At 60.6% G+C, this 42,794-nt stretch carries 35 protein-coding genes and 1 tRNA gene; 14 read left to right on the top strand and 22 right to left on the bottom strand.

Annotated elements, in window-relative coordinates; genetic code table 11:
* Positions 1 to 155 precede the first annotated feature (155 nt).
* A complete protein-coding gene (gene sucB / locus AAF555_08410) occupies positions 156 to 1,547 on the bottom strand; it encodes a dihydrolipoyllysine-residue succinyltransferase (GenBank protein ID MEM6911594.1) in 1,392 nt (463 codons plus the stop codon).
* A gap of 82 nt (positions 1,548 to 1,629) precedes the next feature.
* Positions 1,630 to 4,449 carry a 2-oxoglutarate dehydrogenase E1 component gene (locus AAF555_08415; GenBank protein MEM6911595.1) on the bottom strand — a complete coding sequence of 940 codons (2,820 nt, stop codon included), beginning with the start codon at positions 4,447 to 4,449 and terminating at the stop codon, positions 1,630 to 1,632.
* 102 nt (positions 4,450 to 4,551) lie between these two features.
* On the opposite strand from AAF555_08415, the gene AAF555_08420 reads away from it, so the two are divergent.
* From AAF555_08420 to lpdA, 6 genes are all read left to right on the top strand, one after another.
* Positions 4,552 to 5,487, top strand: a complete 936-nt coding sequence (locus AAF555_08420; protein MEM6911596.1) for an ATP-binding cassette domain-containing protein — start codon at positions 4,552 to 4,554, stop codon at positions 5,485 to 5,487.
* 3 nt (positions 5,488 to 5,490) lie between these two features.
* On the top strand, positions 5,491 to 6,255 hold the full coding sequence (locus tag AAF555_08425; protein MEM6911597.1) for an ABC transporter permease: 765 nt from the start codon (positions 5,491 to 5,493) through the stop codon (positions 6,253 to 6,255).
* Positions 6,256 to 6,258: 3 nt separating this feature from the next.
* Entirely contained in the window at positions 6,259 to 7,734 is a 1,476-nt protein-coding gene (locus AAF555_08430) for a GldG family protein (protein MEM6911598.1), read from the top strand.
* A 2-nt stretch (positions 7,735 to 7,736) separates the two neighbouring features.
* Entirely contained in the window at positions 7,737 to 9,614 is a 1,878-nt protein-coding gene (locus tag AAF555_08435) for a DUF4340 domain-containing protein (protein MEM6911599.1), read from the top strand.
* Positions 9,615 to 9,666: 52 nt separating this feature from the next.
* The gene (locus AAF555_08440) at positions 9,667 to 10,218 is read left to right on the top strand and encodes a DUF1080 domain-containing protein (protein ID MEM6911600.1); all 552 of its coding nucleotides are present in this window, start codon (positions 9,667 to 9,669) and stop codon (positions 10,216 to 10,218) included.
* A 141-nt stretch (positions 10,219 to 10,359) separates the two neighbouring features.
* Positions 10,360 to 11,739 (top strand): dihydrolipoyl dehydrogenase, encoded by a 1,380-nt coding sequence (lpdA, locus tag AAF555_08445; protein MEM6911601.1) that lies wholly within the window; start codon positions 10,360 to 10,362, stop codon positions 11,737 to 11,739.
* A 20-nt stretch (positions 11,740 to 11,759) separates the two neighbouring features.
* On the opposite strand, the gene AAF555_08450 is transcribed toward lpdA, so the two are convergent.
* The 4 genes from AAF555_08450 to folP all read right to left on the bottom strand — a co-directional run bounded on the left by AAF555_08450 (position 11,760) and on the right by folP (position 15,307).
* A complete protein-coding gene (locus AAF555_08450) occupies positions 11,760 to 12,758 on the bottom strand; it encodes an SMP-30/gluconolactonase/LRE family protein (GenBank protein ID MEM6911602.1) in 999 nt (332 codons plus the stop codon).
* Positions 12,759 to 12,818: 60 nt separating this feature from the next.
* Positions 12,819 to 13,451, bottom strand: a complete 633-nt coding sequence (gene bioD, locus AAF555_08455) for a dethiobiotin synthase (protein ID MEM6911603.1) — start codon at positions 13,449 to 13,451, stop codon at positions 12,819 to 12,821.
* 87 nt (positions 13,452 to 13,538) lie between these two features.
* Positions 13,539 to 14,402, bottom strand: coding sequence for a diadenylate cyclase CdaA (cdaA, locus tag AAF555_08460; protein ID MEM6911604.1), 864 nt, complete (start codon positions 14,400 to 14,402; stop codon positions 13,539 to 13,541).
* A gap of 35 nt (positions 14,403 to 14,437) precedes the next feature.
* On the bottom strand, positions 14,438 to 15,307 hold the full coding sequence (gene folP, locus AAF555_08465) for a dihydropteroate synthase (protein ID MEM6911605.1): 870 nt from the start codon (positions 15,305 to 15,307) through the stop codon (positions 14,438 to 14,440).
* A 19-nt stretch (positions 15,308 to 15,326) separates the two neighbouring features.
* On the opposite strand from folP, the gene AAF555_08470 reads away from it, so the two are divergent.
* The 5 genes from AAF555_08470 to AAF555_08490 all read left to right on the top strand — a co-directional run bounded on the left by AAF555_08470 (position 15,327) and on the right by AAF555_08490 (position 20,802).
* Positions 15,327 to 15,974: a hypothetical protein gene (locus tag AAF555_08470; GenBank protein MEM6911606.1), complete on the top strand. Its 648-nt coding sequence runs from the start codon at positions 15,327 to 15,329 to the stop codon at positions 15,972 to 15,974.
* Between the two features lie 13 nt (positions 15,975 to 15,987).
* Entirely contained in the window at positions 15,988 to 17,337 is a 1,350-nt protein-coding gene (locus AAF555_08475) for a hypothetical protein (protein ID MEM6911607.1), read from the top strand.
* Positions 17,334 to 17,606 (top strand): acylphosphatase, encoded by a 273-nt coding sequence (locus AAF555_08480; GenBank protein MEM6911608.1) that lies wholly within the window; start codon positions 17,334 to 17,336, stop codon positions 17,604 to 17,606. The genes AAF555_08475 and AAF555_08480 overlap by 4 nt, the downstream gene beginning before the upstream one ends.
* Positions 17,607 to 18,142: 536 nt before the next feature.
* Entirely contained in the window at positions 18,143 to 19,582 is a 1,440-nt protein-coding gene (locus AAF555_08485) for a glycoside hydrolase family 75 protein (GenBank protein MEM6911609.1), read from the top strand.
* Positions 19,579 to 20,802 (top strand): MFS transporter, encoded by a 1,224-nt coding sequence (locus AAF555_08490; GenBank protein MEM6911610.1) that lies wholly within the window; start codon positions 19,579 to 19,581, stop codon positions 20,800 to 20,802. Before AAF555_08485 ends, AAF555_08490 begins: the two co-directional genes overlap by 4 nt.
* Here the strand turns inward: AAF555_08490 and AAF555_08495 are convergent.
* The 10 genes from AAF555_08495 to gnd all read right to left on the bottom strand — a co-directional run bounded on the left by AAF555_08495 (position 20,791) and on the right by gnd (position 32,697).
* The gene (locus tag AAF555_08495) at positions 20,791 to 22,227 is read right to left on the bottom strand and encodes a hypothetical protein (GenBank protein ID MEM6911611.1); all 1,437 of its coding nucleotides are present in this window, start codon (positions 22,225 to 22,227) and stop codon (positions 20,791 to 20,793) included. The genes AAF555_08490 and AAF555_08495 overlap by 12 nt on opposite strands.
* Complete coding sequence (locus tag AAF555_08500; protein MEM6911612.1) at positions 22,224 to 23,573, bottom strand: hypothetical protein; 1,350 nt, start codon at positions 23,571 to 23,573, stop codon at positions 22,224 to 22,226. The genes AAF555_08495 and AAF555_08500 overlap by 4 nt, the downstream gene beginning before the upstream one ends.
* Complete coding sequence (locus AAF555_08505) at positions 23,563 to 24,552, bottom strand: prenyltransferase/squalene oxidase repeat-containing protein (GenBank protein ID MEM6911613.1); 990 nt, start codon at positions 24,550 to 24,552, stop codon at positions 23,563 to 23,565. The genes AAF555_08500 and AAF555_08505 overlap by 11 nt, the downstream gene beginning before the upstream one ends.
* On the bottom strand, positions 24,552 to 25,211 hold the full coding sequence (locus AAF555_08510; protein ID MEM6911614.1) for a hypothetical protein: 660 nt from the start codon (positions 25,209 to 25,211) through the stop codon (positions 24,552 to 24,554). Before AAF555_08510 ends, AAF555_08505 begins: the two co-directional genes overlap by 1 nt.
* Positions 25,208 to 27,850: a hypothetical protein gene (locus AAF555_08515; GenBank protein MEM6911615.1), complete on the bottom strand. Its 2,643-nt coding sequence runs from the start codon at positions 27,848 to 27,850 to the stop codon at positions 25,208 to 25,210. Before AAF555_08515 ends, AAF555_08510 begins: the two co-directional genes overlap by 4 nt.
* Positions 27,851 to 28,009: 159 nt before the next feature.
* Entirely contained in the window at positions 28,010 to 28,696 is a 687-nt protein-coding gene (locus AAF555_08520; protein ID MEM6911616.1) for a hypothetical protein, read from the bottom strand.
* The gene (locus tag AAF555_08525; GenBank protein MEM6911617.1) at positions 28,693 to 29,541 is read right to left on the bottom strand and encodes a hypothetical protein; all 849 of its coding nucleotides are present in this window, start codon (positions 29,539 to 29,541) and stop codon (positions 28,693 to 28,695) included. Before AAF555_08525 ends, AAF555_08520 begins: the two co-directional genes overlap by 4 nt.
* 88 nt (positions 29,542 to 29,629) lie before the next feature.
* The gene (locus AAF555_08530) at positions 29,630 to 30,457 is read right to left on the bottom strand and encodes an SDR family NAD(P)-dependent oxidoreductase (protein ID MEM6911618.1); all 828 of its coding nucleotides are present in this window, start codon (positions 30,455 to 30,457) and stop codon (positions 29,630 to 29,632) included.
* Positions 30,458 to 30,527: 70 nt separating this feature from the next.
* Positions 30,528 to 31,145: a L,D-transpeptidase gene (locus AAF555_08535; protein MEM6911619.1), complete on the bottom strand. Its 618-nt coding sequence runs from the start codon at positions 31,143 to 31,145 to the stop codon at positions 30,528 to 30,530.
* 130 nt (positions 31,146 to 31,275) lie between these two features.
* Complete coding sequence (gnd, locus tag AAF555_08540) at positions 31,276 to 32,697, bottom strand: decarboxylating NADP(+)-dependent phosphogluconate dehydrogenase (protein MEM6911620.1); 1,422 nt, start codon at positions 32,695 to 32,697, stop codon at positions 31,276 to 31,278.
* Positions 32,698 to 32,773: 76 nt separating this feature from the next.
* Here gnd and pgsA point away from each other — a divergent pair, with 76 nt between their 5' ends.
* A complete protein-coding gene (gene pgsA / locus AAF555_08545; GenBank protein ID MEM6911621.1) occupies positions 32,774 to 33,373 on the top strand; it encodes a CDP-diacylglycerol--glycerol-3-phosphate 3-phosphatidyltransferase in 600 nt (199 codons plus the stop codon).
* Between the two features lie 222 nt (positions 33,374 to 33,595).
* Here the strand turns inward: pgsA and AAF555_08550 are convergent, their stop codons facing one another.
* The 6 genes from AAF555_08550 to AAF555_08575 form a co-directional block, all read right to left on the bottom strand.
* Positions 33,596 to 34,162, bottom strand: a complete 567-nt coding sequence (locus AAF555_08550) for a hypothetical protein (GenBank protein ID MEM6911622.1) — start codon at positions 34,160 to 34,162, stop codon at positions 33,596 to 33,598.
* Positions 34,163 to 34,200: 38 nt separating this feature from the next.
* Entirely contained in the window at positions 34,201 to 36,378 is a 2,178-nt protein-coding gene (locus AAF555_08555) for a polysaccharide biosynthesis tyrosine autokinase (GenBank protein MEM6911623.1), read from the bottom strand.
* Positions 36,379 to 36,488: 110 nt separating this feature from the next.
* Entirely contained in the window at positions 36,489 to 37,604 is a 1,116-nt protein-coding gene (locus AAF555_08560; GenBank protein MEM6911624.1) for a transporter, read from the bottom strand.
* 103 nt (positions 37,605 to 37,707) lie between these two features.
* A complete protein-coding gene (locus AAF555_08565; protein MEM6911625.1) occupies positions 37,708 to 38,208 on the bottom strand; it encodes a hypothetical protein in 501 nt (166 codons plus the stop codon).
* Between the two features lie 23 nt (positions 38,209 to 38,231).
* Positions 38,232 to 38,302: transfer RNA gene (locus AAF555_08570), tRNA-Gly, on the bottom strand.
* Positions 38,303 to 38,416: 114 nt separating this feature from the next.
* The gene (locus AAF555_08575; protein ID MEM6911626.1) at positions 38,417 to 39,571 is read right to left on the bottom strand and encodes a hypothetical protein; all 1,155 of its coding nucleotides are present in this window, start codon (positions 39,569 to 39,571) and stop codon (positions 38,417 to 38,419) included.
* Between the two features lie 71 nt (positions 39,572 to 39,642).
* Between AAF555_08575 and AAF555_08580 the strand changes: the two genes are divergently transcribed.
* The gene (locus AAF555_08580; protein MEM6911627.1) at positions 39,643 to 40,323 is read left to right on the top strand and encodes a tetratricopeptide repeat protein; all 681 of its coding nucleotides are present in this window, start codon (positions 39,643 to 39,645) and stop codon (positions 40,321 to 40,323) included.
* A gap of 50 nt (positions 40,324 to 40,373) precedes the next feature.
* Positions 40,374 to 42,623: a ComEC/Rec2 family competence protein gene (locus tag AAF555_08585; protein MEM6911628.1), complete on the top strand. Its 2,250-nt coding sequence runs from the start codon at positions 40,374 to 40,376 to the stop codon at positions 42,621 to 42,623.
* Positions 42,624 to 42,794 lie beyond the last annotated feature (171 nt).

Below are 42,794 nucleotides of genomic sequence, written 5' to 3' on the forward strand. Positions count from 1 at the left end.
CTTGACTTCCCAAGGCTCCTCCAATCCCAATAGCTGGCCGTAGTGTTCATTCAGGGTGTTGCTCCAGTTCATGCCCCCACTCTGGGAACCCTTTTCCCTTGCTCAAGCTCACTTCTCTCCCATTATTTTCCGCGAAGAGCCGAACTTTGTAACGCTCAAGCCCCCACCAACAGCCGTGCAGGGTTCTCGATGCAGTCTTTCACGCGGATGAGGAAGGTGACGGCTTCTTTGCCGTCGACGATGCGGTGGTCGTAGCTGAGGGCGAGGTTCATCATGGGCTTGATGACGACTTGGCCGTTTTGCGCGATGGGGCGTTGTTGGATGCTGTGCATGCCCAAGATACCGCTCTGCGGTGGGCTGAGGATGGGGGTGCTCAGGAGCGATCCGTAGATGCCGCCGTTGGTGATGCTGAAGGTGGCTCCTTGGAGGTCTTCGAAGGCGAGTTTGCCTTGGCGGGCTTTGGTGGCGAGGTCGATGATGTTTTGCTCAATTTCAGCGAAGCTTTTTTGATCGCAATCCCGCAGAACGGGGACGACGAGTCCTTTGGGAGTGCCGACGGCGATCCCGATGTCATAGTAGTGGTAGTTCACGATTTCTTTGCCATCGAGGCTGGCATTGATATTGGCCTCCGCTTTGAGGCCCTCCACGACGGCTTTTACGAAGAAGGACATGAAGCCGAGTTTGATGCCATGGCGTTCCACGAAGTCTTCTTGAAGCACTTTGCGCAAGCCCATGACGGCACTCATGTCGCATTCGTTGAAGGTGGTGAGGATGGCAGCGGTTTGCTGGGCGTTGACGAGGTGGCTGGCGATTTTCTGGCGCAGCTGGCTCATCTTGGTGCGCGTGACGCGCTCCTCACTTTTGACCAAGAGGGGAGCGGGCGGGCGGGGCGGCTTGGCAGCCGGGGCGGGGCTTTCTTTCTTGGGCTCAGCCACTGGGGGGGTGGGGGGCGGAGTCTGCGGGGCGGGAGTGGGGTCGGGCTTCGGGGAGGCTTTGGCGGCCCCGACTTGAATTTTGCCGACCACGGAGCCGATTTCGACCTCCTCCCCAGCTTCGACCGCAATCCGGAGAACCCCGTCGGCTTCCGCTTCGAGTTCTTGGGAGATTTTGTCCGTTTCCAGGGTGAGGAGATTGTCGCCCACGGCCACGTTTTCTCCGTCTTGCTTGTGCCAAGCGGCGATGGTGCCGGAGGAGATGGATTCGCCGACGGCGGGGATTTTTACGTCAATGGTTTCCCCGCTGCGACTGGCTGCGGGGGACTCGGGAGCGGCGGCTTCTTCCGAGATGGCGGCGGGGGGAGCGGTGGTGGTGGTCCCTTCTTCAATGGTGGCGACGACCGCTCCAATCTCGACTTCTTCGCCTTCGGCGATTCCGATCCGGAGGATTCCTTCGGCTTCGGCTTCGAGCTCTTGGGAAATTTTGTCGGTTTCAAGGGTGAGGAGGATGTCACCGACGGCGACGTTTTCTCCGTCTTGCTTGTGCCAGGTGGCGATGGTGCCCGAGGAAACAGATTCGCCGACGGCGGGGATGGTGACTGCGGTGGCCATGGAGGAGGTTTGCTTTCCCGGTGCCTAGGACAGAAGCTGCCGCCACGCAAGAGGGGTTGCGAGGTGGGGGCAATTTTCAGGCTCAGACGTGGAAGGCTTGCTCGACGAGTTTCCTCTGCTCGGCCTCATGGAGGGCCTTCGAGCCAACGGCCGGGCTGGCGGCGCGGTCCCGGCCGGCGAAGCGGATTCGGTGGCGAGTGAGCTTTTGGAGTCGATGGCTGATGTAGAACCAAGCCCCTTGGTTGAGCGGTTCTTCCTGGCACCAGACCCATTTGGACGCCTGCGCGTAGGGCGAGATGATTTCCTTGATGAGCTCCCAGTGGAAGGGGTAGAGTTGTTCCACACGGATGAGGGCGACGTCGTTGAGCTCCTGTTCTTCACGATACTTCACGAGGTCGAAGTAGACTTTCCCCGAGCAGAAGATGAGGCGGCTGACGCGCTCGGGGTGCTCGAAGAATCGCTCGTCACGGAGGATTTCCTGGAAGCGGCTTTCCCCGGCAAAATCTTCGGTGCGCGAGGTGCACCCCGGGTGACTGAGCAAGCTCTTGGGCGACATGACGATGAGCGGCTTGCGGAAGTTTTCCCGTTTCATCTGGCGCCGCAAGAGGTGAAAGTATTGCGCGGGCTTGGTGAGATTGCAGACTTGCATATTGCCCTCGGCGCAGAGCTGGAGGAAGCGCTCGAGGCGGGCGCTGGAGTGCTCCGGGCCCATGCCTTCATAGCCGTGCGGCAGGAGCATGACGATGCCACTGGGCTGTTGCCACTTCGATTCGGAGGAGGCGATGAATTGGTCGATGATGACTTGAGCCCCATTCGCGAAGTCCCCAAACTGGGCTTCCCAAAGGATGAGGACCTGGGGCACCATGAGGGAGTAGCCGTAGTCGAAGCCGAGGACGGCGTTCTCCGAGAGGAGGCTATTGTAGACGCAAAATTTCGCTTGGTCCTCCGAGAGAGTAAGAAGGGGGATGTGGCGTTCCCGGGTTTCGGTGTCGTAGAAGACGGAGTGGCGTTGGCTGAAGGTGCCGCGGCGGCTGTCCTGGCCCGAGAGGCGCACGCCGATGCCTTCCACCAAGAGGGAGGCGAAGGCCAGGGCTTCCGCGAAGGCCCAGTCATAGGGTCCGCCTTGTTCGAGGGCTTCGCGGCGTCGGGGAAGGAAGCGCTTTTCGAGAGTGGGGTTGATGCGGAAGCCCTCGGGCACGCTCACCAGCCGGTGGCCGAGTTCGAGGAGCTTCTCGGTCTCGATCCCGGTGGGGCAGGGCTGGTAATTGTATTGGTTTTGGAGAATGGCGACCTTGGTGGGGTCGGCCGGGGGCTCGCCCCGTTCCAGGAGCGCCTTAACCTCGGTCAAGCCCTTCTCCAAGCGGTTGGCATTGGCATCGATGATTTCCTGCACCTCTGGCTCGGTGACCTCGGGGTCTTCTTCCAGGAGGTGTTTCTTGTATTTCTGGGTGACGGAGAGCTGCTCGGCGATGGTGCGTGCTTGCTGCGGTTGGGTGAAGGCCGCTTGGTCGGCTTCGTTGTGGCCTTGGCGTCGATAGCAGAGGAGGTCGATGACGATGTCGCGGCCGAAGTCCTGCCGGTAGCGAAGCGCGAGCTTGAAGGCCCAGTAGATTTCTTCCGGTTCATCGCCATTCACGTGGAGGATGGGGGCGTCGATCATTTTGGCCACGTCCGTGCAGTAGGCGGAGGAGCGAGCGTCCTCTGGCATGGTGGTGAAGCCGATTTGGTTGTTCACCACGAGGTGGATGGTGCCGCCGGTGCGGTAGCCGGTTAGTTGCGAGAGATTGAGGACTTCCGCTACCGGGCCCTGGCCAGCGAAGGCGGCATCGCCATGGACGAGGATGGGCAGCACGCGCTTGCGTTCCACGCTGTCGCCAATGATTCGCTGGCGGGCGCGGGCCTTGCCTTGAACCACGGGATTGACCGCTTCGAGGTGGCTGGGATTGGCGGCCAAGAAGACTTTCACCTCTTGGCCATCCCAATTTTGGCGAGTCACTTCGTAGCCGAGGTGGTATTTCACATCGCCATCGCCCGTCAGGAGATCCGGAACATAGCTGGAGTGAAACTCGTGGAAGAGCAGCGGAAGGGGCTTGCGGAGAAAATTCGCCAGCACATTGACCCGGCCCCGGTGGGCCATGCCCATGACGATTTCTTCCACGCCGAGCTCGGGGCCGTGATTGAGCACGGTGTTCAGTCCCACCATCATGCCCTCGCTCCCCTCCAAGGAAAAACGTTTCACGCCGACGAATTTCTTCCCGAGGAAGTGCTCGAGCGCTTCGGCCTCTTCCAGCCACTTGAAGAGCTTCTTGCGAATGAAGGCCTTGGGGCGGCGATCTTCATTAAAACGACGTTCGATCCGCTCCCGCAGCCAATTCCGGATCTCCTGGTTGTGGATATGGAGGAATTCGAAACCGATTTTTCCGCAATAGATTTTCCTCAGCTCCCCGATCATGATGCGGAGAGTCATTTTGCGATTGCCTTGGAAAAACGAGGTGGCGAACTCGCGGTCGAGGTCGGCTTCTTTGAAACCCAATGCAGCCAACTCCAGGGCTTCATTCCGCCGCTCCTGCTTGCCGAGCGGGTCGATGTCCGCGACGGTGTGACCGAGCGAGCGGTAGCTGTAAACGAGGCTGACGATCTTGGCGCGGAGAGCGATCTGTTCTTCGCTCAGTTGGGTCACCCCATCGAGGGATTCCCCGTCCTCTGAACTGGACTGGTCCACCCCGAGCTCGAAGCCTTCGAAGAAGGCCGACCAGGTGGGCTCCATGTTCTGCGGATCGATCCGCCACTCCTCGTATTTGGCGTCGAGGAGCGCGGCGTTGGCACGGGGAGAAATGCTGGCCTTCATGGCGGGGAGCGAAAAGTAGGTGCGGAGGAAAAGGGTTTGGGGGAAGCGACACAAAACTTGCCCCTTCGAACCGCGTTTCTCCACCGTTTTCTTTGGAAATTCTAAGGGAAACTTGTCATTTCAGCCCGCCCCGCCTTAGTTGCGCGCCCCGCCTTCATGATTCGCGTCCAACAGCTCACCAAAAAATACTATGGGAAGACCGTGGTGCGGGAGGTGTCTTTTGAGGTAGGCCGGGGAGAAATCGTGGGCTTTCTCGGTCCTAATGGCGCCGGCAAGACGACGACGCTTCGCATGATCACTGGCTACCTCTCGCCCACCCAGGGCCGGGTGGAGGTGGACGGGATCGATGTGGTGGCCCATTCGCTCGAAGCCCGACGGCGCATTGGCTACATGCCGGAAAATGTCCCTCTCTATCCCGAGATGCGCGTGAAGGAATACCTCCGCTTCCGGGCCGAACTCAAGGGCGTGCCCCGAAAAGAGTGTCGCGAGCGGACGGAGGTCGTCATGAAGCAATGCGGTCTGGAAGAGGTGCGGCGCAAAATCATTCAGAATCTCTCCAAGGGCTACCGGCAACGAGTCGGGCTGGCGGACGCCCTCATTCACCGCCCCCCTCTCCTCATTCTCGACGAGCCGACCAATGGTCTCGATCCCAATCAAATCCGCCAGGTGCGCGACTTCATCAAAAACTTGGGGGAGAAGCACACCATCCTTCTCTCCACCCACATTTTGAGCGAAGTGGAGGCCATTTGCGACAAGGTCATTATCCTCGACCGCGGCACGGTCAAGGCCTCGGACACCCCGGGGCTTCTCGCCAAGCAGCTCCGCCGAGCTAGCACCCTCGTGGTGGAGGTCCAGCCGGGCGAGGCCAATGTGGAGCGACTTTGCCGCAAACTGGCCGGCGTCCGCAAAGTGGTGGCGACGCCTTTGGCAGAAGACTGGACTCGCCTCGTCATCCGCTGCGTGGCGGGCGAGGACGTCCGGCCGCAGCTGGATCGATTGGTCAAAGAGCACGGCTGGCCCCTGCGGGAGTTCCGCTTCAAGCGGGCGTCCCTCGAGGACGTCTTCACTGAAATCACCCATCCCGACGCCTGAGCCATGCGCGCCTATTGGATCCTCTTAAAAAAAGAGCTGAACGTCTACCGCAACTCACCGGTGACCTATCTCGCTTTAGGATTTCTGATCTTCACGCAAGGACTGGCCTTCAGTTTCTCGGTCGGCGAATTCACGAAAGGGCCTTCCCCTTTTGGTTTGGTGCAAATCGTCTTCAACGCGAACTCGCTCCTGCTCTTTTGGATGCCCCTGCTCGTGATCGTGCCGCTGCTCACGATGCGCCTTTTCGCAGAGGAGAAGAAGCTCGGCACCATAGAAACCCTTTTCACCGCACCGGTGAACGTCAGCTCGGTGGTGCTCGCGAAATACACCGCCGCGCTCATTCTCTTCACGCTTTTGTGGCTGCCGAGCGGGCTCAACTTTCGCATTTTCGAATGGGTGACCGGCCAGGACGCCATCATCAGCGGGCGGGCCTACTGGTGTGCCTATGCCCTCATTCTGCTCTTGGGGGCCCAGATGCTAGCCGTGGGCTGCTTTGGTTCTGCCCTGACCTCGAATCAGCTCCTGGCCGCCCTGCTCACCTTCACCATTTTGCTGGCCTTCTTTGCCTTCGGTTTCTTGAACGAGTTCTTCCGCAATCTGCCGACCGTGACCCAAGCCATCGTCGAACACGTCAGCGCCAGCTCCCACATGCGGCGCTTCTCCCAAGGCCTCTTTGATACCCGCCCGCTCTTTTGGCACCTCAGCCTGGCGGCCTTCTTTCTCTTCCTGACCTACACCGCTCTGCGCCAACAGCGAGGAGGGGTCTGACGCATGAGCCAAACGGACCACCCACCTGCCTCGGCCCGCGACCGTCGCCTCCGTCCTCTCTGGCGGTCGCTTCAAATCGGCGGGGCGCTCGTGCTCTTCGTCTCGGTCAATGTGCTCTCCTGCCAGCATTACTTCCAGCGGGACTTCACGGAGGACCAGCGGCTGACCCTCTCCTCTTCCACCCGCAACTTTCTCCACAGTCTCGACCAGACCGTCCACCTGGTGGTGGCCTTCCGTCGCAGTTCGCCGCTTTACCACTACGCCCGCGAACTGGCTGAGACCTACCGCCAAGCGGCCAAGAGCCGCCTCCAAGTCCATGCCTTCGACCCGGTGCGGGAGCCGAATCGAGCGGCCGAGCTGGCCCAGCGCTTTGGCGTCGAATTCGTCGGCAACTCGATCATCGTCGTTTGCGGAGAGTCCCAGCTGACCATTGCTGAAAGCAACATGGCGGTCTTCGATGAGAGCAAGAGCACTCCCCTGCTGCTGGCCCGGACGGGGGAAGAAGCGCTGTCTTCGGCCATTTACTCGGTCGCCATCACCGACCCCGCGCAGGTTTATCTTCTGACCGGGAAAGGCGCTCTGCCTCAAACCAGCGGAGGGACCGCCAGTGCGACTCTCCAGAGCATCCTGGCGCGCCAGCATGGTCGGCTGAGCGAGCTCAGCCTCGATTCCATCGAGACCATCCCAGAGGACGCCCGCGCGCTCGTGCTCATCAATCCCCGCTATGACCTGAGCGAAGACGAATTGCGCTTGGTCCACGACTGGTGGCGAGAAAAGGCGGGCGCGCTCTTGCTTCTTCTGAACCCAGAATACGAGACGCCCAATCTGAATGCCTTTGCCCGGACTTTTGGGATTTCGCCGCAGGGGAATGTGGTCCTGCGGACCGTGCAAAGTCCCGTCTCCGGCCTGACGCTCGATTATGAGGTGGCCGCCCGCTTCACTCCTGGGATCCCCTGGACGGCTAGTTTTCGGAATACCGACACCCGCTTTCCTGGAGTGTCTCAATCTCTGGAAGTCTTTGAAAATGACTCCACCTTCCTGGCCCTCAAAATCCGCCCCACCCCTCTCATCGAAAGCACCGAGGCCTTCTGGGGCGAGACCCGGCCGACCGAAGAGCCGGTCGTGCTCAGCCCGACCTTGGATGAGCCCGGCCCCGTCGCCCTCGCGGCCATGAGTGAACTCGGAGGCGTGGAAGACGGCACGCTGAAGGTCTCCACCCCCCGCCTGGTGGTGGTAGGCAATCCCCATTTGCTCGACCCCGTGCCGCTCATCAAACCGAACTACGATTTCATCTCGAGCGCGCTCAACTGGGCCATGAAACGGGAAGAACTCGTGGGGACCACGCCGGAGCAATCCCTCCTTTTCACGGCCGACATCCGTGAGGAGGACCGCACCTTCCTCAATCGACTCCTGCTCATTTTCCTGCCGGCGGGCGCGCTCCTCTTTGCGCTCTACGTCTGGCGACTTCGCCGTGAATGACCATGCGCTTTGCTCTGCCACAGCTCGTTCTGCCAAGCCTCGCCCTCGGGGTGGCTCTGGTGGCTTTGGGGGGGGTCGATTGGCGCAGCGTGCCCCCCGCGCTCGACGAGGGGGAGGCCTTCTACCAGTTTTCTCCCGAGACCGTGGCCCGAGTCCGCTTGCAGCGAGGGACAGAGGAATGTCGCTTTCACTGGAACGGTCGCCGCTGGGTCGTGACGACCCCCTTCGAGGACGAGCTCGATCCTTCCCTCGCCCCAGCGCTGGTGCAATTTCTTGACCAGGCCCGGGTGGTCGAAAGCATGGACCGCCTGCCCGAGGGAGCGCAATGGGCTGCCTACGGTTTGGCTGAAGGACAGGAACTGCTCGTGGAGTGCTTTGACAAGCACGAGCAAGTCCTGGCTCGCCTCGCCCTCGGGAGCCGCTCGCCACTCCAGCTGGAAGTCGCCACCGAAGAAGAGGAGCGAGAGCGTTTGGCGACGAGCTACCTCCGTCTCCTCGACCGGGAAGGTGATGCCCGCCTCTACCTCGCCACGGGAGCGGTCCGCGAAGCACTCGACCGCCCTTTTGCGCTCTATCGAAATCCGCACCCCTTTCCTCGGGAAATGGCCTTGGCGGTGCAGCTCGTCTTTGGCGATGCCCAGGGGGAAATCTCCCTCGAGCGGAGCAGCCCGGAGGCCCCTTGGCAGCTCGCCAGTCCGATTCGAGATCGCGCCGACCAAGAAGTGGTGACTGCCCTTTTGGAAGACTGCTTTGATCTGCGAGCCACCCAGATTTTGGCCCGCCCCGAAAGCGCGCCCTCTCAAGAGGGCAGCCTGCGCCTCTCCACTGATTTGGCCTTGGGCGGGACCGAAGAACGAGAGCGCACCTCTCTCGAATTTCACTTTGGCGAGCAAAACGGAGGCGACCTCCTGAGCGTGTCTCACGGGCAGCGTGATCTCGTCATGAAGTTGCCGGCCAGCACGGCCAAGCGCCTCGTCCCAAAAGTGAACGACCTTCGGAGTCGGCGCTTGGTCCACCTCGCCCCCGAAGAAATTCGCAACGTCGTCTTTCGTTCTCCCGGCAATGCCGACTTCTTCCTCGAAAACCTCGGCCATCGCTGGTCGCTCGGATTTTTGGGCGAGATCCAGCCCGCCAACGACCCCCTTATCGAGTTCGCCCTCCAAACCGTGCACTCGAAAATCATCCAAGAGTTCGTGACAGACTCCCTGGGCACGCTTGGCGAGTATGGCTTTGATGAACCCGATTTGGAGCTTTCCATCTTTCCTCTCGATGGCTCGTCTCCTCGCCTGCTGCGCTTCGTCCGCCAAGAGGACGGGCGGGTCTGGGTGACTCGGCGGGACCAGCCCTTTGTGGTCGAGGTCCCCGAAAGCGTCCTCGACGCCTTCCCCACCCGCCCCGAAGCCTGGCGGGACACCCTCGTCAGCAGTTTTTCCATGCTCGAGCTGCGTGCTCTCGGCATCCAAGACGCTGCCGGCAACACCATCGAACTGGACTACAACTTCCAGCGCAATCAGTGGCAAGCCTTCGTCAACGGTCAGGACGCCGGGCCTCAGCTCGACCCGGCCGCCGCCCAAGCCCTCGCGAAAGTCCTCGGAAATTATCGCGCCGAGCGGTGGCTCCTCGACTCAAAAAGGCAGGCCCTGGAACGTCTGGAAAACCCGCTTCTCACCTTGGGACTGCGAATGGAAAAAATGGACCCCAAGAACTTCGAAACGCGCGAAGAAACCCTCTTTTTGAAAATCGCCGCGCCCACCGAGCAACCGCAGGCCGCCTTTTATTACGGCCGCCGCGATGAAGAGCCCTTCGTCTTTCTACTCACTCCGCAGCAAGTGGCGGAAATCCTGGCACCCTTGGCCAGCCTCTTGTCGGCGCCGGAGTGAAAGCGCCAGAAAAGCCGATTGCTTCCGAAGAGGCTTGGTCTCTCTTGGTTGGATGAAGCGACTGGCTCTTTTTTTCGCCCTGACCGCCACCACCTACGGAGAGGAATGGATCTCCTTATTTGATGGGGAAACTCTGGCAGGCTGGACCGCGCAGGGCCCAGTCAACTGGGCGGTGGAAGACGGCACCATCACGGCCAGTGAGGGCGAAATCAGCCTGCTCACCACCGCCGAACGCTACCTGAACTACGAGCTTGAGGTGGAATTCAAAGCCCCGCTCGACACCAATAGCGGGATCTTCTTGAACTCGGAGCCGGTCGTGGAAAACGAAGCCACCGACTGCTACGAAATCAACATCGCCCCACCCACCAATCCCTTCCCCACCGGGAGCGTCGTCAAGTTTCTTCGGAAAGAAGGACTCGGGGAAAAAGACGAGTGGAGGAGCTATCGCCTCCAGGTCCAAAAGGGCGTCTTGAGCGTCACGCTCGATGGGGAAAAACTCTATGAGCTGACCGTCCAAAGCCCCCGCCCCGCCGGCCACATCGGGCTGCAATTCAATCGTGGGAAGATCGCCTTCCGAAACATCCGGCTTCGGCTCCTAGAGTAGCGCCCCACCGGGACCCCCTCCGGCGAGGGCTTGCCACCCACGAAACCAGTCCAGGCGCCCGCGAAAAGAAGCTCCTTTTCGATTGAAATGCACCGGATCTCACCAAGGCTGGACGGGCTGCAAACGTCGCAGCCCCTATCTATGAAATACGACCTTATCGTCATCGGCGGCGGGCCTGCGGGCTACGTGGGAGCCATCCGTGCCGCTCAACTCGGAAAAAAAGTGGCCTGCGTCGAAATGGACCGCGCGGGAGGCACTTGTCTGAACTGGGGCTGCATCCCCACCAAGTCTCTCCTGAAGAACGCCGAACTCTACCACACCATGAAACACCGGGCGGAGGAGTTCGGTCTCTCGGCCGAAAACCTGACCTTTGATTGGTCTAAGATCGTGGGCCGATCACGCAAGGTCTCGGACCAACTGGCAGGGGGCATCGAATTCCTCTTCAAAAAGAACAAAGTCGATTACCTCGCAGGCCAAGGCAAAGTCCTCGGTCCGGGAAAAGTCGAGGTGGAAACGGCCGACGGCAAAAAAGAAACCCACGACTGCACCGACCTGCTCATTGCCACCGGGTGCAAAAGCCGGGACATGCCCGGTTTCCCCTTCGACGGTGAAAAGATCATCAGCTCTAAGGAAGCCATGGTCCTGAAAGAGCAGCCCAAGGAAATCGTCATCATCGGAGCCGGCGCCATTGGGATCGAGTTTGCCTACGTTTTCAACGCTTACGGCACCAAAGTCACCGTAGTGGAGATGCAACCAAACATCTTACCGGTGGAGGACGAGGAAATCAGCAAGGAGCTGGCCAAGGCCTTCAAAAAACAGGGCATCACCTGCCTGACGAACACCAAGACCACCGACATAAAAAAGACCGCCCAAGGGGTCGAGATCACCGTCGAAGGCAAGAAAAAGCAAACCCTGAAAGCGGACCTCTGCTTGGTGGCCATCGGCGTCCAAGCCGTCTTGCCCAAAGGGGTCGAAAAGGCCAAGCTGGACCGCGGGTATCTGGTGGTAAACGATCGCTATGAAACCACCATGAAAGGCGTCTTCGCGGTGGGCGATATCATTGGCCCCCCCTGGCTGGCGCACACCGCCAGTTTCGAGGCCATCCAATGCATCGAAGGCATTTACAAGCAGGGCCACACCCCCAAGCGAGTGGAAACCTTCCCAGGCTGCACCTACTGCCACCCCCAGGTAGCCAGCGTGGGCCTGACCGAACGGGCAGCCAAAGAAAAGGGCATCGACTACATCACGGGCAAGATTCCCTTCCAAGCCATCGGCAAAGCCATCGCCGTGGGCGAGCCGGGCGGCTTCGTGAAACTGGTCGTGGGCAAAACACACCACGAAGTCCTGGGCGCGCACATCATCGGGGACAATGCCACCGAACTGATCGCTGAAATTGGCTTGGCTATTGAAATGGAAGCCACCTTGGAGGAACTGGAAAACACCATCCACGCCCACCCCACTCTGAGCGAATCCATTCACGAAGCCGCCAGCGCCGCCGAAGGCATGGCCATTCACTTCTGATCCCGAGCTGCCCCAGCTGACTAAGGTGCCGAAGGTGCCAGAGGCAATCGCAAAACTCGATCTTGCGAAGTCAGGTAGAGAAAGCGCCCCCCATTGCCAAAGGCCACATTGGCCGTGGGCCGCGTGCAAAGAACCCGGCCCAGAAGCTGGCCTTGGGGGTTGAGAATGAGGAGGCCGCCGGGGCCGGTCGCGAAGACCGTTCCATCCGGCCCCACCTTGAGGCCATCCGGCAAGCCCGGCCCGGAAAGCGGGCTGCTATCGAAGAAGACCTCGCCTTCTCCCAAGTTGCCATCGGCCTTCACCGGGTAGGCCATGATGACGGGAGCGGGGCGGTGGCTCTGCGCCACATACAGCACGCTTTCATCCGGGGAGAAGGCGAGGCCATTCGGGCGGATCAGCGAATCGACGAGCAAGTGGACCTCTCCCGCAGGCGTCACGCGAAAGACCCCGAAAAAAGGCAGCTCCCGAGAGGGGTCGTCCTCTCCTTCCGGCAAACCATAGGGCGGATCGGTGAAATAAAGATCGCCTCCGCTATGCAGGGCGAGGTCATTCGGGGAGTTGAACCGCTTCCCTTGAAAGCGATCCGCCACCGTCAACTTCCCCCCGCTTTCAGTGAGGACGGAAACGCGGCGATCGCCATGTTCGCACGAGAGAAGTCGCCCCGCCTGATCCCAGGCCAGCCCATTGGCCCCGGAAACCCTCGCGCTCCCGATCGGACCGGTAAAGCCCGAGGGTTGCAAGTAGATCGAAGCTTCTTTGTCCCCCTCCCGCCATTGGTAGACGATATTGTTGGGCACATCCGAGAAGAGCAAGCGCGCCTGCGCCGCGTCCCAGACCGGACCCTCCGCCCAGCGAAATCCCGTGCAGAGCGTCTCGATTTGGGTGCCGGGAGCGATGATGGCGTCGAGCCCCGGGTCGAGTCGCTCAATCGACTCCGGTCCAGCCACCGCCGCCATCCAAGAAGACAAAAAGACGCCCACCGCAAGCGTCCACCGACCAGATCCCGCCCCAGACTTCATGCTAGGAAAGCGACCCCACCCTGGGGGGCTTGTCAGGAAAGCATGGGAGGCATTCCGCCATCAACCCGGCTCCACCCAATCCGCCTCGATCCACTCGTTCTCCCGCAACACCTCTGCCAAGATCGGGAGCTGGGTCAGCCTTTCTAAGACGCCCTTGTTGGAAACGGAGGCCAAGTCGAGCTCATCCACCAGATGATTGAAGATCCAGCCCTTCTGCGGCAGGCCTGTTTCTTGAATGGCCTTCCAGGTGAGAAGGGAATGGTTGAGGGCACCCAATCGATTGTTCACCACCACCACCACGGGGAGGCCCAGCGCCTTCGCCAGATCCGCCATGCTCTCCTCTTCTGAAATGGGCACCGCCCAGCCCCCCGCCCCTTCCACCAGCACCACATCGAAGCGCGATTGCAGGTCCAGGAAACCGTCCACCAGGGGAGCGATTTCCATCGGCTTGCTCTCGATCTGGGCCGCCACCAAAGGGGCCGCCGCCGTCAAATAGGCCAAGGGATTGATCTCCTCGAGGGTGAGACCCTCCTCACTCGCCTCCTGCAAGGCTTTGGCGTCCTCCAAGCCACCACAACTGACCGGCTTGTAGCCCACTGCCCGAATGCCCTCCTCGCGCAGTGCTTGGAGAAGCAGGCAAGTCACATAAGTCTTGCCCGCGCCCGTATCCGTCCCGGTGATGAAGTAGTGCATGGAAATCGTTCGGCGGCCGAAAAACCGTTCTCGCTGACCTCGGCCAGAGTCGGTCGCCCGTCGAGGGAGACTTGCCCCTGACGTGCCTCATGCGTCCGGATTAGGAACCACACGATCACCGCCACTCCCAGCGCCACCAGTTTCGACTTCCAATTCACCAGCAACAGGTCTTTCATTCTTCGGTTGGTCTTCTTCTTCGATGGTGTCGGGAAACAGCCACTGTCCCAGCTTCCGGCGGTAAGCCTCCGGCTTCAAGCCTTTCATCAGCTCGCCGTTCTGGCAGAGAGAAACCGAGCCCGTCTCCTCGGAGACAATGATGGCGATGGCATCGCTCTCCTCCGTCACCCCCACCCCGGCCCGGTGCCGCAGGCCGATGGAACGGTCCTGCATCTCTCGCTGGCTCAGGGGAAAGACACAGCCGGCCGCGGCGATCTTGTCCTTGTCCAAAACGACGCCCCCATCGTGGAGAGAAGCCCGGGGGTGAAAAATCGAAAGGAGCAACTCCGTGGAAACCTCTGCGTTCAAGGTCACGCCCGTCTCGCTATACTGAGTCAGCTCGATGCCGCGTTCGATCGCGATGAGCGCCCCAAAACGCTTGTTGGAAAGCTGTTGGATCGCCTCCACCAGCAACTCGATTTGCTCCCGCTTGGCGTCGGTGATGGAAAAAAGCCGGTGGCTGCCGAGATCCCCCAGCAAGCGACGCAGCTCCGGTTGGAACGTCACCACCAAGGCCAAGGCCAGGATCGCGGAAATGCTCTTGATGATGGTGCCGATCACCACCAGATCGAGCAACTCCGACACCAAAGTCAGAGTCAGCAAAAGAACGACAAAGCCCGTCAAAATGCGCGCCCCCCGCGTCTTGCGGAAATGCTTGTAGAGCTGGTAGAACAGAACCGTCAGGATGAGGATCTCCACCGCCGCCCGCCAGGGACTGGAAAAGTAAACGTCCATCGCCGCCGCCATGCTACCGGGTCGAGCGGAAGACGTCAACGGAGAGGACCCGCAATGGCCTCCCCCATGCGAAGGGCCTCCTCATTGCGCTGCACATCGTGCACCCGGTGCAAGAGAACCCCCCGCGCCCGCGCCCAACAGCTGAGCGCGGCCGTGGCCGCATCTCGATCCCCGGCCTCAGGCAGCTGGAGCACCCTCCCCAAGAACGACTTCCGCGAAACCCCCAAAAGGACCGGCTGCCCCAGAGCTACCAAAACCGGCAAGGCCCTCAGCAAGGCCAGATTGTGCTCGAGCGTCTTGCCAAAACCGATCCCAGGATCCAAGGCGATCCGCTCTCGCTCCATCCCCTCCTGGACGGCCCGCTCCACCTGCGATTGCAGAAAGGCCCTCACCTCCGCCACCACATCCAGGTAGCCGGGCCGCTCCTGCATCGTCCGCGGCGTGCCCTGCATATGCATTATCACGACCGCCGCCCCGGAAGCGATCGCCACCTCGCGCATCTCGGGATCGCGCAAGCCGGTGATGTCATTGATGCCATCGGCCCCAGCTGCCATGGCGGCGGCCGCCACGCTCGGCTTCACCGTATCGATGGTGATCCAAGCCTCCGTGACTCGTCGCAAGCCCTCGATCACCGGCACCACCCGAGCCCGCTCCTCCGCTTCCGAAACCGGTTGCGCCCCCGGGCGGGAAGACTCCCCGCCCACATCGAGAATCCGGGCCCCCCTCCCCAGCATGGCTCGCCCATGGGCCACCGCCGACTCCACCCGGATGAACTGCCCTCCATCGGAAAAGGAATCAGGCGTCACATTGAGCACCCCCATGAGAGCCGCTCGGGCGAGCGATAAATCGCCCCGCGGCCCCCGCCAGATGGCGGGCGATTTCGGCCTTTCGTTTTCCTCTACCATCCCCTAGTCTCTCTCCCTGATGGCGGGACTTCGCATCTTCATTCTCAGCCTCCTGCTTCCTTCCCTGGGCTGGAGCCAAAAAAACCCGGATCACGGAGTGCGCATCGTCATCCACCCCGATGGCAATCGCACGGAAATCCTTCGCAACGTCAACGATCGCTCGCTCACCACCATCACCCGGGACCCAGACGGGAACATCGTCAAAAAACAAACGTACTTCCTGGATGCCCAAGGCCGCGAAAAACGGGCCGCCATCTACGACCCCACCGGCAACCTCCTCTTCCACGTCCTCTTCGAATACGACCCCTACAGCGGCAAACTCGTGGAAGAAGGCATGTACAATCGGGACAAAGAACTCGTCCGCTTGGTCAAACATCGCTACGACGCCAACGGCCAACCCCTCCCCGCCCACGCCTTCAGCATCCGGAATCGAAATCAGCCCCTCGCCCCCGTCGCCCCCCCCATCCAGATCCCCGTCGGGAACACCCATGCCATGTCGGAAGAAGTCCGCCAAGCAGCCCCCCTCGCCCCGCCGGTCCCGGCTCTCAGTAATGGGGCTTCGCCGCCCCGTTACTACCAACCCCCTGGCACGCCCTCACCGCAGCAGCCTACGCGACCGGGCAACGTCCCCCAAAAACCGGAGCGGCGGCCCCTCTTCGGCGGCTAGACTCGCCCCCGCCATGAAGTCACCCCTCGCCCTGCTCCTCTTCCTCTCGGCCAGCGGGCTGGCACTGGGCTCCTTTCTCTGGGGCCAAGTATGGAAACTGCGCGCCCTCGAAGGGATCGCCTCCAGCGCGCCCACCGAACTGGAAGCGCAACTCGTGGACGCGCAGAACCAAATCGACATCCTCGAAGGCGACCGGGAAACCCTCATGCAGGACTACCTCCAACTGCTGCAAGAAGGCGAAACGAACGCCCCGGAAAGCATCCCCCCGCCCACCGACCTCCAGGGGCGCATCACCGCCCTGCGCGGCCTGCCTTTCAATCCTCCGCCCCTCTACCTCAAGCTCCCCCGCATGGACTATGACGACGCCGTCTCCGAAGCGGTCACCGGCTGGCTGGAAGAAGAAAAGCTCGACGCCTTCAATCGCAGCTACGCCCGCCTGGGACTCTTCCAAGACCAGCTCAATCTCTGGACCGTCTACTCTCGGCTCTACGCCGGGGAATCGATCGTCTTCTTCGACCCCACCCAGCAAAGCCTCCTCATGACCGAAGGCTTCGACTTCGACGAAATCGACGCCAGCCTCCGCCTCGTCGCCCCCGCCCTCTCCCGCATGCTCGACCAGCAGCACCACCAGATCGGCGGGCCCCTCGTCATCCCGGAAAACGATGACCAAGACCTCGCCCTGGCCGCCCTCTCCTACGGGACCGCCAAATGGATCGAAGAAACCATCCTCGGACCGAAAGAAACCCCCACCGATGGGGCCGAAGACGTCCGCGACGCCCTTTATGGCATCCCCGACTTCCTCCGCGCGCGCACCCGCTTCCTTCACCAACAAGGCCACGCCTACGTCCAAGCCCGCCTCGAAGCCGGCCGCACCCTCGCCGAACTCTACCAAAACCCACCCCGCACCACCCGGGAAATCCTTCACCCCGAGGCCGCGCCCCTCCCGCAACCAGCCTGGAAGGACCTCCCCCTGCCCGGGGAGAAATGGACCGAACTCCGCGCCAACACCCTGGGAGAATGGGCCATCGCCCACCTCCTCGACACACCGGAAGCCGCCCAAGGCTGGCGGGGCGATCGCTACCAAACCTGGTTCCAAAGCGATGAAGGGGACCAGCTGATCTGGCGACTGCGCTTCGAAACCGAAAAAGCCGCCCAAAACTTCGTGACCGCCTTCCTCCCCTTGGTGGAAGCCGAAACCTTCGTCCCCGCCATCCGGGAAAGCGAAACCAGCTGGCTGAGCGAAGGCCCGCGCAGCGCCAAACTCTGGCGCCCGCAGCCAAACACCGTCCACTACATCGACGCCACCAGCCCCCCACTCCGCCAACGCCTCGAAGCCGCCATGAGCGCAGCCCCAGGACCATGACCGCCAAGCAAGTCTACTATGAAGGGCGGGTCCAAGGAGTCGGATTCCGCTACACCACGAAACAAATCGCCATGGGCTATGACCTCTCCGGCTGGGTCCGCAACCTGGCCGACGGGCGGGTAGCGCTCCAAATCTCCGGCGAAGAAAAAGAACTGGAAGCCTTCCTCCAGGAAATCCGCGAAAGCGTCTTAGGAGGCCACATCCGCAAAGAAGAAAGCGAAACCCTCACCAGCTCGCAACCAGAGCCCGGCTTCCACATCAAGCACTAGAAGCGGCCTCATAAATAGGACGATTTCTATTCATGGAGACCGCTCTTTGAAAACGCCTAGTATCGGTGGCCCGCGACGTCCCCGGCGCGGCGGGTGCGATGAGCTAATTCGTAAACCACTCACCCACCCAAGGCCTTTCCGACTACCTATCACTTGGGATCAGCTGCACCCAGAACACAAGTCTCCCCCCACCGCGCCGGGGACGTCGCGGGCCACCGGGGAAAGCTTGCTACCCCGGTTTCCGGGGGGCTTCTGCTAGGATGGTCTTCGCGGTATCCCATTGGTTCTCTACCCTATTCATCGATGACTCCTATACACCTCACAAAGAATACGACTTCTATTTGCGAGACCGCTTCTAATATCAAGCTCCAGAATACACTGTTAGAATGGAGGGAAGAAGGTGTGGGGAAGAGGCGCTGAAGCGCGGGGAAGGGAGAGCCGGTGTCTTTCGAGCCAATTCTGCAGCCTGGTATCAGGCTTGGACGGCGGTCCTTTTTATTTGTCCTCCGAGGCAAGGGGGTCCAGCTTTCACCGGGATGAGGTTCCTTTTCAAAGGCGGTTTTTGGCGGGCTCTGGCGCTGATTTTGGTGCTGGGCTTTTTCGGGCTGACGGCGCTCCTTTACTTCCAAGATCGCGAGACCTTCAAGCGAGGGGTGCGGGCCCTGATGGCGGCCATTTCAGCCCGCAGTGAGGACCCCGAAGTGCGCTATGTGGAGCGGGAGAAGGAGATCGAGGTCTTTCGAGATCGCATTGTCGAGAGGGAGAAGGTGGTCAAGGTCTACCCCGATCTGCCCTCGACCCATGGCGATCCGGTGCACTACGACCCCAAAAAACTCTACTCAGGAATCCAGATCCGGACCGAGGTGCAGGCCGAGGAGGGAAGGCAAGCTTCTCTCGAACGCCAGACGGACGAGGCCTACGAGCTTCAGTTCCAGGTCAAGGTCACTCTTCCTGATCCCGAACTGTCTCTTTCCGATTTTGCCAAGCTCAACCCTCACCTCCTCTCCGGGCTGCCCGGCCTGCAAGTGATGGTTCCGGAGGCGGAAGTGTCCGGGTTTTTCTATCAGCTGTATGAAAACAAGGTCAATCGGGTTCAGTCCAAGCTCTACCAACTCGATCGGATCCTGACACGGCACAATTTCTTCGACTGCGAGACGATGCTGGAGCTGACCCATCCCGAGACCGGACGCAAGGCCCTCCTCATCCAAGCCGATATGGATGTGGTGTCTGATGGTTCGGATGGCGATCGCATGCCGGAGATGCCGGACAAAATCGTGAACTCTTCCTACTACCAGCCCTTCACCAGCTATGGCTGGGCCAAGCGAGGCGAGACCGTCAATCCACTGATCGCTCCCCGACGGAAGTGGCTGAAGGAGGCGGAGGAGGAGTACAAAATCGTGGGCCTGCCGGCGGCACGCAATCGCTATTTGGAAGCACGCATTGCCCGGATGAAGCGGGAGATCGCTGATCTCGAGGCCCGCAGCTTTCTCATTGCGGAGGCCGATCCTTTCATCGTGGTGCCTCTGTATTTTTTCCGTTATGTCGGCCAAGTGGCCCATGCGCCCATGGTGGGCGATTACGCGGTCGTCATTCACGAGGATCGCTTCCTCCCGGCCATTGTGGGCGATGCGGGACCGACTTTCAAGGCGGGCGAGGCTTCTCTTCGGATGGCGAAGGAGCTCGACCCGCGGTCCAATCCCTATCGCCGCCCGGTGAGCGATCTGAGCGTGAGCTATCTGGTTTTCCCGGGCACCAAAAAGAAACCGCATGGGCCACCCGACTACCAGGAGTGGAGAAGCCGGTGCCAAGAGCTGCTCGATGACATGGGGGGCTTGGCCGAGGGCTACGCTTTGCATTCCTGGGACAACATTCTGCCCGAGCCGGAGCCGGTGGAAGAAGCGCCTCCGGCCGAGGAAACGACGGGCCAGGAGGCAGCGGCCGCCGAGGAATCGACTCCGACGGTCGTCACTCCGTGAGCCCTCGCTCACCCCTGAGCCAGATTGCCCGCCGCACCTTCCGCTGGGAGATGAGCCGGGCGGGAGCGGTCGGCGTCCTCGAGTCTTTCTATTGGACTTTCGCGGTGCTGGTCTTGCTCCGGCATTTCGAGTCGGGGCCGACCTCCAAGGCGCTGCTCTTGAGCGCTCATAGCGCGGGTTTGCTGGCCAGCCTCTTCATCGCGCCCTTGCGGCATCGCTTCGGCGTGAGTGCGCCCGCTTTCGCGGCCGGCATTTCCTTGGCGGGAGCGGTTGGGTTTTTCGGGGCGGCTTTCTGTCTTCACTCGCTGTGGGGCTTTGTTCTTTTGAGCGGTTTCGGGCTCTTCTGCCAGACCCTGCAGATCCCTCTCCACACGCGGATTTACCGCGCCAATTATCCGGAGAAGGAACGAGGCCGTCTCTTTTCCCTGACGCTCATTCTGCGGGTCGCGGCCATGTCCGCTTTCGCGGCCCTGGCGGGGCAATGGCTCGAGGCAGACATTCGTTCCATTCGCTGGGTGCTCTGGCTTTATGGAGCCTGCGGTCTGGTGAATGCGGCTTGCTTCCTGCGCATTCCCCGTCCGATCCAACCCCCGGCAGCCAGACCACCTCTCTTTGCGGCTTTGCGACACCTGAAGACCGATCAGCGTTTCCGCCGACTGCAAGTCTCTTGGATGTTCATCGGTCTCGGCAATCTGGCGGGGTTGGCCTTTTTTGTGGAGTATCTCGGAAGCGCCCAAGCGGGGCTCGGGCTGTCCACGGCCGTGGTGGCTCTCCTGACCGGGGTGCTGCCCCAAGTGGTGCAAGTCAGCACGAGCTATGGCTGGGGCAGCCTTTTTGATCGGCTGCCTTTTTACCAAGTGCGCATCGCCATCAACACCGTCTTTTTCCTATCGATCGCCCTTTTCTATTTCAGCCCTTGGTTGCTGGGCGTGGCGGCGGGCATCGCGCTCCATGGTGCGGGGCGCGGGGGCGGGGGCATTCTTTGGAACTTGTGGGCCACCAAGCTGGCCGATGAGGACAAGGTCATGGACTTCATGTCTGCGCATACTTTTTTGGCGGGTTTGCGGGCCTTGGCGGCTCCCTTTTTGGCCTTCTACCTCTCGGCGGCCACCTCGCCTCAAGTGACGGCCATGGTGTGTCTTCTCCTGATGCTGGCTTCCAGCATGGTGATTTGGCCGGATTTTTTAGAAGAGCGGCGGGGACGCCCCTCAGCTCTCTAAGTCAAAGCCTTCCCAAAGGAGATCTTCATCGATGGAGAAGTCATTGGTGGGATAGAGATTGAATTCGATTTCCCGGAAGGCGTCGAGCTGGAGTTCCACTTCTCCGAAGTTTTGGCTGTAGCCGACCATCCGATTGGTGAGCGGGTCATAGCTTCGCAGAACGAAGGTGGCGCGGCCTCCATCCCGAAACCAAGCGCGGACATCCCCCAATTCACGCTTGGCCTGGTCCATTTCCCGATTGCGTATGGCGGCCCCGCGGAGGCGTTCCAGGGGAATTTCGATCTCGATTTCGGCTGTTTTGAGTAGCAGGGAACCTTCCTTGAACCCAGCGATCGATCCGAAGGCCTTGTCTCGATTTTTGAACTCGAGCTGGTCGTCCGAATCACTCTCGAGTTCCTCATCCGGCTGCCCCACGATGCCATTCCACTGGGTGATTTCGATTTCTTCGATGGCGGCGCTGGAGGAACCATTGCTCTGGAAAGTCAGGCATTGCCCCTCGCCCAAAAACTCTTGGCCGTCCTCCCAACTGGCGATGCGTCGGTCATCGGCGTAGAGCAAAACCCGTCCCGCGCTTCGGTCTGCATAGATGGTGATGAGGGCGCTCCCGCTGCGGCGGAATCGCTGGTCGGAGAAGCGTTCTCCCACCGGGCGGTTGCCCATGACCGGGCCGTCAAAGAGCTCGCGACGAAGACCGCCCCCGGGGAGCTCGCCTCCCACGCGTCGCTGCAATTCAATCTGCGAGCTGATGCGCAGCATGTAGCTGTCCGAGTTCATCTGATTGATCTCGGGCGCTTCATTGAAGAAGTGGATGCTGAGATTGAGCATGCCTTCCCATGAGGCGCGGAACTCGATCGTGACCCGATCGCTCAAGCCCATGTTGCGTCCGATGGCGCCATAGCGATTGGAGCGAAGGGCCCCTTTTTCCAACTCCCACGAGTTTTGGCCCGAGGTCACTTCCCAGTTTTCCAAGTCTTTCGGGCCTCGGTAGAGGATGGTGCTGCCTTCGATGAAGTCGATCCGCTCCACCATGCCCTTGGGGAGCTGAAGCCGCCCGGCGTAGCGCGTTTCCAAGGCCAATTCCTTCTCTTGAAAGCCTGCCAGGATGCCGGGAAGGCGGTCGCCATTGGTCAAGGTGACCATGGCGGTGGGCTCAGGCCCTTCCAGCGGGATGGCCGGGCGAAGGACTTCCAGAAATTGCACCGCCTCCACTTGGTCGAAGGTGATGAGGTCGCGAGCCAGCGGACTCTTCCAGACGAGCGCTTCCTCCACCCCGGTCGATTCCAAAGCGCCGGAGAGCTGGGAGCCATCCGCGAAGTGCAGGCGCATGCGAGCGGCCGGGTCTTCCTCTTCGGACTCTTCGGACCACGAGGGGTTGCCAGAAAAGACCGCCAGCAGGGCGAACGGGAGGGGAGAGAGGCGCATCATGGGGTGGAAAGAGGTTGGAAATCAAGCGAGCGGATGGAGGCGCGCTCAATGGCGATCTCCCCCACGCTGGGCCCCTGCCCAAAGAGTTGGTCGGTGGTGGCCCGGTCCGCTTGGAAGAGGAAGGACCCTTCCCCATGCAGCCGCAGGCGGGCCCCTCCCAGGGTGGTTCCGGCGGTCGAGGCCTCGGCCGAGGCAAAGCGCAGAAAGGCGATCCGCTCCAAGGGGACCCGGAGGGTGCCTCCCGGCGTTTCGACCGTGACGGCCAGGGCCTCGGCGGTCGGGGAGACCGGCTGCATCTCGCGAATGGTGCCGTGGATGATGTCGTCATCCACCAGGACCACTTGATCACTCCCCTCCGGCGAGTCGACCTCGTAGACACCATAGCTGCGACCATCCCAGGAGGAGAGCGTCAGCTCTGAAATCTGGAGGGACCGGGAGGAATTCGAGAGAAAGCCTAAGATGTCTCCCGGGACCGGCTCGCGGTGGGGGTCGTTCCAAAAACCAGCGAAGAGGTCATCCAGATAGAGGATGACCCGGGCCTTTTCTCGATCGAAACGAATCTCCACTTGGCAGTCCCCCCCGGGGGCGTTGGCGCGGGCGGCGTTCAGGCCTCGGATGGTGCCGAGCGATTCGAGTTCCCCTTTTTCATCTCGGAAACGGCGCAGGATGGAGCTATCCCGCTTGATCTCGAGCTGGTAGCCTTCGGAGCGATCCGCCCCTTCGATGCTTTCAGCCCCAAAGAGGATGATGATCTGGCCGCGGCTGCTCCAATTCCAGCGAAAGCGCAGGATGCCCCGGGGGCCCAGGCTGGCCTCCCCGCCGATGAGCCCCCGGGCGTGGCTTTGGAGACCTTGGGCCTGCACTTCCCAGTTGTTTTCCTCCTGCTGCCAAGTCTCGAATTCTCTCCGCCCAAAACTCCGGAGGCGGGCCCCTTCTTCCCGCAGCAGGACAAAATCGATCTCCTCTTCGGCCACCTCTAGGACACTGGCGTATTCGGTTTCCAGCCGGAGCGCCCCGTCACCGAAGCCCAGGAGACGACCCGGCAGGCGGTCGCCCGAGCGGGTTTTGACGAGGGCGGTTTTCAAGGAGGTGCTTTCGCCGGCCGAGGTCTTGCCAAAAAAGATGCGCTTGATGGCGCTTTGGCGAAAGGGCGAGGGATCGAGGGCGAAGGGAAACTGCCAGAGCGCTTCCTCTTGATTCGGCATCGAGAGCAGCCGCCCGATCAGCCGATCCCCATTGCGAAAGAAAACCCGGTCCGACCACTCCTCCGCCCGAAATTCCTGCGCCCCCATCGGAGGGACCAGGGCCAGGCTCCACACCAGCAAGAGGGAGTGTTTACCGCTCATAGATGGGGAGGAAGCGGTAGTTCAGGGCCAGCGAGAGGAGCGCGCCGGCCGTGGAGAAGGTGGTGCCCTTGTTGCCGGGCCAACTGCCATCGGGGGCCTGGGTCGCGCTCAGGTAGCGGATATTGATCTCGTTCCACTCTTCCCATTTCTGAAAGTCCGCGTGGAAGAGGGCCTGCGACATGTAGTATTCGAAGTAGTAGGGGTAAGCTCGGTCGCGATAATTGAGATTTTGCGTAAGGTAGTCGAGACCTTTTTGAAAGTCCGGGAAGTCCGTTTTCTTGGCGAGCGCGAAGGCCAGGGTGCCGATGGCGGTGCGGTTCTGGTTCGGCCCCCCAGCGCTGGTGTAGCCGTAGCCGCCGTTGGAAGTCCGCATGTCATCGTAGTAGCCGAGCGCCTTGATGAAAGAGTCATCCGGCACATTGATGCCGGCATTGCGGGCCGCGAAGAGAGCGACGACTTGCGCCCCGGAGACGGTGGTGTCGGCGTCTCGGCTGTCGGGATTGTAGCGCCAAGCGTTCCGCGGATTGCGCTCCTGCGAGCTGAGGATGAGATCGACCGCTAGCTGCAAGGCCGGTCCCAAACGGGCGTCCTCGACCGCGCCGTAGCACTCGGCCAGGGCGAGCGTGGCGAAGCCGTGATTGTACATGCTGTTCCCGATGTAGCCGTTGGCCTCGTTTTGCTGCGAGAGAACGTGGTCTAGGCCCCGCTGGATGGCATCGGCGTAAGGGCCATGATTGGGATCATTGCCGTGCGCCAGCATGGCGGCCACCGCCAAGCCCACCACTCCCGGCTCCGAGCCATAGTTGTCCGGCCAACTGCCGTCCAGGCTTTGGGTGTCGACCAGGAATTGCAGGCCGTCGAGATACATTTCCGCCAACTCATTCGAGATGGGGTCGGTCTTGCGCTGGAAGAGATCCTGGGCCGAGGCCCCGAGCAGCCCGCCACCCAGAAGCAGAGCGATGAAGAAAGGCGCGCGCATCAGGGAGCGGGTTCGTCTGCGGCTTGGAAAAAGGATGAGAGAAAATCCTGATACTCCGCTGGCAAAGGCCCGCGGTAACTGCCCCCGCCTTTCTCCACCGTGCGTTCTCCTCCGAAGTCGAGTTGGCTCGTCCCCTGGCCCAGGCTATTCGCGCTCTCGGAGTCGCCCGTCATGCCAAGGCCTGCTTGGTCGCCCGCTCCCTGCCCGCCGGGTTGGCTGGATTGGCCTTGCCCGGCCATTTGCTTGAGCATTTCCAGCATGGAGCCCATGGTCCCGTCCCCCTGCCCTTGGGATTGCTCGGCAGCCTTTTCGGCCGCGGCCAGGATCAATTCGATGACTTCGGTTTCCGCGGCGATGGTTTCGCCACCGGTTTCATTGAAATCGAGCAGGTCGACCGCGTCCATCATGGCGAAGTCGATTTTTTCCAGTTCGGTGATGACCTCGGCATTGGTCTGATTTTCGATGATGTCCCGGAGGTTGGTGGAAAGCTCATCCTGGCGGTCGGCCAGGGTCTTGGTCTCACGCCGAAGCTTTTCCTCTTGGGCCTGGAGGATGTCGGCCCGGGTTCTTTCGGGGGGCGGTTCCTCTTCTTCTTGGGCGGAGAGACGGGGCATCGCCAGCAGAAGAACGAGGAGCGTGAGGGTGGCGGGGGCTTTCATTGGGCTCGCTTCTCTTGAAGTTGCAATTTGTTCTCCTCGATGGCGCGGGTCCGGCCGCGCAAGTCTTCTTGTTGCCGCACCAGCCGCATGAGGCGCAGCATCAGCTCGAACTGCTCCTCCATGTCTTCGGACATTCCGCCGCCTCCCGCGCCCCCACCGCCGCCCGCATTTTGGCCGCTATTGGGGTCCAGGGTATCGGCCCATTCGCGCAAGAGAGCGGCCCATTCCCGGGAGCTGGCCAGGGAGAGAAAGGAGTTGTTTCGCAGGAGGAGGCGACGGACGTCATCCAGGCCATCCACGATTTCCGAATCGTCCATGGCCTGCTGGAGCGTTTCATACTTTTCCTGACTGGTCCGGCGGAAGAAGTGCCCCAAGTCTTCCTGGATGTAGCGGACCTCCTCCCGGTTTTTCAGCTGGGACTCATCCAATTCTCCCATCAACTTGCGGGCCCGGCCCTTCATGTCAGCGAACTCCAAGCCGGCGATGTCGAGCGTCTCGATGGACTTCACCAGGGAATTCCCGATGCGGTCCTGGGCCCGGGCGGCCTTGCGCAACCGCGCCACGAAGGTGCCCGCCTCCAGACGCTCCGCGGCTTCATTGGCCTGCGCGAGCGTCTCCTTCATTTTCTCGAGAGCGGCCTCCTGTTTCTCGATGGCTTCTTGGAGCTCTTCTTTGGCGGCTTCTCCTTCAGATTGCTCCGAGGACTCGGCCAGCTTTTGCTCCACTTCGGGGAGGTCTTGCTCGCCCAGTTCTTTGAGCGACTTCATCATCTCGAGCCACTTTTGCATGGACTTGGGATCGATATCCGGGTTGCGCAGGGCGTCCTGGAAAAGCTCTTGGGAGGCTTTTTCGAGTTCCTTGAGGCGCTCGGCATTGAGTTTTTCCCGCTCGGCCTGCTCGGCCAGCATTTGCTTGGCTTCTTCCTCGCTCAGCTCTTCGGCCGCGAGATCTTGGAGATCGAGATTGGCCTCGTAGTTTGACTCCTCGGTGCGAGCGGCCTCTTCCAAGGCCCCGAGAATGCGATCAAACTGTTGCTTGATGAGGCGGGCGTGCTGGTCACGATCGAGCACAAAAATGGTGTAGGTTTCCGAATACACCCGTTCGCGATCCGGGAGATAGTCTTCCACGTAAGCGCGGACTTGCACCCGCTGGGGACCGATCCCGAGCGCACTGGGAGAGAAGCTGGCTTCATCGGAAATCTTTCGTTCTTTGGGGGCCCCATCGACTAGGAGTTCGTCTCCCCGGGCGGTCTCGACCTCGCCATCGGCGCGACCCTGCCACTCCAGCCCGATGCGGCGGACACCGAAGTCATCGCTCGCCGTGACGGTGAATTTGAGAACCTCCTCTTCCAAAATTCCGCTGACGGAGCTGAGCCCATTGATGTAAACCTGCGGTTTTTCATCTGCTAGAGCGCGGAGGCGCCCCCGGAAGCCGGAACGCGGCGAGAGACCCTCCGCATCGACCCAATCAATCTGATAGCTGGCGCTTTCCTCGGCCAGCAAGGTGGCGGACTGAAAGCCCTCCCGCTTCACGATTTTTAAGGGGTGCGTGGTCGGTTCCTTGGCCTCAGGAGGCGCTTCCGCACCGGGCAAGGAAAAGAGGGATTCCGGTTCGGGGGTGAGCGTGAGGGAAGCCGAGCGAAGAGGGCGGGTGGATTGCCCGGACAAGGCGAATCGACTCCCCTCCACCACCGTCAGCAGGCCGTCCCGGAGATCGCGCGTTTCCGGTGCATACTGAAGGTAATCGGGATAAGTGAGCGTGGCAGCCAGTTTTTGCAGGGCCGGGCGACGCAGGGGCACCACCCGAATGGCCCATTCGCCATCGCCCACTCGCAGGCGGAGGGTGCCTTCTTCGGTTTGCCCGGGGAGCTGAAAGCGATAGCCCTCCGCCACCAGCTGCGAGCGAAGGGCGCCCTGCGGTCCGGGAAGTTCGAGGTCGGCGGTCTCCGGTTGCCAGGCCGAATCCTCGGCCAGGGCGAATTCCAAATCGAAGGCCTCCCCGTGGATGACCGGCAAGCGCTCGGGGACGTCGTCCAGAATGGTGAAGGTGTAACGCTCGACCTCAGCCAGAGGCAGTAGCCAGCGTTGCAGCGAATTCCAACCGGCCGAAGGCACGACCGCGAAGACGAGAATCGCCAAGCCGGCCAAGCCGAAGGCCCCGATGGCCAAGCGGCGGGTGTGCCGATTGGGAACGGCCTCTTGCAGGTCTCGCTTGGCGGAATCCTCGGCCACTTGCTTCATGGCCGCGGCCATGAGGGCGGGAGACATTCTTCCAGATTCCGCGTCTTGGTCCCGGAGTTCGACCACGCCCAGCAGTCGATCCCCAAAGCGCGGGTAACGGCGGCGGACGAGGCGGGCCAGTTGGGCACTGCGACGATGGCCCCAGACCCACTTCCGCAGCCAATAAGGCGCGAAGACGGCGAACAAGAGCGTCCCGGCTAGAAGAACGGCCAGGCGGAGAGGTCCCCCGGTGTCACCCAAACGATCGAGAACGAAGACCAGCAGGAAGGAGCAAAGCAAGCCCGCCGAGCCCGCCAAGATGGCCTCGGCGATCTTGGTTCGCCAGAGTTGCCCCCGAACATCTGCCAGCTGCCGCTGGAGCGACTCGGGCAGTTCATAGTTCCGGTGGGTTTCGGGCATTCGAAAAGAGCGGCGATCGATCGACTACGACGCGGAGCGCGCGGTCCGAGGGATTGTTTGCATAATACGTTCCCACGACCGCAGTTTGTCTTCCCCGCGCGCTAGGATCGAACCGCTCCCCCGATTCTCAAGCCGGGATTTCCGACCCGCTCGCCGCACTCAAGGGCTGCGCACGGGATCGACCGGGGTTTGGGCCCCGCCGCTAAAGGAGAAGCCGAGAAGACTGGTGCCAGAAGAGCCCCCCGGTCCTCCGCCCTCCACGAATTCGCCCAAGAGGCCGGATCCACCGAAGCCCGTGTCGGACCCCCCGGTGGCGGTGCCCCTTCCGAAGGCACCCGAATTATTCTGGAGGCTGGCGGCTGCCAAAGCGCCGAGCCCCAAGGAGGGTTCGCTGGAGCTGGCCCCCAAGACGGCCGAACTGAGCGTTCCTTGTGCTTGGTCCGTCGGCACCAATTGACCGCCTTTTCCGAGCACCCAGCTCGCTCCTTTTCCGTTCTTCCCATCGGCTACGGCTTCCCCGAAGACCTGGGCCACGGCCGCCCGAATGGCGGACTCGGCTTCGGGGGCCATCTGGATGGCGCAGGAACGCACTTCGGCGGCCCGCATGGGCTCCCGCATCACGATCACGGTCACCATTTCCGCGAGAAATTCGGGAGAGGGTTGCAGGGCAGCCACCGCCACTTGGAGGCAATCACAGGCTGCCGCCGGCTCCGCAAGCGTGAATTCTTCCAGCAGGGAAAGGACCTCTCCCGGGCTTTCCTGAAGCCGCTCCTGGAAGGCGGTCCGAGGGTCTTCCGCTAGGGCCGAGACCGAGAGCAGGAGGGTGAGAAAGAGGATCGTTTTCATGAGGTGGGACGTTTGCGTTGGGAAAAAGCCAAGAGGGAGAGGAAACCGAGGAGCGAGACCTGAGGCTCAGGGATGGCGGCGGCTTGGAAAATGGCGAATTCCGGCTCGTCGATCCTGGTGGCAAAGAGCACGTCTTGGTTGCCCGGTGAGCCGATGTCTTCCAAGGCCCAGACGCCCCAAGTCGTCGATTGGTAGCTTTCGTCCACGTCGGCCGCGGCGACGCTGTCCAGCCAGCTCTGGGCCAAGAGCAGGGCATTGGCTTCGGTCGTGCTCGATTGATCGCCGAGATACATGTTCCCGGCGGCATCCAGGAGCGAGAGGTCGCTGTCGTGGGTCAGCTCCCAGAGGGCCAACTGGAAGGCTTGAGTGTTGGGGCTGGCTTGGCTCATGGTCCAATCGCTCAACTCGTCAGCGGTGTAGAAATTGTCGTAGAGGTAGCGAACCCGGGCAGCGCGGAAGGCGCCGATGCCCCCTTCCGGGATGGACGCGCTGGTGTGCCCGGCCTCGCCCGCGCGACCACGGGAGACGTTCTCCAAGGAGGTGATGTTGAAAGTGTATTCGTTCGTCCCAATGGACTCCCCGAGTTCGCCGCAGAAGGTCATGTAAGCGTGATCAAAATCATACGACGTCCCGCCAATGTTCGAGATCTCCACTTGAAAGCCGATCGCATAAATCGAAGAGAGCGAGGTATCGCCAGTGGAGGAAAAGTTTTCGTAAGTGTTTCCGCTGTCGACCTCCGTGTCGAGCGACACCGTGAACGTGATGGTTTCATCAGCCATAGCTGAAGAAACCAAGCAGAGAGCGAGCGGAAGCAGGCTCGCCAAGAAATCCTTTCGGGGAGTCATGGGATGTCAGAGGAACACTCAAGCCCTGACAGTATGACCGTTTCCCAGCGATGATTCAATAAAAATCGCTATTATTATAATTTTGATACTAAAGCTCCTCGGACCTTTTTCGCGGTCGGGAGGAAAGAGCCGGCCGCAGGCACCACATCGGCAGGCAGCTCAGGAGAGATGCCATCAGCCGGACCCAGGCGCCCGGAAAGACGCAGGGACGGTCTTTTTCTAGCCCTCGTAGGCCGGCTGACACGGCCCGGGCGGGGCTGATCTCCATGCGACGAGAGGCTTTCTGGTAGTCGGGCCCTAATTCCTCCCCCGGACGGATGGAGGAGAGACCAAATTCTGTGGGGACGGGCCCGGGGCAGAGCGCCGTCACGCGAATGCCCTGCTCCTGCAACTCGATGCGAAGGGCTTCTGAGAAACTGGTGACGTAGGCCTTGCTGGCGGCGTAGGCTGCGAAGTCGGGGATGGGCGCGCAACTGGCGAGCGAGCTGACATGGAGGATCCCAGCGGGGGCTTCCTGGCGGAGCAGGGGGAGAAGCCGATGCGTGAGGGCGGTCAGGGCTTCGATATTGACCCGGAGAAGCTGTTGCACGCGCTCCCAATCGGAGGTCGCGAATTCCCCGTAGTCGCCCAGTCCGGCGTTGTTGACCAACAGGCCGAGGGCGGCTTGCTCTCGCTTGAGCCAAGTGAGGGTTGTTTCGGCGGCGGAAGGGGCCCCCAAGTCGAGAGGGAGGACGCCGACTTCCAGTCCTGGATGAGCGCGCTCCAGCTCGTCGCGCAGGGCCGCGAGGCGGTCCCGGCGCCGAGCTACCAGCCATAGTTTTTTGGCACGCGGGGCCAGCTGCCGGGCAAACTCTTCGCCCAAGCCAGCGGAGGCTCCTGTGACCAGGGCCTCGATGCCATCAAGCGAGAAACCCATGGCAGGCCCTAGACCCCGGCCCGGAAGCCAAGCGAGGCTGGCTCACTCAGGGAGCCTGCCAGGCAGCCCTTCAAAATTTCCACATCCTCCCCTGTTCGGCGTCGGCGAAGACCTGGGGGCTCTTCATGTAGGACATGGGCGGATTCGGGAGAGGGGCGTCATCCAGGCGGGGGAGCTTGGCGCCGATGGTGTCATCCCAGGGCTGACGGCTCGCCACGCTCACGGGGGTGCCCACTTGAACCAGGTTGAACGTCTTGCGCGCGGTGTTGAGCGGCAAGCGAACGCAGCCTGCGGTGCACGGGTAGGGCTTCACAAAGCCCCAGTGCATGCCGTAAGCCGGGCTGTAAAAGGACATCCAATAGGTCATGGGGTAGCCTCGCCCCGGCTCTCCAAAACGGCGGCGTTCCTTGGTCTTGCTGGTGATCCGATGGAGGCCAGGGGGGGTCGGGGAAGTGGCTCTCCCGACGGAGACTGGAGAAGCCAGAAGGACCTTTTCTCCCTCGGTCACATAAATCCGCTGGGCCCCAGTGCTGATGTGGACCTTCACTTGGGAGGCGCTGGATGGACTGGCGACCGGGGGGTCGAAGTCGAAGGAAGTCATTTGGCTGCGGGTCGTCTTGCAGGAGCTGAGAGAGCCCACTGCCAGCAAGGCCGCTGCCACCAAAAGTCGTTGGGAGAAGGAGTGCATGAGAAGAAACTTGGCGAGCGGTAGCTTCTGCCCAATCGAAAACTTTTCAACGAAAGTTGCGGGGCGCTTTGGCCTCTTCCCTTCCCTTTTGCCAGGAGATCCCGGTGGCCAGCTTGACCCAGCTAGGAGATCACTCCACGACCTCGGGCCAATCCGTGTGGAAGAACTCGCCTTCCGGTTTGTCGAGCCGCTCGTAGGTGTGCGCTCCGAAGAAGTCCCGCTGGGCTTGCAGGAGATTGGCGGAGAGCGTCTCGCTGCGGTAGCTGTCGTAGTAGCCCAGGCTGGCACTGAAGGCCGGCACCGGAATGCCATTACTCATGGCCAAGGCCACCATCTCGCGCCAAGCGGCCTGCTTGGTATTGAGGATTTCCTTGAAGAAGGGGGCCAGCATGAGATTGGAGAGCTTGGGATTCTCGCGGTAGGCGTCGGTGATGCGATTGAGGAAGCGGGCTCGGATGATGCAGCCTCCGCGCCAGATCTTGGCGATTTCTCCCAAGTTGATGTCCCAGCCTTGTTTTTCACTGAGGTCGATGATGAGGTCGAGACCCTGGGCATAGGAGATGATTTTGGAGGCATAGAGCGCATCGGCCACCTTGGTCTTCAGCTCTTCCTTGCTCAGGCCAATCTTGGCTTCGGGGCCTTGCAGATGGGGGGCGGCCGCCACTCGGGCTTTTTTCATGGAGGAGAGAATCCGGGCTTCCACGGCTGCGTTGATGGTCGAGACGACCACCGCATTCTCGACCGCGCCCATGACGGTCCATCGTCCGGTGCCCTTTTGGCCGGCTTTGTCGACGATGAGATCGACGATGTGTTGCCCGGTTTCGGGGTCCTTTTGTTCAAAGACTTTGGAGGTGATTTGGATGAGGTAGCTCTCCAAGTCCCCCGTGTTCCATTCGGCGAAGACTTCCGCCAACTCTTGGTTGCTGAAACCGGCTGCCTTGAAGATGGAATAGGCTTCACAGATGAGCTGCATGTCTCCATATTCGATCCCGTTGTGGACCATCTTTACGTAATGCCCCGCTCCGCCTGGCCCGATGTAGGTGACACAAGGTTCGCCATCGACCTTGGCCGAAATCGCTTCGAAGATGGGCTGGATGACTTCCCAGCTCGAACGCACTCCGCCTGGCATGATGGAAGGCCCTTTGAGCGCTCCCTCCTCTCCCCCAGAAACGCCGGAACCCAGGAACCGGAAGCCCTTGGCCTCGAGGGCGGTGGCGCGGCGTTCGGAATCGGTCCAGAGGCTGTTTCCACCATCGATGATGAGGTCCCCCTCTTCCAGAAGGGGCTCGAGGGATTCGATGACCCGATCGACGGGCGCGCCTGCCTTGACCATAATCATGACTTTGCGAGGGCGCTCCAGGCTGGCCACGAAGGCTTCGAGGGATTCGCAGGCCACCAACTTTTTGCCGGGATTGGCCTCCACAAAGTCGGTCATGGTGGCGGTGGTCCGATTGTAGACGGACACCTGAAAGCCACGGCTTTCCACGTTGAGAACCAGGTTTTGCCCCATGACTGCGAGGCCGATCAATCCAAAATCACTTTTGACTTCCATATTAAGACTACTGAAGAGGTTGGGGTGCGTTCCTTAGCTGCGGAGCCCCACACTGTAAATGACAATCTGAAAAACGATGGCAAAGCCCCGTCTCTGGAATCTCCCCAACCTGCTGACTGTCTCTCGGATCGTGATGACGGCCGGCCTGGTGGGGGCCATGTCTGTCGGCGGAGCGGTCGGATTTGCTTGGGCCTTGGGCTTGTTCGCGCTGGCCTCGGTCACTGATTTTTTGGACGGCTACCTTGCCCGGAAATGGGGCCTCATCAGCAACTTCGGGAAACTCATGGACCCGCTGGCGGACAAGGTGCTCGTGCTGGCGGCCTTCTTGCTTTTGAGCGTCCAGGGAGCCGTTCCTGCCTGGATCACGGTGGTGCTGCTGACCCGGGAATTGCTGGTCACGGGGCTGCGCTCGCTCGCGGCCGAGCGAGGGGAGGTTCTCCCAGCGGACCACTGGGGGAAAGTCAAAACCGTGGTCCAAGTGGTTTGTGTTCTCTTTTGGCTGAGTGCCCTGGCCTTTCAGGGGATGAAAGAGGCGCTGGTGTGGGGGCTGGGAAATGGGCTGCTCGCCGTGACCCTGCTGGCGACCGTTGGCTCGGGCTTCAACTACCTATGGAAATCACGTTCTCTCTTTTTGGAGAGAGAGAACGAGGGAGAAAGCAAGGGGAGCGGGACTTGAGGTGCCTACCTTTTTGGGCCGTCCAGGATTGGGCTCGGAGGGCTTGGTGATTTGAGTCTGCCGATCGACCGCGCTTCAGCGCCTCTTCCCCACACCACCTCCCCTCCATTCTACCAGTGAATTCTGGAGGTTGGTATGAGGTGTGGAAGGGCCAAAAAAGAAGACCGCTCTCTCTCGAAAGCGGTCTTTTATGAAAAGTGGTTGGAAGGAGACAGGGACCTTTTACTCGAAGGCTCCTCGGCGCTGCACTTCGACGATGTCTCCGGGTTGCAAGGAAACAGTTTTGTCCTGGTCCTTTCGGAGGTCATACTCGATCGGCTGCCGGCCATCTCGAATCAGTCGGACTCGCTGCGCCCCCCACTGCGGATGAGGTCCTCCGGCCGCTGAGACGGCCGCCTGCAAGTTCATGCCTGGGAAATACTTGACCGGTCCTTCCCGAACGGCTCGGCCACTCACCGTGACCATCCGGTCCACCTCTTGGCCGTCGGCGTTGATGGTGAAGGTGCCGGTGGTGTAGATCTCGGCGCTGCGGTAGGCGGCCTGAATCGCTTGGGCCACCTGCACTTCGGTCCGGCCCGAAGCCCGAATGGCCCGGCCTTCGAGATAGGGAAGCCCTTGCAGCATTCCGCTGTTGTCGATCCGATAGGAGCCATTGAGCATCTCCATTTCCGCTTGGGGAAGACCGCGGGCGATTAGGAGGATGTTGTCTCCGGCACGAAGGGTCGCTTGAGAGAATCCGATCTGGAGTCCCCCTAGGCTGAGGAAGAGGACAAAAAAGGCTGTTTTCATGGCTTATTCGGTGAGCGATTTAAAGAAAAGGATGAATCTCAATAAGCGTCTTCGTCGACTGAGATTTCTTCAACTTGTTGACCGGCGCGTTTCTCTTCGGCCTTCTCCTTGGAGCGGCTGGGACGGTTTTCCGCACTCGTCGGAGCGTAGTAGGTGTAGTAACTGGTGTAGTATTGGTATTGGCTATCGCTTCGGATATCCACGTTGTTCAGGACCACACCGAGAAGGGTGCCGCCGACGTTTTCGACCGCCTTTTTGACCCGTTGCAGCATGGTTCGAGGCAGCTTGCGGTGTTGGATGACCACCATCGTGAGGTCGACCTCGCTCGCGAGCACCGAGGCATCGGAAACCCCCAAGATGGGAGGCGAGTCCACCAAGACGAGATCGAACCTCTGTTTCACATCGGTGATCAGCTCGCTCATACGGCGGCTATTCAAGATTCCCGCCGCATCGGCCGGGAGAATCCCGCTCGGCATGAAGTAGAGATTGTCGATGGGCGTCTGGAGAATGACGTCCTCCAACATGAGTTCAGTCGTGAGGTAATTGGTCAGTCCGACCGCATTGTTGATTTCAAAAAAGGTGTGCAGCTTGGGGCGGCGTAAATCGCCATCGATCATCAAGGTATTGTAACCTCCCTGAGCACAGACGTAGGCGAGGTTGACCAAGGTGGTGGATTTGCCTTCGCCGGCCCCGCCCGAGACCACCGTGATGGAGTTGGCATCGGCGCTTTTGCGATTGAACTCGATGTTGGTCCGGAGGATTCGGTAGGCCTCTGCATCCGGGCTGAGACCACTCTGCTTGTGGAGAACGCCCACGTCTTTCGGAATGACGGCCAGGACGGGGACTTCGAGATACTTCTCGACGTCCTCCAGGCTTTTGACAGAGGTGTCCATGTATTCCAGGAAGAAAGCGATCCCCAACCCAAAGACCATCCCCACGACCGCGCCCAGCACCAAGTTGAGCGCCACATTAGGGGTGGAGGGGTTGACGGCCGGTTCCGCCCGTTCGTGGAACACGACGGGAACTTTTGGCATGCGGAGGTCGATTTTTTTGGCGTTCGATTCGAAGGTCATCTTTTGAAGGATGTCCTTCTGGTTTTCGAACTCCCGTTTGGCATCGGTGTAGGAAATGGTGGTGACCCGCTCTGCGAGCACCTCCTCCTCTCGTCGGTCATGCGAGTCCTCGAGCTTGGCGAAATTTTCTTGGGCAATTTCGAGCTGCGTTTGTAGGTTTTTCTTCACGCTGTCGACTCCCTCCGAGAGGAGATCACGGGTCGTCGCCAACTGCCTGCGAATGCCTTGGACGGTGGGGTGGCGGCGCCCCAAGCCCACTTCGAGGGCCTCCTGCTCGGCTAGGATGAGCTGCTGGTATTCGGGGAAGAGGCGCCGAATGGTGTCGTCCTGGATGTCCAAGGAGGCGGCCGAACGGATCAGTTCCTCCCCTTCCAGATTCGAGAGCGTGTTGATCTGAGTGGTGATCTCATTGATGAGGTCTTCTTTGTCTTGGAGGTTGCGCAGAGACTGTTGGAAGGTGCTTTGTTTTCCGGAAATGGGCTCTCCATCGCTCATCATGGGGTTGCCCGCGCTCAAATCGACGATGCGGTAATCCTTCATGATGGAGTGCATCTTGATGCGCGCGGCCGCCACCTTTTCCTCCTGCTGACGAAGTTGGTCATCAAGCGCTTCCACCGCCGCCTTCATCCGTTTGGTCTCTCCCTCCAAACGGCGCTCCTTGTAGGTCTCGCCGATGGCGTTCGCAATCCGACTGGCCATCCCTCGGTCCGTGTCGAGATACTCGATCTCGATGAGATCGGTCCCACGGATTGGCTCCGTGCTGAGGTTTTTGCGTAGGACCCCAAAGGCAGCGGTAGCGTTTGGCAGATCCCACTCCTCCGCCAGATTGAGTTGGTCCACCACCTTATACAAAGTCATCTTAGAAGAGATGATCTCGAATTGGGTTTCCAGAAACTGCCGGGACGCAAAGACCTGGTTGCTGACCTGGTTGGGGTCGATGACCGACATTTCAGAGATCGGTTGTTCGATCTCCAACACCACTCGGCCCGGGAACTTTTCCGGGAGAATGTGGGTGATGACGGCCGCCGTCATGAAGACCAAAAGGAAGGTCAGCAGAATGACGCCGTAGCGATTTTTGATCACTTGCCAGTATTCGACGGCCTGAAGGTTGTTATCTGAATTGCCGTTCTGTCCTTTGTTCATATCAAAGAGAGGTGGAAGGGTGGTCTTTCGAAAAGGAAGGCGTTGCCCGAGACAAAAAAGGCTCCCGAAGTTGAGAAACTCCGGGAGCCCTTGTATTCAAAGTATTTTGCTTAGAATTGAGCGGAGAAGCCGACAGCGAAGCGATTCCTCTCGAAGTCGCGGAAATTCCGTGAGCTATCGATCAAGTTAAAGTAGTAGGTAGCGTCGACCGACCAGTTCGGATTGATGGCATAGGTGATCCCTGAACCGAAAATGAATCCGCTTTCGTCGGACTCCACAGCCCCTGCCACTCCGTCTTGGAAGTCAGAGAATCGGTAAACGATGTTCGCGAAGGTGGTGACCCGATCGGAAATGGCGTAGGAAGTGCGGAGGTTGGTCCGGAAAGTGTAGTTATTGGTCCCAGCGGCTTCAGAATCCTCAAGTGCCAAACGATTCAACCACGAGACCGACCACGCTTCGGTCAAGCTGTGGGTCAGGCCCAAAGAAGCGTAGGGAGCCGTCCGTTCCCCGGTCACATCTGCATCCCGGAATTCGGCACCCACCCGCGCCGTGAGACGGCTCAGCTCAGCAAACTTCCAATCCCAACCCAAAAGACCGAAGTAGGAAAGGGAATCGTTAGGGTTGGTATCGTAATCGGTATACTTGAAGCGTCCCTCAATGAGCGCGTCAGACCGTTCGGTCACCGCGACTCGAAAGATGTGAGCAAAAATATGCGTCAGGCGATCTTCAGAGGCTGAGGAGAGCGCGTCATCATAGTCAAGACCGCTGATGGTGTAGGAAGTGGTGGTGGACAGATAAGGCGTCCAGACGTAGTCGACCGCCGAGCGATTCCGGAAGAAGAGATACTGATCGGTCCGACGGTTGAGGCTCTCGCTCTCGACGTTATCACTTTCGAACTCGTAAGCGACGTAGGTAAGGTTCGAGAGGGTAGCACGCTCCGTCAGGCGATGGGTCAAACGCAGTTCTCCCCGGGCATTGTAGAAAGAGTCTTCCAAGCCAGAAGCTTGGTCCGGATAGGTGGTGACGCCAGCACCAAGGTCGAGCGTGATGGCGTTGCGGCCGGAAATGTAGCCGTAAGAGGCACCCATGCTTCCGGAAATGTAGGTGCTATCGACCTCGTTGTTGGTGGAAGAATTGACGTTGGTGTCGTAACCAACCCGGAGACCGGCACGGAACTGAATGGGGACAGAGACTTCGATGTCCGAATCGTAAGGCAAGACGCTCATGAGGGCCTGTCCGAAGGTTGAACCGCCAAGAGCGAAAAAGGAAGCAAGAACAAGAGCAGGTTTTTTCATAGTGTTTCGAGGGAGAAAGGAGGGAAATTTTGGATTAGGCGCCCGTTTCGCCGTTGATGGCAGTCTGAACCTCAGGATCGCTTTCCAATTCAGTTTGGCGGTTCTCTTCGGTTTGGACCAACACCTCAATATCAGCCACCTCTTCAACTGTTAATTCCTCCCCGGCGTTGATGGCTCCCGTGGTCGCAGCCGTGAGGAGGGCGGAAGCTGAGGAGGGGACGGCTTGGATCGCACCGGCCACGATGAGAACGACCAGGCTCCGGTTGTTTTCGACGACGGTCGTCACAAAACTTGCCACGTCGTTCGCGTTATCGATTCCTGCCGTTTCAATAGCAATCGCAGTGGCTTCGGTAGCGATCGAAGCATTCCCCGGTTCTGCCAAAAAGTCTCCCAGAAGTTGGGCGGCATTGGCGGGGGCGTTGTTAATCGCTTGCTGCAACTGATTGAGACGCTGTTGCTGGGCTGTGGTGAGCTGAGCGAGCGAAATGCTGGTGGCCCCGAAGAAAATGAGCGCGAGGGATAGGATGGTTTTCATTTCGGTAGTTGGATGAGATTCAGAGCGGGCAACGGGAATCGAACCCGTCTGGCCAGCTTGGAAGGCTGGAGCATTACCACTATGCTATGCCCGCAAGTGGTTTCGCAAGAGTCTGCACAGACGCCGCTCACAAGTCAAGCGCGCGGGAAAAATTTTTTAAAATCGGGAATTTTCTGTTTTTTAACGACTTACAGAAGACGGAGGGCACCTAATCCCCTCGCTCCCAGCCGACTTGGATTTCCTCAATGATCAGCTCTTTTACTCGGCCGCCCGGACCCTTGGCCGACCGCCCGACGAGCCAGACAGGCTGCCAAGTCGAAAGAAATGCGGCCACTTTCCCTACCTCCAACGAAGGCAAGGTGGTGGCCTGGGTAGACGAGAGCGAGTCATCTTTGAAACCGAGCAGACCACCCGGGAGAGGCTTCGCGAGAGCGGCCACCGGCTGTTGCTGGGTCGAGTCGCCGGCCAAAAGCCTTTGAAAATCCCTCGCCAGGAACGATCGGGTCGGCAGCGGGTCGATTACCGGTTCCGAGAATTCAGTCAGCACGCGAATCCAAAGGGGATGGCGAGCTTCTTGAAACTCTCCGTAAGCCAAGAACAATTCGGCTCCCTGCCGGTCCTTTCCGAAGCGTCCCACCCAGTCAAAGGGGCCCCATTGCTCCAAGAGATCCTCAATTTCTAAAACCGCTTCGATCTGCTCGCTACTCTCTTGCAGGAAGCGGCCGGCTCGTTCTCTCCCAGAGCGGCTCGTCAAGAACTCGAAGGCGAGCCTCTCCGCCGGGGACAAGGAGTCGACGGGGTTTTCCTTCGTCTTTTCGGCGAAGGGAAAGATCGCCTCGTCCAAAAACTCCACTGCCAATCGATTCCGACGCTGCTCATTCCAGATGAATGCGGTCAGGAGGCTGATGCCAAGCGCCACCCAGCGCCCATGTCGACCTGCCCAAGCTGCCGCCTTCTCGGCAAAAAGCTCAGTGAGCTGAGCCTCCTCCTCCGCCACTTCGGCTCTGCCCTCTTCTTTTTCCGAGACTTCCGAAATCGCTGGCCCCTCCTTCTTAGAGGAGGCCTCGCTGGCGGAGGCTTCTTGGTCTTCCGCCTCCGGGGGCTTGGTTGGCTTTTTTCGCTCCGGGAGAATCGCTTGGGGCAAGCTCGCCGATTTGGGTCGTGTTTTAGGGGGGAGCTTCTTGGTGGGGGCTTGGGCGGATGGCTTTTTCTTAGGCGGCAGCTTGGTCTTTTCTTTGGGCGCGAGCGGCTTGGTCTTTTTGCGGGAAGGCAGCTTGGTTTTTTTGGCGGGCGGGGGGCCTTGGCTGCCTTGTTCAGAGTGGGCGCCCTTACCCTGGGGGCTCTCAGGCTCGGGCTCGCTCATCGATCACAAATTTCCTTCTTCCCTCGCATCAATCTTTTAGTATCTGTAGGGGCACTCGATTTTCGCTCACCATGATTTTGGAACTTTTGCCAGATTGTCTAGGGATTTTCGCACAGGCGGGGGAGCCCCCGTCGGTGGCCAAAGAGGGAGACGCCCTCGGTCGGAGTTTGCTCGTCTTTGTGGGCGGAGGCCTTCTGCTCGGGGCGGCCTTCCTCATCTGGGTCCTGCCTGCCCTCATCAACAAGGTCAATGACATGCTCTATGATTCTGGCGAGCAGGTCGAGCTGGACGAGACCCAGCGGGCCAGGGTGCTGGTGGCGCAAGGCGACTACGACACGGCCATCAGCGAGTTCCGCAAGCTCTCTCAAAAGCATCCTGAGGATCGGGTGCCCGTTATCGAAATCGCAAAAATCCAGCTCGACAAGCTGGCCGATCCCGATGCCGCCATAGCCACCTTCGAAGAGGTCCTCGATGGACGGGAATGGGGCCCTGAGGACGCCGCCTTCTTTCTCTTTCGATTGGAGGAACTCTACCTCGAGGAAAAGGGAGACAGCGCCAAAGCGATCGAGCTTTTGGAGTTTGTCATTGAGCAATTTCCCGAGACCCGTTTTTCCGCCAATGCCACCCACAAGTTGCACGAGATCCGCAAGACCGAACCTGCAGCCAGCCCGACGCCGCTGCCGGTGGAACCTGCGGTCCCGGCGGAAGAGGAGGAGGAAACCTTCGTCTCCCCCCCGCGGCCCGACGCCTGAGCGAGTCAGCCAAGTCCAGCCCTCTGAAACGGTTTTCCCGTTGTCCCCTTGTGCTGCCCTTCTTGGCGGCGATCGCGGGGATTTGGCTAGCCGATCTTTGGAAGGCCCAGGCCCTGACCTGGCTTTTGCTCCTGGGCACCCTCTTGATTTTCCGATTTCTTCAGCCCCTGCCCGGCACGTCCACCCTCTTTGCCTTCTTCTTTTTCGCGGCGCTCCAAAGCCATCAGCTCGAGCGCTTCGCCAGCCCGGCCGTGACCAAGCATCTTCAGAAGGGCCCAGCCACTCTCGAAGGGGAGGGCCGGGTCGTCGACCGATGGAGCACCCGCGCAGGCGAGACCTATGTTCTCGATTTTCCAGCGGCCAAGCTGACCAATCTTCCGGGCACCCACTTCATCCGGGTGGCCTACGCTTGGCCCGAAGAAGACCTCGAACTCGGCCAAACCCTTTCTGTTTCCGCCACCCTCCGCTCCTTTTCTCCGCCACGCAATCCGGGGGAGTTTGACTACCGGGCCTACCTGGCACGGAAGAACCTCCACTTTCAACTCCGCCTGGAACCCTGGAGCCAAGTCTCTCTCGTGGGGCCGAGTGGGAACAGGGCGCTCTTTGCCCGCTTGGCCGAACGAGCGCGGGAATGGCTTTCCCAGGTGCTTTCGCGAGGGATCGAAGACCATCCGCGGTATGTCGCCATCATTCGCTCGGTGGCTTTAGGACAATCGGAAGAGGCCGACCCGGACGATTTTGAAGCCTTCCGCAAAAGTGGCGCGCTCCACCTCTTTGCCGTGAGTGGCCTCCACATCGGTCTGGCGGCGGCCGCGGTCGGTTTTCTGGCCCGGTCTTTCGGCGCGGGGCGCCGCGTCGTCATTGCCCTCGCCATTCCCACCTCGTTTCTCTATGCCTTCATCACCGGACTGGAGCCCCCCGCTTTTCGGGCGTCGATCATGATCTCTTTCTTTCTCCTGGGCACCCTCCGCCTACGCGAAAGTCATCCTTTCAATCTGCTGGCCCTGGCCGGGCTCCTCATCCTCGGTCTGCAGCCGCAGCAACTTTTCCAACTCGGCTTCCAATTCTCCTTCCTGGTCTTGTCGTCCATCAGCTGGATCGCCCCACCGCTCTCGCGGAGCTTTCGCGCCCGCTGCCAACCCGATGCCTTCATCCCACCCCGCCTCCGCACGCCCTTGATGCGGCTGTCCTACCGCGCCCTTCACTTTCTGGGCGACGCTTTCGCGGTCTCTCTGGCGGCCTGGCTGGGCTCCGTCTTTCTCACCTTGTGGCATTTCCAGTTGGTCTCGGTGGCGGCTCTCTTGCTGAATCCGTTTTTGATTTTGGGCGCCTTCGTCCTGATTTTCTGCGCCATCCTTTCCCTAGGCTTCAGCCTTCTCGGACTCGGCTGGTTGGCCATCGCCCCCAACCACCTCTCCCTCCTGACCGCCTACGCCCTGACAGCCACCGTCCAAACCGCCTCGCAACTTCCTGGAGCCTACTTCCAAGTGAAAAGAGGACCCGAGGCCCCGGTCGAGCTGGTCTGCTTCGACGCCGCTTGGGGGCAGGCGCTCGCTTTTGAAACGGCTCTTGGCAATCGACTGCTCATCGACAGCGGCCGGGCCAGCGATGGCCAGCGCTTTCTCCTGCCTTGGCTGGAATCCCGTCTGCCCCCCAAAACGTCCTGGATGATCCTGACCCATGGCGACATCAATCACGTCGGCGGCGCCTCCCCACTTCTCGAAAGCTCCCCCCCTGACCGGCTTCTCTTGAATCCCGCCAAAAGTCTCTCTCCAGCGTGGCAAGCACTCGAGGCGAGCCCCTTTCTCCGTGAGGCCGGGAGTGCGCGCATCGCCGATGGAGATGGCTTCCGGATTGATTCCCACCTCCGTCTGGAAGTCCTCCATCCCTCTCGCGCGGCCTTGCCCCGGAGAGCGGACGACAATTGCCTCGTGCTTCGGACCGAAGCCCTTGGCTGGCGAATTCTCCTCATGAGCGATGCCGGCTTCGCCACCGAGAAGACGCTCCTTGAAAAGGGCACCGATCTTCGCTGCGACCTCTTGATCCTGGGCCGCCATGGGAGCGCCCCTTCCGCTTTGACCGAATTCCTGGAGGCCGCCCAACCCCGAGCCGTCATCGCGACCCATCGGGAGTTTCCCTCAGAAGAACAAATCCCCGACCGCCTGAAAACGGCCCTCAAAGAGAGAGGCATCCCCCTTTTTGCCCAAAATGAAACCGGCGCCGTCCGGGTGGCCCTTGCCCCACGACAGCTGACCTTGGAAGCCTTCCTCGGGGGTCGGACGCTCCACCTGGAACGCTAGCCGAAAGAAAAGATCCCACCTCAAGGTGTCATACCAAGCTGCAGAATTGGCTGGTAGAATGGCCGAGTGGATTTCGGGCCAGACCAAGGCGCGACGAGGGCGCGGTACAGGCACCCTAACCGAGGAGCAACGCAGGGCTGGCTCGAAAGACTCCGGCTCTTCCTTCCCCGC

The organism is Verrucomicrobiota bacterium, from assembly GCA_039027815.1.
In the GTDB taxonomy this organism is placed as follows: Bacteria; Verrucomicrobiota; Verrucomicrobiia; order Verrucomicrobiales; family JBCCJK01; genus JBCCJK01.

What these genes read in the sequence shown, in the direction of transcription:
- sucB (MEM6911594.1), bottom strand. Translation starts at nt 1,547, where the DNA reads ATGGCCACCGCAGTCACCATCCCCGCCGTCGGCGAATCTGTTTCCTCG.
- AAF555_08420 (MEM6911596.1), top strand. Translation starts at nt 4,552, where the DNA reads ATGATTCGCGTCCAACAGCTCACCAAAAAATACTATGGGAAGACCGTG.
- AAF555_08425 (MEM6911597.1), top strand. Translation starts at nt 5,491, where the DNA reads ATGCGCGCCTATTGGATCCTCTTAAAAAAAGAGCTGAACGTCTACCGC.
- AAF555_08430 (MEM6911598.1), top strand. Translation starts at nt 6,259, where the DNA reads ATGAGCCAAACGGACCACCCACCTGCCTCGGCCCGCGACCGTCGCCTC.
- AAF555_08435 (MEM6911599.1), top strand. Translation starts at nt 7,737, where the DNA reads ATGCGCTTTGCTCTGCCACAGCTCGTTCTGCCAAGCCTCGCCCTCGGG.
- AAF555_08440 (MEM6911600.1), top strand. Translation starts at nt 9,667, where the DNA reads ATGAAGCGACTGGCTCTTTTTTTCGCCCTGACCGCCACCACCTACGGA.
- lpdA (MEM6911601.1), top strand. Translation starts at nt 10,360, where the DNA reads ATGAAATACGACCTTATCGTCATCGGCGGCGGGCCTGCGGGCTACGTG.
- AAF555_08450 (MEM6911602.1), bottom strand. Translation starts at nt 12,758, where the DNA reads ATGAAGTCTGGGGCGGGATCTGGTCGGTGGACGCTTGCGGTGGGCGTC.
- bioD (MEM6911603.1), bottom strand. Translation starts at nt 13,451, where the DNA reads ATGCACTACTTCATCACCGGGACGGATACGGGCGCGGGCAAGACTTAT.
- cdaA (MEM6911604.1), bottom strand. Translation starts at nt 14,402, where the DNA reads ATGGACGTTTACTTTTCCAGTCCCTGGCGGGCGGCGGTGGAGATCCTC.
- folP (MEM6911605.1), bottom strand. Translation starts at nt 15,307, where the DNA reads ATGGTAGAGGAAAACGAAAGGCCGAAATCGCCCGCCATCTGGCGGGGG.
- AAF555_08470 (MEM6911606.1), top strand. Translation starts at nt 15,327, where the DNA reads ATGGCGGGACTTCGCATCTTCATTCTCAGCCTCCTGCTTCCTTCCCTG.
- AAF555_08475 (MEM6911607.1), top strand. Translation starts at nt 15,988, where the DNA reads ATGAAGTCACCCCTCGCCCTGCTCCTCTTCCTCTCGGCCAGCGGGCTG.
- AAF555_08480 (MEM6911608.1), top strand. Translation starts at nt 17,334, where the DNA reads ATGACCGCCAAGCAAGTCTACTATGAAGGGCGGGTCCAAGGAGTCGGA.
- AAF555_08485 (MEM6911609.1), top strand. Translation starts at nt 18,143, where the DNA reads ATGAGGTTCCTTTTCAAAGGCGGTTTTTGGCGGGCTCTGGCGCTGATT.
- AAF555_08495 (MEM6911611.1), bottom strand. Translation starts at nt 22,227, where the DNA reads ATGATGCGCCTCTCTCCCCTCCCGTTCGCCCTGCTGGCGGTCTTTTCT.
- AAF555_08500 (MEM6911612.1), bottom strand. Translation starts at nt 23,573, where the DNA reads ATGAGCGGTAAACACTCCCTCTTGCTGGTGTGGAGCCTGGCCCTGGTC.
- AAF555_08505 (MEM6911613.1), bottom strand. Translation starts at nt 24,552, where the DNA reads ATGCGCGCGCCTTTCTTCATCGCTCTGCTTCTGGGTGGCGGGCTGCTC.
- AAF555_08510 (MEM6911614.1), bottom strand. Translation starts at nt 25,211, where the DNA reads ATGAAAGCCCCCGCCACCCTCACGCTCCTCGTTCTTCTGCTGGCGATG.
- AAF555_08515 (MEM6911615.1), bottom strand. Translation starts at nt 27,850, where the DNA reads ATGCCCGAAACCCACCGGAACTATGAACTGCCCGAGTCGCTCCAGCGG.
- AAF555_08520 (MEM6911616.1), bottom strand. Translation starts at nt 28,696, where the DNA reads ATGAAAACGATCCTCTTTCTCACCCTCCTGCTCTCGGTCTCGGCCCTA.
- AAF555_08525 (MEM6911617.1), bottom strand. Translation starts at nt 29,541, where the DNA reads ATGACTCCCCGAAAGGATTTCTTGGCGAGCCTGCTTCCGCTCGCTCTC.
- AAF555_08530 (MEM6911618.1), bottom strand. Translation starts at nt 30,457, where the DNA reads ATGGGTTTCTCGCTTGATGGCATCGAGGCCCTGGTCACAGGAGCCTCC.
- AAF555_08535 (MEM6911619.1), bottom strand. Translation starts at nt 31,145, where the DNA reads ATGCACTCCTTCTCCCAACGACTTTTGGTGGCAGCGGCCTTGCTGGCA.
- gnd (MEM6911620.1), bottom strand. Translation starts at nt 32,697, where the DNA reads ATGGAAGTCAAAAGTGATTTTGGATTGATCGGCCTCGCAGTCATGGGG.
- pgsA (MEM6911621.1), top strand. Translation starts at nt 32,774, where the DNA reads ATGGCAAAGCCCCGTCTCTGGAATCTCCCCAACCTGCTGACTGTCTCT.
- AAF555_08550 (MEM6911622.1), bottom strand. Translation starts at nt 34,162, where the DNA reads ATGAAAACAGCCTTTTTTGTCCTCTTCCTCAGCCTAGGGGGACTCCAG.
- AAF555_08555 (MEM6911623.1), bottom strand. Translation starts at nt 36,378, where the DNA reads ATGAACAAAGGACAGAACGGCAATTCAGATAACAACCTTCAGGCCGTC.
- AAF555_08560 (MEM6911624.1), bottom strand. Translation starts at nt 37,604, where the DNA reads ATGAGCGTCTTGCCTTACGATTCGGACATCGAAGTCTCTGTCCCCATT.
- AAF555_08565 (MEM6911625.1), bottom strand. Translation starts at nt 38,208, where the DNA reads ATGAAAACCATCCTATCCCTCGCGCTCATTTTCTTCGGGGCCACCAGC.
- AAF555_08575 (MEM6911626.1), bottom strand. Translation starts at nt 39,571, where the DNA reads ATGAGCGAGCCCGAGCCTGAGAGCCCCCAGGGTAAGGGCGCCCACTCT.
- AAF555_08580 (MEM6911627.1), top strand. Translation starts at nt 39,643, where the DNA reads ATGATTTTGGAACTTTTGCCAGATTGTCTAGGGATTTTCGCACAGGCG.